This window comes from Inhella sp. (assembly GCF_027532025.1).
Taxonomy (GTDB): Bacteria; Pseudomonadota; Gammaproteobacteria; order Burkholderiales; family Burkholderiaceae_C; genus Inhella.
This window is the reverse complement of record NZ_JAPZSY010000052.1, coordinates 1-55,969: the sequence shown is the minus strand read 5'-3', so window position 1 is coordinate 55,969 and position 55,969 is coordinate 1. Positions and strand designations below refer to the sequence as shown.

Below are 55,969 nucleotides of genomic sequence, written 5' to 3'. Positions count from 1 at the left end.
TTTGGTGTGCTCGTTCCTAGGGGGCATGCGCGCCGTGACTTGGACTCAGGTGGCTCAGTACATCATCCTGATCGTGGCTTACATGATTCCGGTGGTGTGGCTTTCAGTTCAGCAGACCAGCGTGCCCGTGCCGCAACTGATCTATGGCCAGCAGCTGCAAAAGGTCACGGAGCTGGAGAAGAAGATCAAGGCCGATCCGAAAGAGCAAGAGGTCATTGAAATCTTCAAGCAGCGCGCTGCGGCGCTGGGCGAGAAGCTGAAGGATGTGGACGTCGCCTTGGCCAAGGACCGCGCGGATGCGCAGGCCAAGCTGGAGGCGGCCAATGCCGCCGTGCCCTTGGTGCCGGCTGACGTGCAGGCGGCCGACAAAGCGTTGAAGGATGTCCCCAAGGACGCCGAGACTGCCAAGAAGGCTTGGACGGCTGCCAAGGCGGCGGCCGAAGCCCGCGCCAAACCCCTGGCTGGCATGCCAGCGCATGCACAGGCCTATGCGGGTGACCCGAATGGTGACGACAAGGCGCGCAAGGCCTACGACGACTCGCGTCGCAACTTCTTGGCGTTGGTCTTGTGTCTGATGGTGGGCACGGCAGCTTTGCCGCACATCCTGATGCGGTACTACACCACACCGTCGGTGAAAGAGGCGCGGGAGTCGGTGACTTGGTCCCTGTTCTTCATCTTTCTCTTGTACTTCACTGCGCCTGCCCTGGCGGTATTGGTCAAGTTCGAGGTCTTTAGCAACCTGGTGGGGACCCCGATCGACCAACTGCCCGCGTGGATCGCGAGTTGGGCCAAGGTTGACTCGACGCTGATTTCGGTTGCGGATGTGAACAAGGACGGCATCTTCCAACTTGGCGAGATGCGGATCGACGGCGACATCATCGTTTTGGCCACGCCAGAAATCGCGGGCCTGCCCTATGTGATCAGCGGCATGGTCGCTGCGGGTGGGTTGGCAGCGGCGCTATCAACGGCCGACGGCTTGTTGCTGACGATCGCCAATGCGTTGTCGCACGACGTTTACTACAAGATGATCGATCCGAATGCCTCGACCGCTCGGCGCGTCACGATCTCCAAGATCTTGCTGCTGATCGTGGCACTGCTGGCGGCCTATGTGGCGTCGCTGAAGATCGCCGACATTTTGTTCTTGGTCGGGGCGGCGTTCTCGCTGGCGGCGGCGGGCTTTTTCCCGGCGCTGGTGTTGGGTGTCTTCTGGAAGAGGGCCAACAAGTGGGGTGCATCGGTCGGCATGTTGGTCGGCATTGCCGTGACGATGTATTACATGGTCACCACCCAACCTTGGTTGCGTAGCCTGTTCAAGGTGGAGGGTCCGATATCCGACTACACCTGGCTTGAAATCGCGCCAATCGCCGCCGGCATCTTCGGCATGCCCTTGGGCATCATCACGATCATCGTGGTGAGTTTGTTGACGCCCGCGCCTCGGAAGGAAACGCAGGAACTGGTCGAGCATGTGCGCTACCCCGACCTGAAGCTCGGCAAGGCTTGATCGGTCGCAAACCCTGAGCCTCAACGGCCCCGCAGAATGCGGGGCCGTTTCGCTTTGGAGCCTGCGCCACATGCCCGAACGCCCCGCTGCCCAGTTGCTGTCCCAAGAGCTGGCCTTGTGGCGCCGTCACGCGCCCTTCGATGCCATGGCCGAGGCCGATGTACAGGCCCTGGTGCTGGCGGCGGAGCAGGCGTACTTTGGACCCGAGGAGGTCATCACCCAGCCGGCCGACGGCCCGGCCACCACGATGTTCGTGGTCAAGTCCGGCGTGGTGGTGGCGCAGCATGGCCTGGCCGACTTGGCCGGTGGCTGGCAGTACGAGGCCGGCGATTGCTTCCCGATGGCGGCGCTGATGCAAGGGCGCGCCGTGACGGCCACCTACCGCGCGGACAGCGATGTCTTCGTCTGGCGGGTGCCCACCGAAGTGGTTCAACAGGTGGCCGCGCGCAGCCCGCCGCTGGCCGCGCACTTGAGCGAGCGCGTGTTGCAGCTCATCCAGCTCGCGGGCCGCGAGCAGGCCCGCCAGGCCACGCAGGCGGCCCTGGCCCAGCAGTCGATGGAGCGGCCGCTGGGTGAGCTGATGCGCACCAAGGTGCTGACCGTCGGCCCGGACATGCCGCTTGAGCTGGCGCTGCGCGCCATGAGCCAGCGGCGCGTGGGCTCCGTGGTGGTGGTGGACGCCGCGCAGCGTCCGCTGGGCATCCTGACGCGCGACGACGTGCTCGATCGCGTCACCTTGCCGCAGCGTCCCCTGCACTTGGCGATTGGGGAGGTGATGTCGCGACCAGTGCGCGCCCTCAGCATCCAGCACTCAGCGCAAGACGCTGCCTTGTTGATGAGCCGCTACACGCTGCGGCACGTGGTTGTCGTGGACGGCGAACGGCTGGTGGGCATCGTGTCCGAGCGCGACTTGTTTGCTTTGTCGCGGCTGTCGGTGCAGCGCGTCAGTGGCGAGCTGCGGGCGGCCGAGGATGTGCCTGCGGTGCTGGAGCAAGCGCCCCGCATTCGCGAACTGGCACGTCTCTTGGCCGGGCAGGGTGTCGGGGCCAAGACGCTCACGGGTCTCATCGCCCATCTGAACGATCTGCTCACCGAGCGCTTGGTGCAATTGCATGCCCAGGCGCTGGATCTGGATCTCGAGCAAGCCGCTTGGCTCGCCTTCGGCAGCGAGGGACGTGGCGAGCAAACCATCGCCACGGATCAAGACAATGGCATCGTGTTCGTCAGCGACGCCCCCGACACCGACCGTCCGCGCTGGCTTGCGCTGGGCCGGGCTGTCTGCGGCAGCCTGAACGAGGCGGGCTTCCCGCTCTGCAAGGGCGGGGTCATGGCCAGCAACCCGGATTGCTGCCGGTCGGTGCAGGAGTGGCGAGAGGCCTTTCTTGGATGGCTGAGCCAGGGCACTCCCGAGGATTTGCTGCGCGTGTCGATCTTTTTCGATGCCCGGGCCGTGGCCGGACAAGCGCAGCTGGCTCAACCCTTGCGTGAATTGGCGCGGGGTCCGGCGTCGCCCCGCTTCTTGCGGCTGATGGCGGAAAACGCGCTGCGCTGGAAGCCACCCCTGAGCTGGCGGGGCGCGTTGGACCCTCAGGAGCGCGATGGCGTGGCTGGCCTGGACCTCAAAGCCCAAGGCACGGCCATGTTCGTGGAGGCCGCGCGGCTGATGGCCCTGGCGCAAGGCGTGGACGCCGTGGGCACGCGCGAGCGCTTGTTGCGAGCGGGCGAGGCGCTGGGGGTGGCCGAGGCCGAGCGCACCGGTTGGGCGGCGGCCTTCGAGTTTTTGCAGGGCCTGCGTTTGCAGGTGCAACTGGACCCCGAGGCCCCCGGGGCTTCCGGGTTGGGTGGCAATTGGGTGCCCATCGCGGGTTTGAACGACCTCGACCGCCGAACCCTGCGGGTGTCGCTGCGCGTGGCGCAGCGTTTGCAGCAGCGGGTCCAACTGGACCACCTCCGCGCATGATGGGATGGCGCCACTGGCAAGCCCGCCGCCGCGCCGCCCAGCGCGCCCCGGAAGCCCGTCGCTGGGTGGTGCTGGACACCGAAACCAGCGGCCTGGATATGGCCCGCGACCGCCTGATCGCCGCCGCCGCCGTGGCCGTGCACTGGGTGGACGGGCGTCCTTGCTTGCGCCCAGCCGACAGCTTCGAGGTGGTGCTGCAATGTCCGCCCGGCCTCGCGCTGGACGAGGTGGCTCGGCGCAACATCCTGTTGCACGGCGTGGGACGCGGGGAGCAAGGCGGTGGGTTGCCAGTGGCCGAGGGCCTGCAGCGCCTGGTGGATTTTGTCGACGGTGCGCCCTGTTTGGCATTCCATGCGGCCTTCGACGCCACCATGCTCGACCGGGCTTGTCGCGTGCACCTGGGGGCCGCGTGGGCGCCTCCGTGGCTGGACTTGGCTGTGTTGGCCCGCTTGCTGCACCCCGAACTGCCGCACCGCCACTTGGACGATTGGTTGGGGCACTTTGGCTTGGCGGTGGGGCAACGCCACCGCGCCATCAGCGATGCGTGGGTGAGCGCCGAGTTGTTGCTGCGTCTGTGGCCCGCTTGGCGAGCGCAGGGCGGCGGGCAGGGCGCTTGGCGGGCGGCGCAAACGCTGGTGCGCGCGCGCCGCTTCTTGCTTCAGAACGCGTAGTCCAGCTGCAGGGTCAACTCCTCGCCCCATTCCTGCAGATCGGCATCGGTGATGCGCAGCACATGCAGGGCGTCCGCCCGGTGCGCCAGCCATTCGGAATCGGGCGGCAGCGATTCGTGCTCGCGCATCAATTGCTCGGCGACCAAGCCCGCCGCCACCAGCAGCGGCACCTCGGGGTCGATCTCTCGGTCGTTCAAGACGGTGAAGTCGTGGTGCAGGCGCACCGACGCCATCAGCACCGACGGGAAGCCCCAGGCTCGAACCACCAAGGCGCCCACGACGGCGTGGTTGGTGCGGTGGTTGGCGTCCTCGGTGACCACATAGGGCCGATCGATGCGCGCCGCGGCTTCGACCATCGTGCCGCCATACCCTTTGACCGATTGCAGCAGCACGGGCAGGCCCACGTGGCAGAACAGGCCATGGCTGGCGGCCAGGTCCGGGTCCAAGTCGGGGGCCCGTTGGGCCATGTACTCCATGCAGATGGCGCGCTTGGCCGAGCGCTCCCAAAAGCGCTGCAAATGGGTGCTGTTGACGGGGATCGCGTGCCGAACCAAGAACTGCTGCATCAGCATCGTGGTCTGGCGAATCCCCAGGCGCATCAAGGCCTGTCCCACGCTGACGCAGGGCGCGCCATCGCCCAGGTGCACTGGGCTGTTGGCCACCCGGATCAGCGTGCCTGACATGGCCACGTCGGCGGCGGCAATGCTTTGAACCTCGGTCATGTCCGGTTCGCTGCTGCTCAGGGCGTTTCGCAGGCGACGAAGCAGGTCAGGGCAGGGGGGGATCTTGATCTCTCGCAGCGGCCCTTTGTCCCGAGCCAAGGTGAGTTCTTGCTGGATCTGTTCGCTTTGCATGGCGCCGCCAAGTCTCCGAAAAAACCATCATAGGCAGAGCCGCGGTCTTCGGTGCCAACCTCGATACTGCCCCCCCCTGTTTCCGGCTTTGCATGCGTCCGATGTCACGAATGGTCCTCGCTGTGGCGCTCGCCATGCTGGGCATGGCCGTGGCCGCCTGGGATGCCATCCGTCTTCAGCAACAGGCGGCGCGCCGGAGTCCGGCCGTTCAGGCCCAGGTGATGGCCCTGTTGGATCTGGCCGCTCGAGGGCGCGCTTGGACGGCCGAAGAGCGGGTGAGCCAAGTCAACGGCTTCTTCAACCGGCGGGTCGATTGGCGGGAGGACACCGAGGTGTGGGGCCGTGTGGACTATTGGGCGAGTCCCATGGAGATGTTCGAAAAGGGGGCCGGTGATTGCGAAGACATCGCCATGGGCAAGTACTTCACGCTGCTGGGCATGGGCCTGCCGCCAACGAGCTTGCGGATGGTCTACGTCAAGGCCAACCACGAGGGGCGGGTGCAGGCCCACATGGTGTTGGCCTGGTACCCCAGACCGGAAGCCGAGCCCATGATCCTGGACAACCTCAACCCCGAGCTCTTGCCCGCCAGCCAAAGGCGCGACTTGCAGCCGGTTTTCAGTTTCAACGCCGAGGGCCTGTGGCAAGGCGTGGGGGCGCAAGGCGCCGGCAACCCGCTGGCTCGCCTGGGCGTCTGGCGCGACGCCCTGCAGCGATCGCGCGACGAAGGGTTTTGACGATGTCGATGGGAAGCCAGCCATGTCTTTGATCCGTCAGCTCAGCGCGTTGGTTGTGCTGTCGCTGCTGTGCGCCTTCATCGGGGGCATGGGAGCGGCCGGAGGGGCCCTGACCGAACTGCTGCGGCAACAGTTGCTGCTGAAGAACGCCGACAACGCCCAAGCCTTGTCGCTCACGGTGTCGCAGCAGGCGGGTGATGAGACCTTGATCCAGCTGCTGATGAGCGCGCAGTTCGACACCGGCGGCTACCAGTCGCTGCGTTGGCGCCGTGCCGACGGCAGCGTGGTCTTCGAGCGCGTGGCCCCGGTCGCCCCATCCAAAGCCCCCGCTTGGTTGCGCGACCTCGTCTCGCTCGAGGCCCCGGCAGGGGTGGCGCAGGTGTCCAACGGCTGGCAAAGCCTGGGGCAGCTCGAACTGCGCAGCCACGACGCCTACGCCTACGACGCCCTGTGGACCAGCTTGCTTCGCACCGCAACGGTGGCGGGGCTGGTGGCTCTGGCCGCCTGGGGCCTGGCCCAGTGGCTGCTCGGGCGCATCCGGCGACCGTTGGATGCCCTCGTGGCCCAGGCCGATGCGCTGGCCGAGGGGCAGTTCAACACGGTGACCCCCAGCCGCGTGCGCGAGCTGGGCCGCCTGACCGAGGCCCTGAACGCCATGGTGGTTCGGCTCAAGCGCATGTTCGAGGCGCAAACCGAGCAGTTGGGCCTGCTGCGCCAACACGCCCACTGCGACGCCCTGACTGGCTTGTCGCTGCGCAAGCACTTCATGGCTGAGGTGGCCTCGGCCTTGGCCCGCGACGATGGGCCAGAGCGCGGGCAGTTGTTCTTGCTGCGCCTGCGCGACTTGGCCCAAGTCAACCAGATGCTGGGACGGGAGGCCACCGACGAGGTGTTGGCGCTGGCGGGCGAAGCCCTTCGACACCACACCCACGCCCTGCCCGGGGCCTTGTGCGGTCGGCTCAATGGCGCCGATTTGGTCGTTTGGAGGCCCGCCACCGACACGCTGGATGCGGCCACCCAAGCCCTGATGAAGGCCGTGCAAACCAACCTGCAGCGCGCGGCCAGCCACGGCGGCCACTCGGCCATTCGGCTGGCGTTGGGCGGGGTGGCGTTGCGGCGCAGCGTGCCGCTGTCGCAATGGTTCGCTCAAGCCGATGCGGCGCTGGCCGATGCCGAGCAGGCCGGCGGCGCTTGGAGCACCGCTTTGCGCCAGCCCGACGACGAGGTGTCGGCCCTTCCCCAGGGCGAGCGCGCGTGGCGCGCGCAAATCGAAGCCGCGCTGGCTCAGGGCCAGTTCCGGCTGGCGGCATACCCCGTCTTGGATGGCGCGCGTCACCTGCTGCACTGGGAATGTCCCATGCAACTCGGTTTGGGTCCTGAAGAACCGGTGGAGTTCGTGCCCGCCAAGACCTGGCTGCCTCTGGCCCAACGCACGGGCCTGACCGTCGAGGTCGATCTGGCGGCCGTGGCGGCGGCCCTGGCCTTGGTGCAGCAGGATGGTCAGCAACGCTGCGTCAACCTGGCGCCGGCCTCGTTGAGCGACCCTGCCTTCTTGGGTCGGCTGCGGGCGCTCTTGCGCAGCCAGCCGGCCGCGGCGCGGCAGTTGGGCCTGGAGCTCGATGCCGAGGCTGCCTTGCGTCAGTTCGAGCTCGTGCAAGAGCTCAGCCGCGCCGTGCATCCGTTGGGCGTTCGGGTGGGCCTGGAGCATGCCGGTGCCAACCTGCAGCGGATCGAGCGCCTGTACCTGTTGGGTTTGGACTTCGTGAAGCTCGACCGCAGCGTGGTGCTGGGCGTGGCCGAAGACCCGGCCCGGGCGGCCTTCGTGCGCAGCCTGGTCGTCGTGCTGCACAGCTTGTCGCTGACGGTGGTGGCCGAGGGGGTGGACGATCCACTCGATGCCCAAACGCTGCTGGACTGTGGCCTGCATGGCCTGACGGGCCCCTGGGCCACGCAACACCGAGACCATGACGACTGAACGCTCCAGCCTTGACGACCCCTTGTTCCGGCCGCTGCAGGTTGGGGCCCTGGCCGTGCCGCACCGCGTGTGGATGGCGCCGCTGACCCGCCTGCGTTGCCTGGAACCCGGCGACCTGCCCATCCCGCTGATGGCCGAGCACTACGCCCAGCGGGCCGGTGCAGGCCTCATCGTCAGCGAAGCCACCCACATCAGCCCGCAGGCCAAGGGCTATGCCGGCGCCCCCGGCATTTACAGCGACGCGCAGGTCCGAGCCTGGCAGCCGGTGACCGCGGCGGTCCACGCCGTCGGCGGGCGCATCGCGTGCCAGTTGTGGCACGTGGGGCGCATCTCGCACAGCAGCCTGCAGCCGGCCGGCTTGCCGCCTGTGGGCCCTTCCGTGCTGCCCACCCAGGCCCGCACCAGCCTGCGGGATGCGCAAGGCCGCCCCATGCGCACGCTGTGCAGCCCCGCCCGGGCCTTGGAGGTGTCCGAGCTGCCGGGCATCGTCGATGCCTATGCGGCGGCCACGCGGCGCGCCCGCGCGGCCGGTTTCGATGCAGTGGAGATCCACGGCGCCAATGGTTATTTGTTGCACCAATTCCTGGCCGCGGCCAGCAACCGGCGCACCGATGCCTACGGCGGTCCCATCGCGGCCCGGATGCGGCTGCTGCTGGAGGTGGTGGACGCCTGTGCCGACACCTGGTCGGCCGACCGGGTGGGCCTGCGCGTCTCGTTCGGGGCCTCGTCCTCGCCCGAGTTGGCCGATGACGCGCCCGAAGCCAATGCCCTGACGGTGGCCCGCGCGCTGGCACCGCGCGGCTTGGCCTACCTGCACCTGAGCGAGCCCGACTGGACGGGGTCCGGCGAGGGGCTCGCGCCGGCCTTCCGCCACGCGCTGCGCGAGGCCTACCCCGGCGTGCTCGTGGGGGCCGGGCGTTACACCGCCGAGCGAGCTCGTGAGGCGCTGCGTCAGGGCTGGCTCGATGCGGTGGCCTTCGGTCGCGCCTACATCGCCAACCCGGACCTGCCAGAGCGTTTCCGCCACGGGGCGCCCCTGAACGAGCCCGACGCCACCACCTTCTACGGCGGCGGCGCCGAGGGCTACACCGACTACCCGGTCTGGAACGCCGTCAGCTGACGGCGGTGCTCAGCAACCCGGGGGTGCCGGCGCGCTGGTGTTCCAAGGTCAGACGCACCGTGCGGAACGCCAACTCGTCCCACGGCACCTGGTCCCAATGGAACAGGCGCACCTCCAGCGACTCCTCGCCCGGGGCGAAGTCCAAGTCCAACAGCCGGGCCCGGTAGAAGAAGTGAACCTGGCCCACGTGGAGCACGTTGATCAAGGCCATCAAGCCCAGCAGCTCCACCCGCGCGCCCGCTTCTTCGGTGGTTTCGCGCAAGGCGCCTTGCTCCACCGTTTCGCCCAACTCCATGAAGCCCGCGGGCAGCGTCCAAAAACCGCGGCGGGGTTCGATGGCGCGCCGGCACAGCAGCACGCGCCCGTCGTCGGCCAGGGGCAAGGTGCCCACCACGTTGAGCGGGTTTTGGTACTGGATGTGACCGCAGGCGGCGCACACCGCCCGCTCGCGGTTGTCGTCCGTGGGCACGCGATAGCTCACGGCGGTGCCGCATTCGGTGCAATGCCTCAGGCGTCGGGGCGTCATGGGCGGCAGTTTGGCATGGCAAGATCAAGCGATGGCGCTCACCCTGTTTGCATACTTCCGCTCCTCGGCCAGTTGGCGTGTGCGCATGGCCCTGGCCCTCAAGGGCCTGCCCTACGACTACCGCGGCGTGCACCTGGTGCGCAACGTGCAGCACGACGTGGCCCTCGGCGGCGAGGCCCAGCAAGTGCCCAGCTTGATCCTGGGCGACGGCACGCGGCTGACGCAGTCGCTGGCCATCCTCGACTACCTCGAGGAGGTGCACCCCCACCCGCCCTTGCTGCCGACCGACCCGGTGCAGCGCGCCTTCGTTCGCTCGTTGGCGCAGGACATCGCGTGCGACGTGCACCCCTTGCAAAACCTGCGCGTGCTGCGCCATCTGGTGGGCCCGCTGAAGTTGGACGAGGACGCCAAGACGGCTTGGGCTCGGCATTGGATCGAGCGAGGCCTCGCGGTGGTCGATGCCCGGCTGCGCGCCAGCCCTCACTTCGGTGGAAGCTTCTGCCAGGGCGACGAGCCGGGATACGCCGACTGCGTGCTGCTGCCGCAAGTGTTCAATGCCCGGCGCTTCGGGGCCGACCTGTCGGCCTTGAGTGCGGTGCAAGCGGTGACCCTGGCCTGCGAGGCACACCCCCTCATCGCGGCCACCCACCCGAGTCAGTGTCCCGATGCCGAATGACACGCCGCCGCCCCTGACCGGCCTGCGCCCGCGCGGGCTGGGCTTGGGGTTACACGCCTTCATGAGCACACGCGAAGGCGGGGTGAGCGCGGCGCCGTGGGACCGACTGAACCTGGGGCGCAGCGTGGGTGACGACCCGGCCGCCGTGGCTGAAAACCGTCGCCGCGTGGCGGCGCTAATGGGGGCTGAGCCGGTCTACCTGCACCAAGTGCATGGCAGCCGCTGCGTGCTGCTCCGCGAGCCTCCGCCCGAGCCGGTGCAGGCCGATGCAGCCGTCACCGTGACGCCGGGGCTGCCCTTGGCCATCCAGGTGGCCGACTGCCTGCCCGTGCTGCTCAGTGCGCTGGACCCACAGGGGCGCGCCTTGGCCGTGGGCGGGGCCCACGCGGGTTGGCGCGGGCTGGCGGGTGGGGTGTTGGAGTCCACTGTCGCGGCGTTGCGCGAGTGGGCGCCCGACAACTTCGCGCTGAGGGCCTGGATGGGGCCGTGCATCGGTCCCTTGGCCTTCGAAGTGGGGGCCGACGTGCTGGAGGCCTTCGGCCGCTCGCCCGATGCCCCCGGACCGCACTTCCGGCCGCGCACTCGCCCGGATGGGAGTCTTCGTTGGCTGGCCGACCTGCACGGGTTGGCCCGCGACCGCCTCCACCGCTTGGGCGTGGAGGGCGTGTTCGCCGACCCCGCCTGCACCTTCAGCGATGCCTCACGGTTTTTCAGCTTCCGGCGGGACGGGGCCCGCAGCGGGCGCATGGCCGCCTTCATCGCGCTGGGCTGAGTCCGCCAAGCGTTCTTGTTCCCGCAAGCGTCGCTTGCGCCCGGGCGTGCCCAGCAGGTACATCAGCAAGGCCGTGGGCGCCACACCGTAAAAGAGGAAGGTGATGAGGGCGCCCAGGACCGTGCCCCGAGGCGCCAAGGCCTCGGCGAGCGCCATCATGAACGCGACGTAAAGCCAGCCGATCGCCACGAGGTACATTGCGGGTTTTCACCAGTTTTAGAGGGCTCTCTCCACCTGGAGGCAGGGCTTTCGAGAGCGAATCGCATGCCGCGTTCTACCAGCAAGCCCACCCCGCCCGCTTTTGAGCTTCCCGGTATCGACACCTTGCGCAAGGCTTTTGAGGGGCTGGCGCCGCTGAGCGAGCTTCGCATCGACCCCGAAGCCTGGGCTCGTGCGCAACAGCACTATGTGCAGAACGCCTCGGCCCTGTGGAACGAGGCCCTGACGCAGCACCTGAGTCCGCCGTCCGACCGCCGCTTTGCGCATCCGGCTTGGCAGGACAGCGGTTCGGGCTTCCTGGCCCAGCTCTACTTGCTCAACAGTCGGGCGCTGACCGAGCTGGCGGAATCCGTGCAGGCCGAACCCAAGACCCGGGCGCGCATCCGGTTCGCCGTGCAACAGATGGTGGACGCCAGCGCGCCCAGCAACTTCTTGGCGCTCAACCCTGAGGCCCAAAAGAAGGCGCTCGACACCCAGGGTGAAAGCTTGGCCAAGGGCCTTCAACTGCTGTGGGCCGATGTGCAGCGGGGCAAGCTCTCGCAAACCGACGACAGCGCCTTCCAGGTCGGTCGCAACGTGGCCACGACGCCCGGCAGCGTCGTGTTCGAGAACGACTACTTTCAACTGCTGGAGTACGCCCCGCTCACCAAAGAGGTGCACGAGCGCCCCTTCCTGATGGTGCCCCCCAGCATCAACAAGTACTACATCCTCGACCTGCAGCCCGAGAACTCTCTCATCCGCTACGCCATCGAAAACGGGCACCGCACGTTCGTGGTCAGTTGGCGCAACCCGGATGAGCGGTGCGCGCATTGGACGTGGGACGAGGTCATCGAAGGCGCGCCCATCGAAGCCTTGCGGGTGGTCCGCGAGATCACCGGCGCCGAGCAGGTCAACGCGCTGGGCTTTTGTGTGGGCGGCACCATCCTGGCCACGGCGCTGGCGGTGCTGGCTGCTCGCGGTCAACGGCCCGTGGCCAGTCTGACCCTGTTGACCACGCTGCTGGACTTTGCCAACACCGGCGTCCTCGACATCTTTGTGGACGAGAACCTCGTCAAGGCCCGGGAGCTGACGCTGGGCGACCCGGCCAAGCCCGGCCTGTTGAAGGGCGCCGAACTGGCGCAAACCTTCTCGTTCTTGCGGCCCAACGACCTGGTTTGGAACTACGTCGTGGGCAACTACCTCAAGGGTGAAATGCCGCCGGCCTTCGACCTGCTGTACTGGAATGGCGACAGCACCAACATGGCCGGGCCCATGTACTGCTGGTACCTGCGTCACACCTACTTGCAGAATGAGCTCAAGCAGCCCGGCAAGCTGACGGTGTGCGGCGAGAAAGTGGACTTGGGGCGCATCAGCGTGCCCACCTACGTGTACGGCAGCCGCGAGGACCACATCGTGCCCTGGGAGGCAGCCTATGCCAGCACGCAGCTGCTGCGCGGCCCGGTGCGTTTCGTGCTCGGCGCCAGTGGTCACATCGCCGGCGTCATCAACCCGGCCAGCAAGAACAAGCGCTCGCATTGGTTGGGCCCCGAAAACCACCCCGCCGACCCCCAGGCTTGGCTCCAAAAGGCCACGGAAACCCCGGGCAGTTGGTGGCGTGACTGGGCCGCATGGTTGGGTCGTCACGGTGGCGGCGTGAAGCCAGCGCCCAAGGCACCAGGTTCCCGCAAATACCGGCCGATCGAGCCGGCCCCAGGCCGCTACGTGCAACAAAAGGCCTGACCCCTTTCCCCATCTCCACTTTCATTTCAGAGAGCGTTTTCATCATGGATGTCGTCATCGTTTCCGCCGCCCGCACGGCGATTGGCAAGTTCGGCGGCTCGCTCGCCAAGGTCAGCGCCCCCGAGTTGGGGGCCACCGCCATCCGCGCCGCCTTGCAGCGTGCCCAACTCGACGGGGCCCAGGTGGGCGAGGTCATCTTGGGCCAGGTGTTGACCGCGGGCAGCGGCCAAAACCCCGCGCGCCAAGCCGTCATCAAGGCCGGGCTTCCGCACAGCGTGCCGGGCATGACCATCAACAAGGTGTGCGGATCGGGCCTGAAGGCCGTGATGTTGGCCGCCCAGGCCATCCGCGATGGCGACAGCGACATCGTCGTCGCCGGGGGCCAGGAAAACATGAGTGCCAGCCCCCACGTGCTCTTGGGCAGCCGCGACGGTCAGCGCATGGGCAACTGGAACATGGTCGACACCATGATCAACGACGGGCTGTGGGACGTCTACAACCAGTACCACATGGGCATCACCGCCGAGAACGTGGCCAAGGCCCACAACATCGGCCGCGAGCAGCAAGACGCGCTGGCGCTGGACAGCCAGCGCAAGGCCGCAGCCGCGCAGGATGCCGGCAAGTTCAAGGACGAGATCTGCCCGGTCAGCATCCCGCAGAAGAAGGGCGATCCCATCGTGGTCGACGCCGACGAGTACATCAACCGCAAGACCAATGCCGAGGCGCTGGCGGGCCTGCGCCCCGCGTTCGACAAGGCGGGTAGCGTCACGGCGGGCAATGCCTCTGGCATCAACGACGGCGCCGCCGCCTTGGTGCTGATGAGCGCAGCCAAGGCTGCCGCGCTGGGCCTGACGCCACTGGCGCGCATCGCCAGCTATGCCTCGGCAGGGTTGGACCCGGCACTGATGGGCATGGGCCCGGTGCCTGCCAGCCAGAAAGCGTTGCAGCGCGCGGGCTGGAAGCCGGCCGATCTGGACTTGCTGGAGATCAACGAGGCCTTCGCGGCCCAGGCCTGCGCCGTGCACCAGCAAATGGGGTGGGACTTGAGCAAGGTCAACGTGAACGGCGGCGCCATCGCCCTGGGTCACCCGATCGGGGCTTCCGGCGCCCGTATCCTCGTGACCTTGCTGCATGAGATGCAGCGCCGTGACGCCAAGAAGGGCATCGCCTCCTTGTGCATCGGTGGTGGCATGGGCGTTGCCCTGTGCGTCGAGCGTTGAGATCAGAACCCCAACAGGAGCAATGAGATGAGCCAGAAAGTTGCGTACGTCACCGGCGGCATGGGCGGCATCGGCACCGCCATCTGCCAAAAGCTGCACCAGCAGGGCTTCAAGGTCATCGCCGGTTGCGGTCCCAGCCGGGACTTCAACAAGTGGTTGGACGAGCAAAAAGCCCTGGGCTACACCTTCTACGCCTCGGTCGGCAACGTGGCCGACTGGGACTCCACCGTGGCCGCCTTCACGAAGGCGGTTCAGGAGCACGGCCCCATCGACGTGCTGGTGAACAACGCCGGCATCACGCGCGACCGCATGTTCCTCAAGATGACCCCGGAGGACTGGAAGGCGGTGATTGACACCAACCTCAACAGCATGTTCAACGTCACCAAGCAGGTGGTGCCGGGCATGGTGGAAAAGGGCTGGGGTCGCATCATCCAGATCAGTTCGGTCAACGGCGAAAAGGGCCAGGCTGGGCAGACCAATTACTCGGCCGCCAAGGCTGGCATGCACGGCTTCACCATGGCCCTGGCCCAGGAACTGGCCAGCAAGGGCGTGACCGTGAACACCGTCAGCCCGGGCTACATCGGGACGGACATGGTCCGCGCCATCAAGCCCGAGGTGCTGGAAAAGATCGTCGCCACCATCCCGGTCAAACGCCTGGGCACGCCCGACGAGATCGGCTCCATCGTGTGCTGGCTGGCCGGCGACGACAGCGGCTTCACCACCGGCGCCGACTTCTCCTGCAACGGTGGGTTGCACATGGGGTAAACCCCTGGGGTTTTGTTGGGGCCGGCTAACATGCCGGCCCCTTTTCATTTCTGCGGTTCACCCGGGAGTTGTTCACATGGCCATGGACGTTGTCGACTACGAAACCAAAGGCGCCGAGATGCAGTTCGTCGAGGTCGAACTCGACCCCGGCGAGGCCGCCATCGGCGAAGCCGGCAGCCTGTTTTTCATGGACGCCGGCGTCTCGATGGACGCGGTGTTCGGCGATGGCAGCCAGAACCAGAGCGGCTTTTTCGGCAAGCTGCTGGGCGCTGGCAAGCGGCTGATCACGGGCGAGTCGCTGTTCACCACGGTGTACACGAACCAGGGCAGCAGCAAGGCCAAAGTGGCCTTCGGTGCGCCTTACCCCGGCAAGATCATTGCCATGGATTTGAAGCAGATGGGCGGCAAGGTCATCTGCCAACGGGATTCATTCCTGTGCGCGGCGCGCGGGGTGCAGATCGGCATCCACTTCCAGCAGAAGATCGGCGTCGGCTTCTTCGGCGGCGAGGGCTTCATCATGCAGAAGCTGGAGGGCGATGGCCTGGCCTTCGTTCACTCGGGCGGCACCGTGGTCAAGCGCAGCTTGCAGCCTGGCCAGACCCTGTTGGTGGACACCGGCTGCTTGGTGGCGCACACGCCCAATGTCGATTTCGAGATCCAGTACGTCGGCAAGATCAAGACGGCGCTCTTTGGGGGCGAGGGCCTCTTCCTGGCCAAGCTCAGCGGCCCTGGCGATGTTTGGCTGCAGAGCCTGCCCTTCAGTCGCTTGGCCTCGCGCATCTTTGCGGCTGCGCCGCAAACGGGCGGCGGCCGTGCTGAACAGGCTGGCCTCGGGGGCTTGGCTGCTGGCGGATTGCTCGGTGGCATCTTGGGCGGCGACGACGAGTGAACAAGGAGGGGCCGCTGAGGCCCCGCGTATGCGCTGGATGATGTGGCTGGCCGCGAGCTGTTTCGCGGCGACCTCCACCTGGGCTGCTGTGGGCAGTCCGGTGTTCGTGCTGAACTCGCTCGACGCCTCGGTGTCGGTCATCGACCCCGCGACCTGGACCGAGCGCCAGCGCATCGACACCGGCAAAGAGCCCCACCACCTCTACCTGGCGCCCGACGAGAAAACGCTCATCGTGGCCAATGCGCGGGGCGATTCGCTCACCTTCGTCGATCCGAAAACGGCCCAGGTGCTGCGCACGGTCACGGGCATCGCCGACCCCTACCACCTGCGCTTTTCCCCCGACATGAAGTGGCTGGTGACGGCCGCCAACCGGCTCAACCACGTCGACCTCTACCGCTGGCATGGGGCCGAAGCCGCCGAGCCTCTGGAACTGGTCAAACGCATCCCCAGCGGCAAGACGCCCAGCCACATCGCCATCGACGACCAGAGCCGGCGGGCTTACATCACCATGCAAGACAGCGACGAGCTGCTCGCCGTTGACCTGAGCACCCAAAACGTCTTGTGGAAGGCACCGGTGGGCAAGACGCCGGCCGACCTGTATCTGACGCCGGACCAGCGCCACTTGCTGGTGGCCATGACTGGCGATCGCATCGTGCAGGCCTGGGCTTTGCAGGGTGACCAGCCGCCCAAGTTCGCGGGCCGTTTTTTCACGGGGGAGGGCGCGCACAGCTTCCGGTCGCTGGGCGACGGCCGCCACGTGCTGATCAGCAACCGGGCGGGCAACACCATCAGTCGCTTGGACATGGTGGATTGGCGCATCGTGGCCGAGTACCCGGCGCCTGGCGGGCCGGATGACATGGATGTGCTGTCCGACGGCAACACCCTGCTTGTCACGAGCCGCTGGTCGCGCAAGCTGACCGTCATCGACATGGCGCAGCGAAAGGTCGTGCGGCAGGTGCGGGTGGGCCGCTCCCCGCATGGGGTCTGGACCTTGGATCACCTGAACCGCCGATGACTCCGCGTCGCGCCTGGCTGGGTCACGCCCTGGCATTCGGCGCGGGGCTCGGTCTTTGGCGCGTCACCTCGGCGCAGGCGCGCTCCAAGGGCGCGGTTTACTTGACCTTCGACACCGGCCACATGGGCGTGGCGCCCTTGGTCGCGCGCGTGTTGAGCGACGAGGGCGTGGTGGCCAGTTTCTTCCTCGCCAACGAGCCCACCTTGGAAGGCGGCGCCAGCCTGGATGATGCTTGGGCGCCCTGGTGGCGAGCGCGGGCAGCCGAGGGCCACGACTTCGGCAGCCACACCTGGGATCACGCCATCTGGGAGGCGGACCTGCCCGACGGCCGCATGCGCTTTCGCCTGCAGGCCGGTCGCCAAGCGCCGCGCCGCGTGGTGCTGGACGAGCGAGGGTACGCCGAGCAACTCGAGCGCAGTGCCGAGCGCTTTCAGGCCATGACCGGGCAGCGCATGAGCCGCCTGTTCCGGGCGCCCGCAGGGCGCACATCGCCCCGGCAGTTGGCCGCAGCCGCCGCCGCGGGCTGGACCCATGTGGGCTGGACGCCCCACGGATTTCTGGGCGACGAGTTGAACAGCGACACGCACCCCAACGCCGCCCTGTTGGCGCGCGCCCTGCGCCACGTGCGCGAGGGCGATGTGTTGCTGGCGCACCTGGGCATCTGGCAGCGCCGCGACCCGTGGGCGCCGGCCGTGCTGCAGCCTTTGCTGCGAGGCCTTCGTGAGCGGGGCTTGCGCTTTGCGCCCCTGCGCGAGCACCCGGTCTTCGGAGCGCGGATGATGCGGCCATGATGGATGGATTCGATCTGGTGCAGGGCTGGCTGTTCGAGACGGTCATGCAACCTGTCATCCAAGGCCTGGGCCTGGCCTCGCAGTCCGCCGAGGCCTACAACGGCGTGGGTTGGTTTCTGGCGGGCGTGCTGCAGTTGGCCCTGATCGCCGTGGGCATCGGGGCGTTGGAGCGTTGGCGACCGGCCGAAGCGGTGACCGACCGCGCGGCCATCCGCACCGACTGGATTTACAGCCTCATCCACCGCCTCGGGGTGTTCCGCCTGGGCCTGTTCTTTGCGCTCGACCCCATCGTCGACGCCTTGGCGGCCCAGGGTCGGATGTGGGGCTGGCAGCCCTGGCACCTGGATGCCATCTGGCCCGGCGTGACCGACATCGGCTGGGTATCGTTCCTGCTTTACTTGGTGGTTTTCGACGCGCTGGGGTACGCCGTGCACCGCGCCCAGCACCGGTGGGCTTGGTGGTGGGCGCTGCACGCGCTGCACCACAGTCAGCGTCAAATGGGCAAGTGGAGCGACAGCCGCAACCACCTGCTCGACGACTTCATCGGGGCGGCCGTGTTCGCCGGTGCGGCCCTGGTGCTGGGAGCGGAGCCCGGGCAATTCATGGCTATCGTGCTGCTCACGCAGTGTCTGGAGAGCCTGCAGCATGCCAATGTGCGACTCGGTTACGGGCCGCTCGAGCGCTGGCTGGTGAGCCCACGATTCCACCGCTTGCACCATGCCATCGGGCTCGGCCATGAATCTCACGGCCCCGGTTCCCGTGGCGGTCACAACTACGGGGTGCTGTTTCCCTGGTGGGACCGTCTGCTGCGCACGGCGGTGTTCGACCACCCCTTGCAGCCCACCGGCATTCGCGATCAGTTGGACGGCCGGAACTATGGCTCCGGCTTTTGGGCGCAGCAGCGCCTGGGGATGCAACGCCTATGGCACGCCTTGAGACCGCGCTGAAAGACAACCCGGCCACCCGTGTGCTCGATGCCGCATGGCGCGCGGCTGTTTATTGCCTGCACCCGCGGGTCGTGGGTTGGTCGCTGTTGCCTTTGCTGTTGGCCGTGGTGTTGGGCGTGGGCGCCTTTTGGTGGGCCTGGGAGCCCGCAGTGACCGGCGTGCGCGCCCAAATGGAGCAGTGGTTCCTGGTGGACGCGCTGCTCAAGGTGCTGGACAGCGCGGGGCTGAGTGGTTTTCGCGCCGTGATTGCACCGCTCATCGTGCTCATGCTGTCGGCACCGCTGATCATGGCGCTGAGCTTGCTGCTGGTGGCCACGCTGATGACCCCGGCGCTCACCCGGATGGTGGGCGAGCGGCGATTTCCTGGTTTGGCCCAGCGCCAAGGCGGCTCCTTCTGGGGCAGTCTGGCCGCGTCGCTGGGGGCCACGTTCATCGCCCTGTTGGCCATGGCGCTGACCCTCCCGCTGTGGTTTGTGCCGCCGTTCGCCCTGATCCTGCCGCCCCTCATCTGGGGCTGGTTGAGCTACCGGGTGTTCTCGTACGACGTGTTGGCGGCCCACGCCAGTCCCGACGAACGTCGGAAACTCATTCGTCAGCACCGAGGGCCCCTGTTGGCCATCGGGGTGGCCAGCGGTTATCTGGGTGCGGCGCCGGCGCTGGTCTTCACCTTCGGGGCGCTCAACGTCATCCTGGCGCCCCTGCTGTTGCCCATCGCCATCTGGCTGTACACCTTGGTGTTCGCGTTCGCTGCCCTTTGGTTCGCGCACTACGCGTTGGCGGCGCTGCAGCAGCAGCGATCGCTGGCCGATGTGGTCGAGGCCGAGGTTCGCCCCCTGGCCAGCCCCCCTGTGGAGCCCCCATGTCCCTCGGTTTGATCGTGTTTGGCGACGAGTTGCTGTCGGGCAAACGCCAGGATGCTCACGCACCCAAGTTGATCGAGTTGCTGGCCGAGCGGGGCGAGGAACTGGCCTGGGCGCGCTACGTGCGCGACGACCGCGCCGCGCAGGCGGCCGCGCTGCGCCAGGCCTTCGCCAGTAGCGACGTGGTGTTCGCCTGCGGCGGCATCGGCGCCACGCCCGACGACCACACCCGCCAAGCGGCAGCCCTGGCCATGGGGCTGCCTCTCCAAGCGCACCCTGAGGCCCAGGCCCTGATCTGGGAGCGCTCGCGCGAGATGGCGGCCGAGCGGGGCTTGCCGCCCCCTTCGCCCCAAGATCCCGACATGCAGCGCCGGCTGGAGATGGGTGTACTGCCCGCCGGGGCGCGGTTGATTCCCAACCCCTACAACCGCATCGCGGGGTTCAGCTTGGGGCGTGTGCACTTCGTGCCCGGCTTCCCCGTGATGGCCCACCCCATGATGGCTTGGGTGCTCGATCACGAGCATGGATTGCGCCCCCGCCCGGCGGAGGTGCGCGAGCGGTCGGTGGTGATCCAAGGCGCCTACGAGGCCCAGTTGACGCCCCTGATGGAAGGCATCGAGGTCGAGTTCCCTGGCATCAAGGTTTTCAGCCTGCCCAGCGTCGACCACCCCACCTGGGGACGCTGCATCGAGTTGGGCGTCAAGGCAGGCTCAGGCGACAGTCAGCGGCAAGACGCCTTCTCGTCCCTCAAGCGAGGTGTGCACGCTTTTGGTGCGATCATTTGCACCGAAATGGTGCGATAACCGTGCATTGCCCCAATGGCGGGATAACCCGCCCCCCGTATCATGGCCTGCTGCCGACGGTGCCAGGGCCTGAACGGCTTGGCATTGTTGTTGCATACCTTTGAGCGACCGGGCGCGTGCGCGTCCGACCTCACTTTCAACCCCGTACCGTTTGGAGCTTTGGATGGCCAAGACCGTTGCCGACGTGATGAAGCTGGTGAAGGAGAACGAAGTCAAGTTCGTCGACTTCCGCTTCACCGATACCCGTGGCAAAGAGCAGCACGTCAGCGTGCCCGTGTCGCACTTTGACGAGGACAAGTTTGTCAGCGGCCACGCGTTCGACGGCTCGTCGATCGCTGGCTGGAAGGGCATCGAGGCCTCGGACATGCTGCTGATGCCGGATCCGTCCACCGCCAACATCGACCCGTTCTACGAAGAACCCACGCTGTTCCTGACCTGCGACGTGATCGAGCCGGGCGACGGCAAGGCCTACGAGCGCGACCCCCGCAGCTTGGCCAAGCGCGCTGAGGCTTACCTGAAGAGCAGCGGCCTGGGCGACACCGCCTACTTCGGTCCGGAACCCGAGTTCTTCATCTTCGACGGCATCCGCTGGGCCAGCGACATGTCGGGCAGCTTCGTCAAGATCGACTCCGACGAAGCCTCGTGGATGACCGGCAATGCCACCGAAGGCGGCAACATGGGCCACCGCCCGACCGTCAAGGGCGGCTACTTCCCCGTGCCCCCGGTCGACAGCTTCCAAGACATGCGCAGCGAGATGTGCCTGATCCTGGAAAGCCTGGGCATCCCGGTTGAAGTGCACCACCACGAAGTGGCGGGCGCCGGCCAAAACGAAATCGGCACCAAGTTCAGCACCCTGGTGCAACGCGCCGACTGGCTGCAGTTGCAAAAGTACGTGATCCACAACGTGGCCCACGCCTACGGCAAGACCGCCACCTTCATGCCCAAGCCCATGGCCGGCGACAACGGCAGCGGCATGCACGTGCACCAGTCGGTCTGGAAGGACGGCAAGAACCTGTTCGCTGGCGACGGCTACGGCGGCCTGAGTGAGTTCGCGCTGTACTACATCGGCGGCATCATCAAGCACGCCCGTGCGCTGAACGCCATCACGAACCCTGGCACCAACAGCTACAAGCGCCTGGTGCCCGGCTTCGAAGCCCCGGTGAAGCTGGCTTACTCGGCCCGCAACCGCTCGGCCTCGATTCGCATCCCCTTCGTGGCCAACCCGAAGGGCCGTCGCATCGAAGCGCGCTTCCCCGATCCGCTGTGCAACCCCTACCTGGGCTTCTCGGCCCTGCTGATGGCTGGCCTGGACGGCGTGGAGAACAAGATCCACCCGGGCGAAGCCGCCACCAAGGACCTGTACCACCTGCCGCCCGAGGAAGACGCGAAGATCCCGACCGTCTGCCACAGCCTCGATCAGGCCCTGGAGTACCTGGACAAGGACCGTGCCTTCCTGACCAAGGGCGGTGTGTTCACCGACGCCTACCTCGATGCCTACATCGACCTCAAGATGCAAGAAGTGACGCGCTTCCGCCAAGTGCCGCATCCCATCGAGTTCGACATGTACTACTCGCTGTAAGCCGCGCTGAACGGCCGAACCCAACAAGGGGCGCTCACGAGCGCCCCTTTTTTCTGGGCATGCGCGCCACAATCCTCCCATTGCCGGACCTCGCACCCCCCATGACCCGACGCCTTCTTGCTCTCACCGTGTTGATCCTGCCCTCGCTCGCGTCGGCCCAAAACATCGTGTATCGCTGTCCTGGGCCGCCGGTTCTGTACACGGATGCGCTGACGCCGAAAGAAGCGGCCGACAAGGGCTGCAAGTCGATCGAAGGAGCGCCGGTCAGCGTGGTCCAGAGCCCACGCCCTCGCCCGCCGTCCGCGGCGCCAGCGCCAGCGCCGGCCTCGGCCGAGGGCACGCGGACCGAGCGCGACCAGCAGCGCGCGCGCGACAGCGATCGTCGCGCCGTGCTGACCGCCGAGTTGCGCGATGCCGAGGCCCGGTTGGCGGCCCTCAAGGCCGAGTACAACCATGGCGAGCCCGAGCGTCGGGGTGACGAGCGCAATTTCGCCAAGTTCCAGGAGCGTGTGGCCGAACTCAAGGCGGCCCTGTCGCGCCAAGAAGCCGACATCGCCGCGCTCAAGCGCGAGTTGGCCAAGCTGAATTGACCAACGCCACCAGCGCCGAACCCTGGGGCGCTTTCGACCTGCTCACCACCTTGGTGCTGGTGGTGCGCCCTCTTGGTGCGGTCATCTTCGCCAATGCCGCTTTCGAGGACCAGATGCGCTTGTCGCGGCGCAGCGCCCAGCGCCAGTCCCTGTTCGATTGGGTGGCTGACGCCCCACGCTGGCGCGAGTCCCTCGAGGCCGTGCACCTGAACCGCGTGGCGGCGTCCCGTTTCGAATCCCAACTGCTGCGCGCTCCGCACGACGAGCCGATGCCCGTGCTCGTGCTGGTGTCCGCGGGCGCCGGACCCGACGAACTGCTCGTGGAGATGATCGAAGCGACCCAGCAAACGCGACAGGAGCGCGAGGAACGCAGCTTGAGCCAAGTGCTGGCCAGCAAGGACCTCATTCGCAACCTGGCGCACGAGATCAAGAACCCCCTGGGCGGCTTGCGCGGTGCCGCGCAGTTGCTGGCTTTAGAGTTGGGCAACGACCGCGGGCTGACCGAGTACACCGACGTCATCGTCCACGAGGCCGACCGCCTGCAACTGCTGGTTGACCGCCTGCTGGCCCCGCACCGGCATGCGCCCGAGGTCAGCGACGTCAACATCCATGAGATTTGCGAGCGCGTTCGCTCCCTCTTGCTGGTGGAGCACCCCAAGGGTCTGAGCGTTCGGCGCGATTACGACATCTCCCTGCCCGACTTCCGCGGTGACCGCGAGCAACTCATCCAGGCCGCGCTCAACATCGCCCAAAACGCGGCCCAAGTCATGGAGCCGCAGATGGCCCGCGGCGAGCCGGCCGAGATCGTTTTTCGCACCCGCGTGGCCCGACAGGTGACCCTGGGGAAACAGCGCTGGAAGCTGGCACTGGAGTTGCATATCGAGGACAACGGACCCGGTGTGCCGGCCGAGCTCCGTGACCGCATCTTCTTGCCCTTGGTCAGCGGGCGGGAGGGCGGCACGGGCTTGGGTTTGCACTTGGCACAGACCATCGTCCAAGCGCACCAAGGCTTGATCGATTGCGAGAGCGCCGTGGGCCGGACGAGCTTCCGCATCACCTTGCCCCTACCTTGAGCCCGCCTTGAAATCCATCTGGGTTGTTGACGACGATCACTCCATCCGCTTCGTGTTGGACAAAGCGCTGACGCGCGAGGGCCTGCCGGTGCGGACCTTCGCCAGTGCGCGGGAGGTGCGTGCCGCTCTGGAGCAGGACGGACCGCCGCAAGTGCTCGTCAGCGACATCCGCATGCCGGGGGGGTCGGGCTTGGACCTGCTGACCGAGCTGCGGGCCCAGCACCCCAGCCTGCCCGTCATCGTCATGACGGCCTTCAGCGATCTCGACAGCGCGGTGGCCGCCTTCCAGGGCGGCGCTTTCGATTACCTGGCCAAACCCTTTGACCTGACGCGCGCGGTTGAACTCATTCGGCGGGCCATGGCGCAAAGCGACACCGAGGGGGCCGCCTTAGAGGCCCAGGCCAACACGCCGGAGATGCTGGGGCAGGCGCCGGCCATGCAGGAGCTGTTTCGCGCCATCGGGCGCTTGAGCCAGAGCCAAGTCACGGTGCTCATCACGGGCGAGAGCGGTGCCGGCAAGGAATTGGTGGCTCGGGCCCTGCACAAGCACTCGCCCCGGGCGGCGGGCCCCTTCGTGGCCATCAACACGGCCGCCATCCCGAAGGATTTGCTGGAGAGCGAACTTTTCGGTCACGAGCGCGGGGCCTTCACCGGCGCTCAAGCGCAGCGCCGCGGCCGTTTCGAGCAAGCCGAGGGTGGCACCCTGTTCTTGGATGAAATCGGCGACATGCCGCTGGAGCTGCAAACCCGCCTGCTGCGGGTGCTGTCCGACGGGCAGTACTACCGCGTGGGCGGTCACAGTCCGCTCAAGAGCCAAGTGCGCGTCATCGCCGCCACCCACCAAAACTTGGAACAACGGGTGCGCGATGGCGCCTTTCGCGAGGACCTGTTCCACCGCCTGAACGTCATCCGCCTGCGCCTGCCCCCGCTGCGCGAGCGGCGCGAAGACATCCCCCTGCTGGCCCGCTCCTTCCTGGCCGCCAGCGCGCAGGAGTTGGGCGTGGAGCCCAAGCGCTTGTCCGAGCCTGCGCTGGCGCAGCTTCAGGCGTTCGATTTCCCGGGCAACGTGCGGCAGTTGCAGAACCTTTGCCACTGGCTGACCGTCATGGCACCCAGCCAAGTGGTGGACGTCAAAGACCTGCCGCCGGAACTGGGCGAGTCCCCCACGGCCGTGCCAGCGCCCCTTGCGCAAGCGCCGCACGGCGCTGTCGCCCCTGTAGCCCCGGCCCCGCCGCTGGCGCCAGCCCCCGTGTTGGCTGGCGGACCGGATTGGGCGCATCAGATGGCTCTGGAGGCCGCACGCCTCTTGACCGCTGGCGAGCCCGACGTGTGGGACCAATTGACCCGCCGCTTCGAGACCGAACTGGTGGTGGCCGCCTTGGCCCACACGCGGGGGCGCCGCATCGAGGCGGCGCGTTTGCTGGGCATCGGTCGCAACACCATCACCCGCAAGATCCAAGAGCTTGGGCTGGACGACGGCAGCGAGTAGGCCTGGCGTTCCCCCGGCCGGAACATGGCCTCGACGAGCGAGGCGTCGCGCAGTTCAGGCTTTCGGCTTCGCGAAGCGCAGCACGCCGAAGAACATCGCGATCACCAGCACGGTGTCGCCGAAGGTGGAGTAGGTCAGCCACACGTCGGTGCTGAACCAGGCGGCGACCCCGTAGTTCAAGCCGGCCATCACCAGCCCCAAGACGCCCATGCCCAAGCTCAGCCGGGGGAAGTCCACCGGCTGCATGAGGTAGCGGGCCATGCGCTGACCGAAGTAGCGGCCCCGGTTGAATGCCCCATCGCTGAGGAAGAGGGCGGCCGTCAGCAGGCCCAGGATCGTGCTCTTCATCTTCACGGCCCAGTCGTCCTGGAAGGCAAGGGAGAAGCCCGCCGAGACGAGCAGCATCACCACGCCGAACAAGGCCAAGCCACCCAGCAAGTCCACCTTCACATGGCGTTGCACGAGGACCAGGCTCAGTCCGGCAGCGGCGCCCACCAGGGCTGCCGTGGTCAGGTCGGTGAACTTGGCCACGACGAAAAACAAAAGGCCCAAACTCAGGTCGGCAAAGAGCGACCACTTGTTGCGTTGCCATTGCGCCGCTTGCTGCGCTGCGCGCACCGCCTGCAGGGCCGATTCTTCTGCTGTGGCACCGTGTGCCTTTTCCAACTGGCGTCGCATCCAGTCGGGGTAGCGCAAAGGCTGGCCTGGATGGCTTTCGTGGACGAGCACGCCGTCGATGCGAACCGCAATGCCCACGCGCCAAGAACCGACCAAGCCCACCTCCACCTCCAACCTGCGGCCATCCTGCAAGGTGTGCAGCAGTTGGTGGTTGCGCAAGTCAGCGGCCGACTGCACCAGGGTCATGTCATGCGCCACGGCCCGATCGGACAGGAGCAGCTCGCTTTGTAGGCGTCCGGTGCTGGTTTTCACCGCCACCCGGAAGGTCTGGTCACCCACAACGAAGCGGTGCCGATAGGTCCACGAAATCATGACCAGATTCTCGGTGGGCGCCAGATCGACCGGATCTCGAAGGGGATCAGCGCTTGTCCAGCCACACTTCCAGCCCCTGGGCATTCAGCTCCAGGTCGGTGGCCAGCAGTTGGGCCACGTCGGCATCGCTCAAGGTGCAACCGTGCAGGCGCAGGCTGTCGGCGTACACCGCCAACAACTCGCGCTTGAGGCGGGCATGGCGCTCGGCCTGGGCGTCACGGGCCACGGCCACCATGCGGTCGATCAAGTCGATCAACAACGCGGCCACGCGGGGCACATCGCGCACGCGGCCGTAGTGCGTCACGTACATGCAGTTCGGCGAGGAGGCCAGCAACCGCTGGATGGAGGCCTTCATGGCCTCGGGCTCGAACTGCACGGGGGTGCTGGTGGGCAGGGCCCAGGCCCGGCCCTCGACGTCGAACTCGCGGTAACTGAGCCCGAAGGTGTCGCCAGTGAACCAGCCCCGGCTGCGGCCATCCCAGATGCAGTGGTGGTGCTTGGCGTGTCCCGGCGTGTCGATCAAGCGCAGGGGTCGCCCCCCCAGGTCCAGCACCATGTCGTCGGCGCTGGCCATGGCCCGGTCGGCGGGCACGTTGACGAGTTGCCCGTAGCTGCGCTGCATCTCCAGCTCGCCGTACACGGCGGTCGCGCTGGCCCACAACTGGGTGGGGTCGATGAGGTGGCGCAATCCGCGCGGGTGGCACACCAAGGTGGCCCGCGGCAGCTCGCGCATCAGCAAGCCCACACCGCCGGCGTGGTCCAGGTGGACATGGGTGGGGATGACGTAGTCCACCGCCTCGCGGGGCAAGCCCAAGGCGCTCAGGGCCTCCAGCAGACGGGGCACGGCGAAGTTGGTGCCGGTGTCGATGAAGGCCGCGTGCGCGCCTTCGACGACCAGGTAAGCGGCATCGAAGCGGGGGCGCTGGAAGCCGGTGTCGATGGCGTACACGCCGTCGCCCAGGGCTTCGGTGTGTTCGGGAAGAATGGGGGCCTGTTCAACCATGCCGCCACGATAGCCCATGGCCGTCCGAGAGATCCTCCGCATGGGCGATCCGCGCTTGCTGCGCGTTGCCCAGCCCGTGTCCGAGTTCGGCACACCCGAGCTGGAGGCGCTGGCGCAAGACCTCCACGACACCATGGTGGCCGCCCAGGGTGCGGGCCTCGCGGCACCGCAGATCGGTGTGGACCTGCAGGTGGTGTTGTTCGGCTTCCAGCGCAACGCCCGCTACCCCGACGCGCCGCCCGTGCCGCCCACCTTGCTGATCAATCCGGAGATCACGCCCTTGAGCGAGGCGGAAGAGGAGGGCTGGGAGGGCTGCCTGTCGGTGCCCGGGCTGCGCGGCGTGGTGCCGCGGTGGTCGCGCATCCGGTACCGGGGGCGCGACCAGGCGGGCGGGTGGATCGAGCGCGAGGCCGATGGGTTCCATGCCCGGGTGGTTCAGCACGAATGCGACCACCTGTTCGGCATCCTCTACCCCATGCGGGTGCGCGACTTCCGGCGCTTCGGCTTCACCGACATTCTGTTTCCCGACTTGGACGCGGGCGACGACGATTGATGTCCTCCAAACGCCCGGGTCCTGCGTTAGTCGGCCATCCGCGCGTGCGGAAGGAGACGACACGATGAACCCGATTCCCTTGTTGCGGCGTGCCGCTGTGGCGTTGTGCGGGCTGGCTTTGGTGTGGACTGCGAGCCCAGTGCAGGCCCAAACCGATCCGCCCACCCGCGTGGTGCGTGTGGCCGAAGTGCAAGGCCAAGCCCTCTGGTTTGACACCGACAGCCGGGAATGGCAGCCCCTGTTGCGCAACCAGACCTTGACCGAGGGCGATCGCTTGCGCGTCGACCCCCAAGGCCGTGTCGGTCTGCGGGTGGGCCCCCATGCGCTGTGGTTGGACGAACGCAGCCAGATGGAGCTGATGCGGGTCGACGACGGCCGCTTGGAGTTGGGCCTCGATCGAGGTTCGGTGGCCCTGCGGCTCGTCACCCGCGAGGGTGCGCGGGAGACGCGGGTGCGCACGCCGGAAGGCCGTTTCCAGTTTGATGGGGTGGGCGACTACCGCGTCGACGTCCTGCCGCGCGCCAGCCGGGCCCAGGTGTACGACGGGCGCTTGCGCTTCGATCATCGGGGGCAGGACGATGCTCCGCTGTGGCTGGACGGCCCCGAGGCCGCCGAGGTCTGGTGGGATGGTGGCCCACGCGCCGAGCGCAGCAAGTTGCTGCGCCACGACGACTTTGGCGCTTGGCTCGTCGGCAGCGCGGGTTTCGGTCGGGAGGACCTGAGCCGCTACGCCAGCCGCCCCGCCTACCGCTATGTTTCACCCGAACTCAATGGCGCGGACGAGTTGGACGCTCATGGCCGTTGGGAGACGAGCCCCGAATTCGGTCCGATCTGGACCCCCCTGCGTGTGGCGGTGGATTGGGCGCCTTACCGCTACGGCCGCTGGACTTGGCACCGTGTATGGGGGTGGACTTGGGTGGACGACCTGCCCTGGGGGTATGCCACCTCCCACTATGGCCGCTGGGTGTATTGGCGCAACCGCTGGTGCTGGGCGCCGGGCCGGGTGGTGGTGACCCGCCCGGTGTACGCGCCCGCCTTGGTGGCCTGGGTGGGCCACGGGCCGGTTCAGGTGGGGGTGCACGTGGGCGTGCGACCGCCCCTGCCGACGGCTTGGGTGCCTCTGGCGCCCTACGAGGCCTACCGGCCTTGGTACCGGCACACCCCCGACCACGTGCGTCGCATCAACCCCGACCCCGATCCGGTGACGGTTCGACGCCCTGTGCCGGGGTGGACCGGGCACAACCGCGCCGTGCCCGGGGCCATCAGTGCCTACGCGCCCGAGGCCGAGCGCGAGGGGCCCAACCGCGGCGTTCCGCTGCGTCCCATGCCGGTCCGTGACGAGCAGGTGCTGCGGCAGCTCACACCGGTGGCGGAGGCGCCGGCCCGCGAGGCCTTGCCCTGGGTGCGAGGCCGTCCGGCCGAACCGCGTGTCGATCGCATGTTGGAAGCCGGTCCCGACCGCGCAGTGCCGCCGCCGGTGGCCGCCATGCCTCGCCCGGAACGCGCGCCCTCCGTGGAGCGCGAGCCCGAAGCGGGTGTGCCGTGGCGCCGCAGTGAGCCGGCCACCCCGCGTGCTGCGGAGCCTGTGTGGCGCGAGGAGCGTCGCGAAGATCGAAGGGAGGACCGCCGGGAGGACGTGCGTCCGCCGCGGCCGGAGTGGCGCTGGGACAACCGATCCGAGCCCCGACCTGAGCCCCGACCTGAGGCTCGGCCTGAGCCGCGCCGCGAGGAATCTCGGCCCGCGCGACGAGACGAGGGCGTGCCCTGGCGGTCCGCACCCACGCCGCAGGTTGAGCCCCCCCGTCGCATGGAGCCGCCTCCGTCGCCACCGCGTGTCGAGCCGCCGCGCCGCGCTGAGCCGAGTCCCAGCGTCAGCGTGCCGCGCCATCGCGAACGCGAGCGCGGTGACGAAGACGTGCCTCGCCGCCGCGGTGAGATGGAGCGCTGAAGCCCGGGCCGGTCGGCGCTTCGACAGGCACTACAACAGGCGCTACAACAGGCGTTTCAGCGCCGGCCAGACCGTCTCCAGCATGACCGGGTGCGCCTTGGCCAGGGGGTGGATCCGATCGGGCTGGAACCAGGCTTCGGCATCGGGGCGATCGGCCACCCCAGCCAGCAAGAACGGCACGAGCGCGACCTTCTCCGCCCTGGCCACCTCGCCGAACAGCGCGGCGAAGTCTCGGGCGTAGCGCTGCCCGTAGTTGGGCGGCATCTGCATGCCCACCAGCAGCACCCGCGCCCCGGCGGCGCGGCTGGTGCGAACCATGGCGGTGAGGTTGTCCCGCGTCAGGCTCAGCGGCATGCCGCGCAGCGCGTCGTTGCCCCCGAGTTCGATGATCACGTGGGTCGGTCGGTGTTGTGTCAGCAGCGCGGGCAACCGTGCGCGGCCGCCGCTGGTGGTGTCGCCACTGATGCTGGCGTTGACCACCTGAGCCTGGCGCCCTTGGGCCTTCAGGCGCTCTTCCAGCAGGGCCACCCAGCCGCTGCCGCGGGCGATGCCGTACTCGGCCGAAAGGCTGTCGCCCACCACGAGCAGGGTGGGCGATCGCCCCTGCGCCGCCGCATGGCCCCACAGGCCGAGACCCAAAGCGGCGCCGCTACAGTGCGCCACCCAAGCCCGTCGCCGCATCACCCGCACCATGGCCGAAGTTCCTCTCGTCGAAGTTCAAGACCTCAGCAAACGCGTTCGCGATGCCTCGGGCGAGCTGACCATTCTGCATGCGCTGTCATTCACCTTGCAGGCACAGGAATCGGTGGCCATCGTGGGCGCTTCGGGGTCGGGCAAGAGCACCTTGCTGGGCCTGCTGGCCGGCCTGGACACGCCCAGTGGCGGCACCGTCAAAATCCGAGGGGAGGACTTGTTCGCCCGGGACGAGGATGGCCGCGCCCGGCTGCGCGCCGAGACCATGGGTTTCGTCTTCCAGAGTTTTCAGCTCTTGCCCAACCTCACGGCGCTCGAAAACGTGATGCTGCCCCTGGAACTGCGCGGCGAGCGCGATGCCGAGTCGCTGGCGCGGGTCATGCTGGAGCGCGTCGGTCTGGGCGAGCGCCTGCGGCACCGCCCTCGCGTGTTGTCAGGCGGCGAGCAGCAGCGCGTCGCCCTGGCGAGGGCCTTTGTGGTGAAGCCTGCCTTGCTGCTGGCCGATGAACCCACGGGCAGCTTGGACCACGCCACGGGCGCTCAAGTCATGGCCTTGATGGACGAACTCAATCGCGAGTCGGGCACCACCCTGGTACTCGTCACGCACGACGAACGGTTGGCGGCGCACTGCGACCGTCGCTTGCGCATCGAGGCCGGTCGTCTGGTCTGAGGGACCAGACGGGCCCCTCAGCGGTTGGTGGGGGGGCTCGCCCGCGTTCGCGCCCGCAGGCGCCGCCAGCGCTCGAAGCGGATCACGCCCCACCACGCGACATAAGTGACGGCGTAGGCCGCCGCCCCCAAGACCACGGCGGCCATGGGCATGCCCACCGCCCAGGCGGGGCCCATGGCGCTGATCCAGGTGACGAAGGCCGGCCACCACGTGCCGGGGCTGAGCCAATCCAAGGCCAGCATGGCTGGGGTGCTGGTTACGGCGCCTGGGTCCATCACCCAACTGCCCAGCCACAGGGCAAAGCCCCAGATGGGCACCAGAGTGAACGGGTTGGTGAGCCAGGTGGCGGCCACGGCGGCCGCCACATTGCAGCGCAACAGCACGGCAGCCAAAGCCGCCAGCAGCATTTGCACCGGCAGCGGAATCACGCCCACGGCCAGCCCGACCGCCACCCCCCAGGCCACCCGACGGCGGTGAGCCACCCACAGCCAGGGACGTGGGGCCAGGTAGTGCCCGAGCCAGGCGAGCCCCTTGATTTGGGCGAGCTTGTCGGGCGTCGGCAGCCAACGGCGGGCGAGTTTGGAGGCGGGCATGAAAAAAGCCGCTCGGGCGCGAGGCTCGGGCGGCTTCTCTGGTCGGTGGCAGGGCGGCTTACTGACCGAACTTGTAGTCGGTCTTGGCGGCTTGGCGCAGGTTGGCTTGGAACTCGTTCCACTTGACCTGCTTCAGGCGTTCGATCACTTGCGGCTTCACGTCGTCGAAGGCTGGGAACTGGATCTCGCGCGTGTCGTCCAAGCGGATGACGTGGTAGCCGAACTGGCTCTTGACCGGGGTTTCGGTCATTTCGCCCTTCTTCAGGGCCACCATGGCTTGGCTGAACTCGGGGACGTAGGCATTGGCATTGGCCCAGTCCAGGTCGCCACCGCGAGCGGCCGAGCCGGGGTCCTTGCTCTTGCTGGCCAGGTCTTCGAACTTGGCGCCCAGCTTGAGCTTGCCGATGATGTCCTTGGCCTCGGCCTCGGTCTCCACCAGGATGTGCCGTGCGCGGTATTCCTGGCCGCCCTGAGCCTTCTTGACGGCGTTGTACTCGGCCAGCGCCTCGACGTCGCTGATCGGGTTGGTCTTGAAGTAGACGTTTTGCAATTCGCGGATGAGGATGGCTTGGCGCGCCAGTTCGATTTGCGCCTTGTAGTCGGCACTGGCCGGCACGCCGCGGCGCTCGGCTTCTTGCATCAGGATCTCGCGGTTCACGACCTCGTCCCGCACCTGACGCTCCAGTTCGGGCGAGCGCGGTTGGCCGCCCTTGGTCACTTGGCTGATGATGGTTTCGACTCGGGCCTTGGGCACCGGCTTGCCGTTGACGATGGCGACGTTTTGCGCTTGAGCGCCAAAGGCGACCGCGACGATGGCGGCGGCGAGCAGGGTGGATTTCATCGGGTGAGGCTGGAACGGTGTGGAAGACCGCCGGTAGGCGGGGAACGAACGCGGCGCGTCAGCGCCGCACGGAGGCTCACGGCTCGTCGGGGCTGCGGGCGTCGATTTGCAACGCGTGAATGCCCCGCTCAGCCAAAGGGCCCAAGGCATCATAGATGAGCCGGTGGCGGGCGATTCGGCTCAGCCCGGCAAATCGCGGGCTCACGATGTGCAGGCGGTAGTGCCCGCCCTCGCGAGCACCGGCGTGGCCGGCATGCAGGTGGCTGTCGTCTTGCCAGGCGATGCTGGTGGGGCTCAGGGCGTCGTGCAGCAGTTCGCCCAACTCGTCCAAACGCGCTCTCATGGGGTCGTCTCGTTGGGGGGGAGGTGGCGCGACAGGTACAGGCCCTGCGCCAGCGTGAACAGCAGCATCAGCCCCGTGGCGCCAAACACCTTGAAGGTGGCCCAGGTGCCGGTGGAGAAGCCATATGCCACCACCAGGTTCAGCACGCCCATGGCCGCGAAGAAGGCCAGCCACATGGCGTTCATGCGCCGCCAAATGGTGGCGGGCAGTTCCACGTCCTTGAGCATGGCTTGAAGCAGGTTCCGGCCCCAAAAGCGCTGGCTGGCCCAAAAGGCCAAGGCCATGGCCCAGTACAAGCCGGTGGGCTTCCATTTGATGAAGGTCTCGCTGTGGAAGTAGAGCGTGAGGGCGCCCAGCACGACCACCAGGCCCAAGCTCACCCACAGGATGAGGTCGATCTTGTGGCGCAGTGCCTTCAGGATCAGCACCTGAAGCAGGGTGGCGGCGACCACCACCACGGTGGCCAGCAAGGTGGGCGCCTCTTGCGCGCCGATGGTGCCGCCCGCCACCATGAAGCCGAACTGAGCGCTCAACCAAGCGGCGGCCCACTCGCGGTGGATTTCCCCGTACTTGAAGGCGGCAAAAAACAAGCCCAGGGGCAGGAAGTCGAGAAGCAATTTCAAGGCGGGCTCGCGCTCATTCGGGCTGGAAAGTCAGGGACACGGAATTGATGCAAAAGCGCTCCCCCGTGGGCTCAGGGCCATCGGGGAAGACATGACCCAAATGGCAGCCGCAACGCTTGCAACGCACCTCCATCCGCACCATGCCGTGGCTGCGGTCCACCACGCGTTCCACCACGTCGTTGTCCAGCGGCTCGGTGTAGCTGGGCCATCCGCATCCGGCGTCGAACTTGGTGTCCGAGGTAAAGAGGGCGGTTCCACAGCCCACGCACAGGTAGCGGCCGTGCCCCCAGTGGTCCCAAAACGCGCCCGTGAAGGCACGTTCAGTCCCAGCTTGGCGGGTCACGGCGTAAGCCAAGGGGTGCACGCGGTCGAGTTGCTCGCGCCACTCGGCGTCGGGCTTGGTCACGGGGTAATCGCTCATGCGCGTGAACCGAGTTGTCAAGCGCACAAGTTTACGGGGGCGGGTGAATCCGTAGGCCCAGCCCGGTCGGGGCCCCTGGGGGCGCCCCTAAGATCGACCGACCATGATGAACATCCCCCTGGACCTGGGTCATCTGCTGCGCCACGCCAGCCGCGAGCACGGCGCCAAGCGCATCCACACCGTGGGGGGTGACGGCCGCATCGGGTCGGGCAGTTGGGCCCAAGTCGAGCGACGGGCCCGCCAGTGGGGGCAGGCTTGGGACCGCCTGGAGCAGCCAGCCGGCAGCGTGGTGGCCTTGCTGGGTTGGAACGCGCAAGGTCTGCTGGAGGCGGTGCTGGGCACGGCGGCCAGTGGTCGCCAAGCGCTGACCCTGAATCCGCGCCAGTTTCCTGAGCAGTTGATCTATGCGGTGAACCAAGCGCAGGCTGAGGCGCTGGTGTTCGACCCGGAACTGGCTCCGCTGGTGGAAGCCATGCAACTGCAGATGGGCAGCGTCAAGCACTACGTGCAACTGGGCGGGCCCGATGCCCTGCCACCGCCCAGTTGGGGCTTGGCGCCCATGGACGCGGAATCGTTGCTCGGAATGGACGACCCCGACTGGCGCTGGCCGAGGGTGGATGAACACAGCACTGCCTTGATCGCCTTTCGCGTGGCGAGCAGCGGCTGGCCGAAAGGGGTGCCCATCAGCCACCGGGCTTGCATCCTGCAGGCCATGGCGGCCGCCTTTCCGGATGCCTACGGCATCGCTCACATCGACACCTTGATGCCTCTGCTGCCTGTGGCCCACAGCGGTGGCTGGGCCTTGTGCCTGTGCTCGGCACTCATCGGCTCGCAACTCACGATGGTGCCGCCTGGGCTGGCTGCCGCTGACTTGGTGCGCGCCATGGTGGGGACGGGGGTGACGATCGCCGCTGGGCCGCCCACGGTGTGGCAAGCCCTGTTGGACCACCTGGATGCCACGGGCGCGACGATCCCAACCTTGCGCTGTGCAGCCGTGGGCAGTGCATCGTTCCCCCCTGCGTTGTTGGACCGATTGCGCCAGCGTCCGGGCTTGGACGTGGTGCACACCTGGGGCATGACCGAATTGGCGCCGCCCGCCCTGGTGGCCAGGGGAGACTTGCTGGTGCCCGATCGCGATGGCCGATTGCCGCAGGGGCGGACATGCTTCGGCGTGGAGATCGCCATCGTGGACGATCGGGGTCGCAGCCTGCCGCGGGACGATGTCGCCGAGGGAGAGCTGGTTGCGCGCGGCCCGTGGACCATGGACGCTTACCTGGGCGAGCCCGATTCACCGCTCATCGCCGTTGACGACGACCCAGGTTGGCTGCCCACCGGGGACATCGGTCGCATCGGTCCCGATGGGCGCGTGACCCTGACGGATCGCAAGAAGGACCTCATCCGCTGTGGCGGTGAGTGGATCAGCGCCCGGCAGTTGGAGCGCATCGCGCTGTTGCACCCCCGAGTGGCCGAGGCCGCGGTCATCGCCCAGGCCGACGAGGTCCACGGGGAGCGCCCGCTGTTGATCGTCGTGGCGCGGTCTGGCGGGACTCCCCCCCCTGACGAGTTGCTCGCCCTGTTCACAGGGCGGGTGGCCGACTGGCAGCGCCCGGTGCAAGCGCTGTGCTTCCCGGAGATGCCCAAGTTGGGCAATGGCGACATCGACAAGCGCGAGCTTCGCGCGCTGGTCGACACCCTTTTTTGAAACGCGACATGACAACCCCCTTGCTGACTGAGACTCTGGTGGACGGCGTCGCCGTCCTGGTCATGAACAACCCGCCCGTGAATGGGCTCTCCCACCCGTTGCGAACGGCCCTGTGGCAGGCGGTGGAGCGTTTGGAGGCCGACCCGTCGGTGCAGGCCCTGGTGATCACCGGCGAGGGCAAGGCCTTTTCGGGGGGGGCCGACATCCGCGAGTTCGGCACGGCCGCGTCCTTCGCCGAGCCCCACCTGCCCGCCTTGACCCAGCGCATCGAAGCCTGCACCAAGCCTGTGGTGGCGGCCGTCAATCACCTGGCCTTGGGCGGCGGGCTGGAGCTGGCCCTGTGTTGCCATCACCGGGTGGTGGCGGACGATGCCCAACTGGGATTGCCCGAGGTGAACATCGGCTTGCTGCCGGGTGCCGGCGGCACGCAGCGTCTGCCCCGGGCACTGGGCTTGGCGCTGGCCTTGCAGATGATCACCAGCGGGGCGCCGCAGCGCGCGGCCAAGCTCGTCGCGGTGCCCGGCCAGGCGCTGATCGACGCTTGCGTGCCGGCGGCTGAATTGCGCGAGCGCGCTGTGGCCTACGCCCGATCGGCCGCCACCTGCCCGCGCCTGAGCGAGCGCAGCGTTGCCCCCGATGCCGCCGCCTTGGAGGCCGCGCGGGCCCAGGCGGCGTCGTTGCCCTACCCGGCGCCATTGGCCTGCGTGGAGGCCATCGCTGCCTCGCTCGACCGCCCGTTCTCGCAAGGCCTCCAGGCCGAGCGGGCCGGCTTCGAGCGATTGATGGCGACCGAGGCCAGCGCCGCGCTGCGCCATGCCTTCTTCGCCGAGCGGGCTGTTGGCAAGGTGCCCGGCATCGACGCCAGCACCCCCCGTCGCGCCGTGGCCCAGGTGGCCGTGATTGGGGCGGGCACCATGGGCAGCGGCATCGCCACCGCCTGCCTGATGGCGGGCTTGCAGGTGGACCTCATCGAGCCGCAGGCCGATGCTCTGGCCCGTGGGGTGGCGGCGCTCGACAAGCATCTGCAGGCGCAGGTGGACAAAGGTCGGCTTCAGGCTGAGCGCGCCGCCGCCTTGCGCGCCAACCTGAAGCCCGCCACCGCCGACGATGCCTTGGCCCAGGCGGATTTGGTGATCGAAGCCGTGTTCGAAGACATGGCGCTCAAGCAGACGGTGTTCCGCCGCCTGGACGCCGTTTGCAAGCCCGGTGCGATCTTGGCCAGCAACACCAGCACGTTGGATGTGGACCAAATCGCCGCCGTCACCCAACGCCCTGCCGACGTGCTGGGCCTGCATTTCTTCAGCCCCGCAGCGGTGATGAAGCTCCTGGAGGTGGTGCGCGGTGCCGCCACCGCCCCCGAGGTTCTGGCCACCGCGCTGGACTTCGGCAAGCGCATCGGCAAGACCTGCGTGGTCTCGGGCGTGTGCGACGGTTTCATCGGCAACCGCATGCTCGAGCCTTGCCTGCAGCAGGCCTTGTTCCTGCTCGACGAGGGCTGCACCCCGCAACAGGTCGATCGCGCCATCGAGGCCTGGGGCTTCGCGATGGGACCTTTCCGCATGGGCGACTTGGCCGGCAACGACGTGAGCTGGCGCGTGCGCCAGCAGCGTTTGAAGGACGGCAAGACCGTGTGGCCCCAGCCCCTGGCCGACGCCTTGTGCGAGGCCGGGCGCTTCGGCCAGAAAACGGGTGGCGGCTGGTACGACTACGCGCCGGGTTCGCGCCAGGGCACGCCTTCTCCAGCCGTTGAGGCGCTGGTGGCCACGCACCGCGAGCGCCTGGGGCGCCCGGCGCGTGCGGTGCCAGACGACGAGATCGTGGACCGCTTGCTCTTGGCCCTGGGCATGGAGGGCCGGGCTTTGCTCGACGAGGGCATCGCCCTTCGTGCGGGTGATGTGGACGTGGTCTACCTCGCCGGATACGGCTTCCCGCGCTGGCGCGGCGGCCCCATGTTTTCGATGGCACAACGCGCCCCTGACACCCTGCAAGCCCGCTTGGCCGAGTGGGCCCAGGCCCACCCCAGCGATCCGGGTCCCTGGCGACGTGCCTGAGCCCGCAGCCCCCGTCATCCCCCTTGAACCCCTGAGGAGATCCGCATGATTTTTGACAGCCTGTCTCTCAAGCAGCGCGTGGCGTTGCAAGTGGCTTTGAACCTCGGTTTGCAGGCCTACATCGTGGTGGGGGTGTTGTTGGGTTGGAGCGCGCTCTGGCTCATCGGGGGCAGTCTCCTGATCGGTGGGCTCATGCTCTGGCTTTACTTGGACAGTGCGAGCGGCACGGGGCGCTTCGTCGAGACCTTGATGGCCGGTGCTGAACGCATGGGGCATGGCGACCTCACCGACGACGTCCCCGAGTTCGGCAACCCGACCACGCGCGCCGGCCTGGGCACGATGCAGGGCTTGCAGGAGCGCCTGCGCACCATGATGGGCACCCTGCGCGACGGAGCCGATCAGGTCAACACCGCTGCCTCCGAAATCGCCGCGGGCAACCTCGACCTGAGCCAGCGCACCGAGCAAGGCAGCGCCGACCTGCAAGCGTGCGCCAGCGCCCTGCGGGAGATGACCGAAGCCGCCCGCCACAGCTCCGACGCCATGAGCGAGGCCGCCACCTTGAGCCAAAACACCAGCGGCTTGGCGCGCGAAGGCGGTAGCGTGGTGTCGCAGGCGGTGTCGGCCATGAGTGGCGTCAGCCAATCCAGCCGCAAGATCGCCGACATCATCGGCGTCATCGACGGCATTGCCTTCCAAACCAACATCCTGGCGCTGAACGCTGCCGTGGAGGCCGCCCGCGCGGGCGAGCAAGGCCGTGGGTTTGCCGTCGTGGCGGGCGAGGTGCGCAGCCTGGCCCAACGCAGCGCCGAAGCGGCCAAGGAGATCAAGAGCCTGATCACCAGCTCGGTCGAACAGGTGGACACGGGCAGCAGCTTGGTGAACAACGCCGGCGCCCGCATGGAGGAGGTGGTGAGCGCCGTCGAGCGCGTGGCCTCGCTGATTGCCGACGCCACGCAAATGGCCCGCACCCAAAGCACGGGGCTGCAAGGCATCGCCGACTCGGTGGACCGCCTCGACCAAGCCATGCAGCAGAACGCCGCCCTGGTGGAAGAGGGGGCTGCCGCTGCCGACAGCCTGAAAGGCCAGGCCGCTCGCTTGAACGAGCTGGTGGGCCAGTTCCGACTGCGTTGACGCCCAGCAGGTTCACCCATGCGCGCCACCGTTGATTTTTTGGTGTTCGACTGGTTGCAAGCCGGCGCGCTGTGCGAGCGCGAGCGCTACGCCGACCACAGCCCCGAAACCTTGGCCCAGGTGCTCGACACCTGCGAGCGCGTGGCCGTCGAGCGCTTTGCGCCCGCCAATCGCGCCTGCGACGTCGAGGAGCCTCGGGTGGATGCCGAGGGGCGCGTGGTGCTGCCCGCCAGCACGGCGACTGCAGTCAAGGCCTACTTCGAGACCGGCATGCAAGCCGCCAGCCAGGACGCCGAGCATGGCGGCTTGCAGTTGCCCTGCGTGGTCGAGATGGCGGGCAATGCCTTCTTCAGCAAGGCCAGCGTGGGCTGCGGTGGTTACACGCTGCTGACGAGCGGCAACGCCAGCCTCATCTTGGCGCACGGCACGCCCAAGCAGCGCGAGGTGTTCGCGGCCCGCGAGCTCACCGGCCAGTGGATGGGCACCATGTGCCTGAGCGAGCCGGCCATCGGCTCCTCGCTGGGCGACATCACCACCCGCGCCGAGCCTGACGACGCCCTCCACCCGCTCGGGCCCCGTTACCGGCTCAAGGGCAGCAAGATGTGGATCAGCGCGGGCGAGCACGAGCTGAGCGAGAACATCGTCCACCTCGTGCTGGCCAAAGTGCCCCAGGCCGATGGTCGCCTGCCCGAGGGCAGTGGCGGCATCAGCCTGTTCATCGTGCCCAAGTGGAGCGTGGACGCCGACGGCGCGCTCACCGGCGAGCGCAATGGCGTCAGCCTCGTGGGCCTGAACCACAAGCTCGGCTGGCGCGGCACCAGCAATTGCCTGTTGAACTTCGGCGAGTCGGCGCCGGCCATCGGCTACCGCGTGGGCGCCGAAGGCCAGGGCCTGGCCTGCATGTTCCACATGATGAACGAGGCCCGTATCGGCGTGGGCTTGAGCGCCGCCATGCTGGCCATGGCCGGCTACGAGGCATCCTTGGCCTACGCCAAGGACCGCACGCAGGGGCGGTCGGTGGGGCAGCGCGGCGGCTCGCCCGTGCCCATCGTGCAGCACGCCGACGTCAAGCGCATGCTGCTGGCGCAGAAGGCCATCGCCGAAGGTGCGCTGGCCCTCAACCTCTACTGCGCCCGGCTGGTGGATGAGCAACGCAGTGCGGGCCCGCAGGCCGCGGAGGCCTCGGTTTTGTTGGGCTTGCTCATCCCCGTGGCCAAGAGCTGGCCCAGCCAATGGGGCCTGGAGGCCAACAGCCTGGCCATCCAGGTGTTGGGCGGCGCCGGCTACACGCGCGACTGGCCCCTCGAGCAATACTGGCGCGACAACCGCCTGAACATGATCCACGAGGGCACGCACGGCATCCAGGGCCTGGACCTGCTGATCCGTAAAGCCTCGCAGCCGCAAGCCTTGCAACTGCTGGCTGGCCGCATCAACAACACCGTGCAGGCAGCAATGCAGCAGCCCGACCTGGCCGACTGGGCCAACCAAGTGGCCGCTGCGCTGGCCCAGGTGGGGGCGGCCACCAAGGCCGCCTGGGCGTCGGCCGACCCCGCACAGGCGGCAGTGCACGGCACGCCCTACCTGCAGGCCTTTGGGCACCTGGTTTTGGCATGGGTGTGGCTGGACCTCGCGCTGCGCACGCCGCCCGCCCATCCATTGCAGGCGGGTCACCGCGCCGCCTGTGCCTACTTCATGGCCTACGAGCTGCCTTTGGTGGCCGCTTGGTTGGCCCCGATTTTGGCGCGCTGCCGCGTGCTGGCCGATCTGGATGCCGAGGTCTTGTGATCCTCTCTCACTGGGAATGGCGAGCCTTTGACGGGCTGAGCACCGGTGCGCTGTACGCGGTGCTGCGCCTGCGCAGCGAGGTCTTCGTGGTGGAGCAGCGCTGCATCTACCCCGACATCGACGGCCTGGATGAGCACGCCTTGCACCTGATGGCTTGGCAGGGTGAGGCCCTGCACGCCTACGCTCGCGTCCTGCCCCCCGGCCTCAAGGGCCCACGTCCGCTCATCGGCCGCGTCATCGTGGCGCCGGAGGTGCGTGGCATCGGGCTGGGGCACGAACTCGTGCGTCGGGCCGTGGCCCAATGCGACGCCGTTTGGCCGGAGCAAGCCATCGGTTTGTTTGCGCAATCGCACCTGCAGGGCCTGTACGCCCGGGCGGGTTTCGTCGCCGTGGGCGAGGAATTGATCGAAGACGGCATCCCCCACGTTGAAATGCACCGCCCTTCTGGAGAACGATCGTGATGGATTGGAAGAACAAGACGGCTGTTATCACCGGTGCCGGCAGTGGCTTTGGCCTGGAGCTGGCGCGGCTGTGCGCCGCCGAAGGCATGAACTTGGTGTTGGTGGACGTACAGGCCGACGCCCTGGCCCGCGCCGCCGACGAGTTGGCCGCCTGCAAGCCCATGGCCCAGCGTGTGGACGTGAGCAGCGCCGCCGAGATGGAAACCCTGGCCGCCGCCGTGCAAGCCCGCTTCGGCGCGCCGCACCTGGTGTTCAACAACGCCGGCGTGGCCTTTGGCGGCTTGATTTGGGAGGCTCGCGCCAGCGATTGGGATTGGGTCATGGGCGTCAACCTGATGGGTGTGGTGCACGGCGTGCGCCTGTTCACGCCCATGATGCTCGCCGCGGCGCAGGCCGACCCGGGCTACCGCGGTCACATCGTCAACACCGCCAGCATGGCGGGCATGCTCGATGCGCCGAACTTTGGCGTCTACAACGTCAGCAAACACGCCGTCGTGAGCCTGAGCGAAACGCTCCACCATGACCTGAGCCTGGTCACCGACCAAGTTCACGCCAGCGTCTTGTGCCCCTACTTCGTGCCCACGGGCATCGCCAACAGCCACCGCAACCGCGCGCCTGAGGACCTGGCGCGCCCCACCGCCAGCCAGCGCATCGCGCACGCCATGAGCAGCAAAGCGGTGACCAGTGGCAAGCTCAGTGCCGCCGACGTCGCCCGCCTGGTGCTGGATGCCGTGCGCAGCCAGCGTTTCTGGATCTTCAGCCACCCGCAGGCGCTGGCGCCGGTGATGCAGCGGGCCGAAGAGGTGTTGGCGGGGCGCAACCCGGGCGACCCTTTCGGCGATCACCCGGAAATCGGCGCGCAGCTTCGCGCCGCGCTGCGCAGCGGCGGTTGAGCAGTGCCTGTCGGCACCAGGAGCCCGCCTTGCGACGTGCCGATCGAAGTCGAAAAAATCTCTTGAAGGACTGGATTTCGGGTTAACCCCAGTGTTACAGTTCGCGCCTCGCGCCGGTGGGTACTCGCTCCCGGCGCGATTCGTTCATCTCCTCTGACTCCTCCTGGAGCGCCCCGTTTGGCGCTCTCCCGCTTCCCAGCGGGTTTTCGGTCGGCGGCGATGCCGTCGCACCGTTGGGGCCTGTGAGTGGCCCTCGGAGTTGTTTGCGACCCCACCTGGGCCGGCGTGTTGCCGAGCCTTTGCTTGCGCCGACCCAGGAGGCCGGGCGCGGGCGTGTTCGCGAGTCAGAAAGCTGTTCATGTCGTTTGAAAACCTGGGCCTGCCCCAACCCCTGCTCACCGCCGTCGCCGATGCTGGCTACACCGAAGCCACCGAGGTGCAAGCGTGCGCCATCCCCTTGGGGCTGGCGGGCACCGACTTGATGGTCAGCAGCCGCACCGGCAGCGGCAAGACGGCTGCCTTCTTGTTGCCCATGCTGGCGCAAGTGCTGGCACGCCGTGAGAGTCACCCCGACCAGGTGCCTGCAGCCATGCCTGGCCGCAGCTTCCACGCCAGCGGCCGCCACCAGCGTGGCAACCGCGGCACTCGAGGCGCGGCGCGCTTTGCCGCCACTCCCGTCAACCCCATCGGCCTGGTGCTGGCCCCCACCCGCGAGCTGGCACAGCAAGTCGCGCAAATGGCCATCCAACTCGGCCGCGTGGTGCCGCACCTGTCGGTGGCCACCATCGTGGGCGGCATGCCTTACCCGGCCCAGTTGCAGCGCCTGCGCGCCGGCGCCGACATCGTCATCGCCACCCCAGGCCGCCTGCAGGACATCGCCGCCCAAGTGCCGGCCCTGCTGACCGAGATCAAGACCCTGGTGCTGGACGAAGCCGACCGCATGCTGGACCTGGGTTTCATCGAGGACATCGAAGCCATCGCCGCGATGCTGCCCGCGCCGCGCCAGACGGTGATGTTCAGCGCCACCTTCGATGGCCGCGTGGGCACCCTGGCCCAGGACCTGCTGAACCAGCCCCAGCGCATCGAGGTGGCCAGCGCCCCCGAGCAGAAGGCCCAGATCGAGCAGCGCCTGCACTGGGCCGATCACCCCATGCACCGTGCCGCCTTGTTGGAGCACCTGCTGGCCGATGCTGCCGTGGACCAGGCCGTGGTGTTCGCCGGCACCCAAGTGGAGGCTGAGCAGATGGCCTACCAGCTGGCTGAACTCGGCCACGCTGTCGCCGCGTTGCACGGCGGCATGCCGCAGGGCAAACGCAACCGCACCTTGATGGGCCTGCGCCGCCGCGAGTTGCGCGTGCTGGTGGCCACCGACGTGGCCGCCCGCGGCATCGACGTGCCCACCATCAGCCATGTCATCAACGTGGGCTTGCCCATGAAGGCCGAGGACTATGTGCACCGCATCGGTCGCACCGGCCGCGCCGGCCGCACCGGCCTGGCCGTGACCCTGGCCCTGCGCGAAGACCTGCCCCGCCTGCGTCGTCTGCAGGCCTACACCAAGGACACCCTCACGCCGTCGCGCATCGAGGGCCTGGAGCCCAAGAAACCCGATCCGGTGATCTTCACCGACCGCGGCTTGCGCCGCGAGTTTGACGGCGGCGATCGCCGCACCTTCAACAAGGGCGGCCCACGCTGGCAGCGCGACGAGCGCCCCGCCTACGGCGCCGACCGCCCGCCGTTCGGCGACCGCAAGCCCTTTGCCGGCCGCGACGGCCGTCCGGTGCACGATGGGGGTGACCGCCCGCAGTACGGCGACCGCAAGCCGTTCGCGGGCGACCGTCCGCCGTTCGGCGACCGCAAGCCGTTCGGTGGCGACCGCCCGCAGTACGGCGACCGCAAGCCCTTCGGCGGCGACCGTCCGCCGTTCGGCGACCGCAAGCCGTTTGGCGGCGACCGTCCGCAGTACGGCGACCGCAAGCCCTTCGGCGGCGACCGCCCGTCGTTCGGCGACCGCAAGCCCTTTGGTGGTGACCGCCCGCAGTACGGCGATCGCAAGCCGTTTGGGGGTGACCGTCCGCCGTTCGGCGACCGCAAGCCCTCCTTCGGCGGCGAACGACGTGAAGGCGGTTTCGGTGCCCCGCGCGGCCCGCGTCGTCGCGAAGAGTGATCGACTCGGCGATTGATTAACCTGCGGGGATGCGCCAGTCCCGCCCCGCGTCCACCCCCCAAGCCCTTGGCCGTGTCTCACACTGGGACGCCGCCAAGGGCTTGGGCTTTGTGCAGCCCGATGCCGGCGGCGAGCGCTTGGTGCTGCGCCGTGCGGACTTCCAAGGCCGGCTTCAGGCCCGCGGCGACCCCCAAGTGGGTGAGCCCGTGCGTTACACGCCGCGCGACGGTATGGCCAAGGCGGTGCACAGCCTGCGGCCCCCTCCGCGTTCCCAGGCCCAGCCAGTGCGCGTGCCCCGGTCTGAGGCCCATCGCCCGCGTGGCCCCAACAGCGCGCGCTTGCTCATCATTCCGGCCTTCGGTCTGCTGCTGGGGGCCATTCACACGGCGTGGCCGATGCCACGCGCCGTGACCACGCTGTACGGCGCGCTGTCCATGGCGCTGTTCATCGTGTATGGCATGGACAAATGGGCCGCCAAGCGGGGCCGCGCCCGCGTGGCGGAAACCTCGCTGCACCTCGTCGCGCTGATGGGTGGCTGGCCCGGTGCCTTGCTGGCTCAGCAGGTGTTCCGGCACAAGACGGCCAAGCCGGCCTTTTTGCGCTGGACTTGGGCGATGGTGGCCCTGAACCTGCTGGCGCTGGTGTGGATCGTCACGCCGGCGGGGGTGGAGGCGGTGAGCGTCCTGCGGCGCTTGGTGGCGCCGGGCTGAACCCGCCGGCGCCCCCTCACACCTTGAGCAACTCCACCTCGAAGCACAGCGTGGCGTTCGGGGGGATCACACCGCCAGCGCCGCGGCTGCCATAGCCCAGCTCGGCCGGGATGATGAGCACGCGGGTGCCGCCTTCTTTCATGCCCTGCACGCCTTCGTCCCAGCCGCGGATGACCTCGCCGGCACCGAGGCGGAAGTGGAAGGGCTGCCCGCGGTCCTTGCTGCTGTCGAACCTCTTGGTCCGTGCGCCGTCCTTCCACAGCCAGCCGGTGTAATGCACGCGCACCGTGCGGCCGGCCTGGGCTTCGGCACCGGTGCCGGGCGCCACGTCGTGGAACTGCAGGCCGCTGGCCGTGGTCTGGAAGGGGAAGTCCAGCGTGACGGGCCCGCCCGAAACGGCCAGCAACTCGACCTCGAATTCCAGCGTGGCGTTGGGGGGAATGACACCACCGGCGCCGCGTGCGCCGTAGCCCAGTTGCGGTGGGATGCGCAGCGTGCGCTTGCCGCCGACCTTCATGCCTTGCACGCCTTCGTCCCAGCCGCGGATGACCATGCCGCCGCCCAGCTCGAACTCAAAAGGTTCGCGGCGGTCATGGCTGGAGTCGAACTTGGCGCCGCGTTGGCCGTCGGTCCACAGCCAGCCGGTGTAGTGCACCTGCACGTCGCAGCCGGCCAAGGCCACGGCGCCGATGCCGAGTTGGGTGTCGTCGAATTGCAGGCCGCTGTCGGTGGTGTTCATGGAAAAGGTCCGTGGGTGGGGGTTCAAAGGGCGCGATTGTCCTTGGGTCGCCAAGGCCAGGCGTTCACGGCCTCGCCCAGCCAGTCGTGCTGGGTGCGGGCGTCCAAGCGCGGCAAGCCCAGCACGGCGCCCGCCGCCTGCAAAGCGGCCAGGGGCTCGTCAAGGGCGACCGCAGCGGCACCGGTTTGTTTGCTGAGTTTTTGGCCATCGGCAGCCAGCACCAAGGGCAGGTGCAGGTACTCGGGCTGGGGCAGCGACAAGGCGCGCTGCAGCAGGATCTGGCGGGGCGTGTTGTCGGCCAGGTCGGCACCGCGCACCACGTGGGTGATGCCCTGGGCGCCGTCGTCCACCACCACGGCCAATTGGTAAGCCCACAGGCCGTCGGCACGCCGGAGCACGAAATCGCCCACCTCGGCCGCCACGTCTTGCTGCTGAGGGCCCAGGGCGCGGTCGCGCCAGTGCACCAAGCCCGCGGGCACGCGAAAGCGCCAAGCGCGGGGCGGCTGCCCCCTCAGGCCCCCGCGCTCGGGGCGGCAGGTGCCGGGGTAGACGAGTTCGCCATGCCGCTCGCGCGGGCCTTGCGCATCGTGCAACTGCTTGCGCGTGCAGGCGCAGGGGAAGGCGTGGTCGTTGGCCACCAGCGTGTCAAAGGCGCTCTGGTAAGCCGCCCCGCGCTGGGATTGCCATGTGGGCGCCTCGTCGGGGGTGAGCCCCAGCGTGGCCAGCTGCTGCAGGATGAGCCGGTCGGTGCCGGCCGGACAGCGGGGGGTATCGACGTCTTCGATGCGCACCAGCCAACGCCCGTCGTGGGCGCGGGCATCCAGCCAACTGCCCAACGCGGCCACCACCGAGCCGGCGTGCAGCGGCCCGGTGGGCGAGGGTGCAAAGCGTCCGACGTACCTCAAGTCAAGTGCTGCTCGAGCAGTGCGCGGCGCGTGGCTTCGCTCTTGAGCTGCTGCAGCCACCAGCTCAAGGCTCGGGCCGGCGGTGCGCCGGTGACGCGCCACGCGTAGTGCAGCGTGATGCGCCGGGTGTCGAAGGTGTCCTTGGCCACCAGCAGGCCCCGGGCCAGGGCTTCGCGCACCATGGGCTCGGGCAGCCAGCCGCAGCCCAGGCCACGCAGCTGGGCTTGAAGCTTGGCGCTCAAGCTGGACAGCGTCAGCACGTCCTGCCCGGGCACCACGCCCACGGTCAGTGGCGCCAACTGGCGCGCGGTGTCGGCCACGGTGACGATGCGGTGCTCGGCAATCTGTGCCGCGCTGAGTGGCCCCTCCACGCTGGCCAGCGGGTGCGCCGGCGCCACGACGAACAGCCACGCTTGTTCTCCCATGACCTCACAAGCCACGCTGGAGCCCGGCGGCTGCGAACTGGTGCCGATGGCCAGGTCGGCCTGGCCCGACACCAAGGCCTCCCAAGTGCCCGACATCACCTCGGTGCGAAAGCGCAGCCGCGTGGGTGGCCCCTTGTGGGCGTGCGGCGTGCCCGACAGGGGCTCGATGCGCTGCTGCTGGAAGGCGGCGATCAGGTCGTACAGCGCCGGGCGCGCCACGGCGTCGTCCACGGCGATGGTGAGCTCGGCCTCCCAGCCGGTGGCGATGCGCTTGACGCGGTTGGCCACGGCGTCGATCTCCATCAACAGGCGTCGGCCCTCCACCAGCAGCTCGTGCCCGGCGGCGGTGAGCTGGGCGTGCCGGGCGCTGCGGTCGAACAGGAGCACGTCCAGCGCCTCCTCCAGATGGCGAACGGCGTAAGTCAGGGCCGATGGCACCTTGCCCAGCTCGCGCGCCGCGCCGGCAAAGCTGCCCGTGCGGGCGATGGCGTCCACCATGGCCAGGGCGTCGGGCGTGAGCACGCTGCGTTTGTCGGCGATGTGCATGGCGGCCTTCAGTCAAATTGAACGCAGTCGGCATCCTGCCTTGCCCACAAGGCCACTCAGCGTCCCTACAGTGAGGGCATTCCCTAGGAGTCTCCCCATGAAGCAGGTTTTTCGGTCTGAACAACGCGGCGGCGCCAACCACGGGTGGTTGTTGGCCAAGCACAGCTTCTCCTTCGCCAACTGGTATGACCCCAGCCGCATGGGGTGGGGCGTTTTGCGCGTGATCAACGAAGACCGCGTGGCCCCGAACACCGGCTTTGGAACGCATGGGCACCGCGACATGGAAATCGTGACCTATGTGCTGGAAGGCGAGTTGGCCCACAAGGACAGCATGGGCAACGGCGAGGTGGGCGGCGCCAACGCGGGCTTGATTCGCCCCGGCGAGATCCAGCGCATGAGCGCCGGCAGCGGTGTGCTGCACAGCGAGATGAACCACGGCCCCCAAGAGGTTCACCTGCTGCAGATTTGGATGTTGCCCAACACACCGGGCGGTGCCCCGGGCTACGAGCAGGCCCGTATCGACCCCGCCAGCCTGCGCGGGCGCCTGGCCCTGCTGGCCGCCGATGGCGGGGGCTTGGTGCGCGTCAACAGCGATGCCTCGTTGTACGCCGGCCGTTTCGACGGCGCCGAGGCCGCCGATTTGCCCCTGGCAGCCGGCCGATTGGCCTATGTGCAAGTGGCCCGAGGCAGCGTCACCGTCAATGGCGAGCGCCTGAATCAGGGCGACGGCTTGCAGATGGCCGACGAGGCCGCGGTGCAGATCCGCGACGGCCAGCAGGCCGAGGTCCTCGTCTTCGATCTCGGGCGGCCCCAGTGACTCTGGGCGTTGTTGGGGGCATCGCTCAGAATCGCCCCCCATGCACACACCGCCTGACACCGTCCCTGTCGTCATCATCGGCGCGGGCCTCGCCGGCCTGACCGTCGCCCTCCACCTGGCCGACACCATCCCCGTGGTGGTGCTGGCCAAGCGCGAACTGACCGAAGCGGCCACCGCCTGGGCGCAGGGCGGCATCGTGGGCGTGCTGGGCAGCGACGACTCCATCGACAGCCATGTGCGCGACACCCAGGACGCCGGCGCCGGCCTGGTGGACGAGGCCACGGCCCGCTTCATCGCCGAGCGCAGCGCCAGCGCGGTGGCCTGGCTGGTCGATCAGGGCGTGCCCTTCACCCCCGACGACGATGGCCCGCTGGGCCTGCACCTGACGCGCGAGGGCGGCCACGCCGTGCGCCGCATCGCCCATGCGGCCGATGCCACGGGCAAGGCCATCCACGACCGCCTGTTGAGCCAAGCCAAGGTGCATCCCAACATCAGCCTCAAGCAGCGCTGGATGGCGGTGGACCTCATCACCCACCGCCATTTGGGCCCCGACGCGCCCAAGCGCTGCCACGGCGTGTACGCGCTGGACATCGACAGCGGCCGTGTGGAAACCGTGCCGGCCCGCGCGGTGGTGCTGGCCACGGGCGGTGCGGGCAAGGTGTATCGCTACACCACCAACCCCGACACGGCCACCGGCGACGGCGTGGCCATGGCCTGGCGGGCCGGTTGTCGGGTGGCCAACATGGAGTTCATCCAGTTCCACCCCACCTGCCTGTACCACCCTCAGGAGCGCAGCTTCCTCATCACCGAGGCGCTGCGCGGGGAGGGTGGGCACTTGAAGCTACCCAACGGCGACCGCTTCATGGCTCGCCACGACCCGCGCCTGGAACTGGCGCCACGCGACATCGTGGCGCGCGCCATCGACTTTGAGATGAAGAAACATGGCGTCGACCACGTGTGGCTGGACGCCACGCACCTGGGCGAGGCTTTCTTGAAGGAGCACTTCCCCACCATCCACGCGCGGTGCTTGAAGCTGGGCATCGACATCGCCAAACAGCCCATTCCTGTGGTGCCGGCGGTGCACTTCACCTGCGGCGGCGTGGTCACCGACCTGGACGGCCGCGCCGACTTGCCCGGTCTGTACGCCGTGGGCGAAACCGGCTACACCGGCCTGCACGGCGCCAACCGTTTGGCCAGCAACAGCCTGTTGGAGTGCGTGGTGCTGGGCCGGACCTGCGCGGCCCACATCGGTGCCAGCGCGCGCAGCGCGGCGCCGGCCTTGCCGGCTTGGGACGAAAGCCAGGTGGAAAACGCCGATGAGCAGGTGGTCATCGCCCACAACTGGGACGAGCTGCGCCTGTTGATGTGGAACTACGTCGGCATCGTGCGCACCACCAAGCGCCTGGAGCGCGCGCTGCACCGCATCGACCTGCTCAAGAGCGAGGTGCTGGAGTACTACGCCAACTTCCGCGTCAACCGCGACCTGCTGGAGTTGCGCAACCTCGTGGACTGCGCCGAGCTGATCGTGCGCAGCGCGCTGATGCGACACGAAAGCCGCGGCCTGCATTTCAGCCGCGACTTCCCGGAAACCCTGCCGTCCAGCTTCCCCACCTTGTTGATCCCGCCGGTGCGGCAGGCATGAAAAACGGGCCCCGCGGGGCCCGATTTCATGGGGGCGCTGGCGAGCCTTACTGCACGCCGTAGCCCACGAAGGTGGCCGTCTTGCCCTTGTAGGTCAAGGTGCAGGTGGACGTGCCGCCTTCGGCTGCAATGCCCGTCGCGGCGGGTGAGATGGGCGTACCCGTCCCGGGAGTGATGACGTAATCGGTGGAGGGCAGCCCGCCATTCAGCGTGCCGGCCACTTGCTCGCACGCCGTCACCGTGACAAGCGTTGCGCTGCTGGCCAGTCCGGCGTCCACCAGCAGGTTGTTGGAGTGGTTCAAGACCGAGCCACTGGCCAGGGCCGCAGCCACGCCCTTCAAGGAGGACGTTTCGGCCGAACTGCTCAGGTCGACGAAGCGCGGCACGGCCACGGCCGCCAGGATGCCCAGGATGACGATGACGACGATCAGCTCGATGAGGGTGAAACCAGATTGGCGACGATTCATTTCGTGGACCTTTCGGGGGTGGAAGAAGCCTGATTAAAGCGGTTGTTGGCGCATTGCGGTGCGGGCAGTCACGAAATTGAAGGCATATGCCACAGCATCGGCGATCGCCGTGTCCATTTGCTGACGTTCCTGCTCGGTCAAGTAGAAGCTGAAGTCCACCGTGTGGCGGATGTAGCGCGGCGGCAGCCGGTTCAGCGCCACACAGGCCACGTCGCACAGCAGGTCTTTGGAGATGGCGATGTCGGGGTAATCCGGCGCTGCGGCCATCACCGCGGCGAAGACTTCGCGTTCGTGGTGGTTGAACAGCTGGGAGAAGTCGGGATGGGCCATGCGCGCCTCCTGGGGTCCGTCCATTCTGGTGGGCTCAGGCGGCCCCCATGCCCGGGGTCATCCCGTAGGCGCGGGCCTTCTGGGCGGCGGTGAAGTCCAGCATCCGGGTGATGCAGGCCTGGGCGCGGGCGCGGGTGCCCTCGGGCACCTGCACCGTGTTGGCGCCGGTCTCCAGCACCTGGATCAGGTTGGTCAGCGCGTTCATGGCCATCCAGGGGCAATGCGCGCAGCTCTTGCAGGTGGCGCCGTTGCCGGCGGTGGGAGCCTCGATCAGCTCTTTGCCCGGCGCCAGTTGGCGCATGCGGTGCAGGATGCCGTTGTCCGTGGCCACGATGTAGCGCTGCTGCCGGCCTTCCACCACCGCCTTGATGAGCGCACTGGTGGAGCCCACCACATCGGCCTGTTCGACGACGCTGCGTGGGCTTTCGGGGTGCACCAGCACCAGGGCGTCGGGGTGCTGCTCGCGCAGCAACTCCAGCTCGATGCCCTTGAACTCGTCGTGCACGATGCAGGCGCCGTTCCACAGCAGCATGTCGGCGCCCGTTTGTTCCTGGATGTAGCGGCCCAAATGGCGGTCGGGCGCCCACAAGATTTTCTGGCCCTGTGCATGCAGGTGATGCACGATGTCCAGCGCGCAGCTGCTGGTCACCATCCAATCGGCCCGAGCCTTCACCGCGGCGCTGGTGTTGGCGTAGACCACCACCTGACGGTCGGGGTGCTGGTCGCAAAACGCGGCGAAGTCGTCGGCTGGGCAGCCCAAGTCCAGCGAGCAGGTCGCGTCCAGGTCGGGCATCAGCACCGTCTTTTCGGGGCTCAGGATCTTGGCCGTTTCGCCCATGAAGCGCACGCCGGCCACCACCAGGGTTTGCGCGGCGTGGTCGCGTCCGAAGCGGGCCATCTCCAGGCTGTCCGAAACACAGCCGCCGGTTTCCAGCGCCAAGTCCTGCAGGTCCCCGTCCACGTAGTAATGCGCCACCAGCACCGCACCGCGCTCGTGCAGCAGTTGCGCGGCGCGCGCCTTGGCGGCGGCACGGTCTTGCGGGGGCTGGGGCACCTTCGCCCAGGCATGGGCGGTGCAGGTGGCGCCGGCGGCGTCTTGGCGGTCGTAGTCGAAGGCGATCGTTTGTTCCATGCGCGGATTGTCGGCCGGTCGGTGCCGTCGGTGGGGAGGCCGGTGGCGTCGCTGTCGTGGGGTTGGTTGGGCTGGACCGCGCCCATCAGGCCTGCGCAAAGAAGCGCTTGGGCGGCATGCCCACCGTGCGCGTCACCATCGCGCTGAAGGCGCTGGCGCTGGCGTAACCCAGCTCGGCGGCAATCACCCCCATCGGCGTGCCTCGGGCCGCCAGCGTCAGGCCATGCGCCAGCAGCAACTGCGCCCGCCACTCCCGAAACCCGCTGCCCAACTCGGCCTTGAACAGCCGGTTCAGCGTGCGCTCGCTGGCCCCCACCTCGGCGGCCCAGTGGGCCAGGTCGGTGTGGCGGGCGGGTTCGTCCAGCAGCCCTTGGCACAAGCGCCGCAGCCGCGGCTCTTGCGGCAAGGGCAGGCCCAGGGGCACCGGGCCAGCGCGCTGGGCCTCGTCCAGCAGCAGCGTGGTCAGCGCGTGCACGCGGGCTTGCTCGGGCCCGGCGGGCGGCTCGGGCGTGTCGCCCTCGGCCAGGGCCTGCACCACGGCCTGCATCAGCGGGGTCGCCTCCATCACCCGGCACGCGGGCCAGGGCAGGGCGCCGGCTTGCACGTACAGGGTGCGCAAATCGGCCTGTTGGATGGCGGTCACCGCGTGTTGCACACCGGGCGGGATCCACACCGCCCGCCCCGGCGGCACGATGAAGGCGTGGCCTCTTGTGCCGTCTTGCGTTTCCACCCGCACCGCACCTTGAGCCGAGAACACCAGCTGCCCCCAGGCGTGGTGGTGCGGCCGGATCTCCATGCTGCTGGCCATGCGCCGGGCGCGCGCCCGCACCGGGCGCGTGGGGCTGGGCGCGTGGCGTTCGGGGTCAAGCACCGGCAGCGGGGTGCGGGAAGGGCGGGCCATGGCCGTAACTCGACAGAAATCGACAAGCTATCGTAACCACGCAAGCCTGCGGCTGGGCACCATGGCGCCATGTCGAGCCTGGCCCTGTCGTCCCGCCGCGCCGATGTGCACACGATCTCCCTGATCGGCCTGGCACACGGCACCAGCCACTTCTTTCACCTGCTGCTGCCGCCGCTGTTCCCGGTGTTTACGCACAGCTTTGGCCTGAGTTGGGCGCAGCTGGGCCTGCTGGTGTCGGTGTTCTACGGCGTCAGCGGCGTGGGGCAGGCCCTGGCCGGCTTCGTGGTGGACCGCCACGGCGCCCGCCCGGCCCTGCTGGCCGCCATGGCCTGCTTCGCGCTGGCCTCCGTGACCGCGGGCACGGCCCAGGGCTACGCCGGCTTGGTGCTGGCGGCGGCGCTGGCCGGCCTGGGCAACGCGCCCTTCCACCCGGCGGACTTCACCATCCTGAACCAGCGCGTCAGCCCCGCGCGCCTGGGCCACGCCTTCAGCGTGCACGGCATCAGCGGCAACCTGGGCTGGTCCTTGTCGCCGGTGTTTGCCTTGCTGGTGATGCAGGCCACGGGCCACTGGCGCTGGGTGTACGCCGGCACGGCCATGGTGGCCCTCACGGTGATGGCCGTGCTGTGGTGGCAGCGCGCCGCCATCGAAGACCACCCGGTCTCGCACCCCAGCCGCGCCAGCGAGCCCGCGCGCACCTTCGACTTCCTGAGGCTCCCCTCGGTGTGGCTGTGCTTCTCGTTCTTCTTCTTCACCACGGCGGCGCTGGCTGGCATCCAAAACTTCGCAGGCCCAGCCTTGGCGCGGATTCATGAGGTGGACGCGAGCCAAACCGCCTTGGTGGTGACGGGCTACATGCTGTGCGGGGCGCTGGGCATGCTCATCGGCGGCTTCATGGTGGCCAAGGGCGCCCAACTGGAACGCCACATCGCCATGGCCTTGAGCGCGGGCGGCGCCCTGCTCGTGGCCTCGTCCTGGTCCGGCTGGCCCCTGGCCGTGGCCCTGGGCCTGGTGATGGTGGCCGGCGTGGGCACCGGCCTGGCCGGCCCGGCGCGCGACATGCTCGTCAAGCGCGCCGCCCCCCCCGGGGCCACCGGCCGCGTCTACGGCACCGTGTATTCGGGCCTGGACATCGGCTTCGCACTCTCGGCCCCGCTGTTCGGTTTGTTCCTGGACCACCAATGGCCGGCGGGCGTCATGCTGGGCGCGGCGGCGCTGCTGGGGCTGGCGCTGGGCTCGGCGCAGGTGGTGGGGCGGTTCAGTTGGCGGTGATTGGCTGAGGACGTCGCGCCACCGGCCTAGCAGTTCGGGGGCAAGAGACAAGACTGACCCGGTAACGCGGAGCCAGACCGCGGAGGCCAGGTGTCAGCCAGGAGTTGGAGCCCGATCAGGACCAGGCTTGCGCGTGCTGCACAGAGGGCGGTCTTGGGCGCAGCTCTGAGCGGGTACCTGGTTTCGCCGTCGACTCAGGGGGGAGGGCGGGTCAATCGACGGCACTGGGAGGGTGGCGCGGCGCCATCAGGCTTGGTGCTTTGGGGGCAAAAGGCAAGACCTGACCCCGACAACATGCCCGCCAACTCTCGGAAATGCCCGCCCTAAACCGGCCGCTCAGGACGCCCCCCAGAGCGCCAGCAGCCGGTGCAGCACAAGCCCTCGCCTGGGCCCATCAGTTGGGCGAGATACGAAGCACCTGAGCTTGTGCGACCTGTGCGTTGATCACACGGACGGCACTGCAGTTCGGGCTCGGACCACCACAGCGCTGCTGCAGCTTTTGATCGATCTCGGCCTGGAGAAGCTGCACCACCGCAGCCTCCGGGATGGCGGGCTGTTGCATGACGCGGTAGGCATCGGTGCCGTTGTCTGCGACCACGGCGTCCACGCCGAGTCGGGCCTGCGCTTCGGCCCGGTAAATCAGCAAGCTGGTGTCGGTCACACGCTTTTGGATCTTGCACTCGTGGCCGCTCTCTCGCTGGCAAGCCGCGAGCAGCGCCGCCTCCGCTTCGCCGAGTTGCTTGACGGTGAAGCCCTGCGCGATCCAGACATCGCGGCCGGCCGCAGAGCCCTCCGTGGGCCACGCGGCCAAGGCCATCTGGCTGAGGTACTCGGGGAGCTTGGCGAAGTCGATGGGTCGATCCACTCCGGCGCTGATGGGCAGCGCCGTACAGAGAAAGCCGCCCTCTTTGCACCGGCGCAAGGCAGCCTGCGCAGCCGCTTGGTAGGTTCGCGTTTCACGGTGTTTGCCGGGTTCGCTCTGCAGCACCTCAAAGAAGCGTTCGCCGTCCTCGCGCAGCGCGATGCCCACCGCCTGCGCGGTGTCCTGTGGAAAGTTCACCCAGGAGTCGCCGATGTGGCGGCAAGCTTCGTCGCGCATGGCTTGGCGACACCAGCCCATGCTGGCACGCAGCGCTGCGGGGCCCGTGGGGCCGTCAGCCTGTTTGTTGATGAACAGCCACTTCACCCCAGGGTGGTAGACCACGGCATTGGTGGCCACCGGCATGGGTGCGGTGGCCGTGGCCCGCAGCGTGGCGGTGATGTTGCGCGCCGCCAGCACGGCGGCCGCTTCTGCCGCTTTGGAGTTGTTGGCCGCGAAGATTTCGCTGGGCCAGTTGTTCAGGTTGTCCACCTTCGGCTTGAACGTGGGGCCTCGGCCCGCTGGCGTGAGCTCCAAGCGCGCACTCAAGACGTACACAAGATCGCAAGGCTTGCCTTGGGCTCGGCACTGGCTCAGTGCGCGCTCCCGCGCACCGGCTTCGCGTGAGTCGGCCGCGATGAGGTATTCCCCATCCTCACGCACCGCCGCCACGGCCACTGCATTGCGCACCTCGTGCACCACACGGCAGCCTGGCCCCATCACGGCGGTGCAGGCCTCCTGCGCGGCGTTGCGGGCACTGCGCGCATCGGCGTAGCCCGTTGCGTTCCAAGGTGCCAGTGCCTGCGCATGGCGCACCATGGCGCCGTGGTTGTGGGCCAGATCCATCGTGGGCTTTGGCGCTGGCTTCTCGGGTTCTGGCGGCGTGACCCAGCGACACAAGGGCACGGCTGCGATGCCCGGACCCGGCGGTGACATGCCGACAAAGACCTCGTTGGGCGAGTTGGTGCACATGTGGTTCGCGCGTGCCGCTGTGGCCAGGGCGCACAGCGAGGCCGCAAGCAAGAAGCCGGCTAGGGTTCGCATGGTCAGGGAATGGCTTGAAGTTCGGCTCGCAGGGGCGTGGAGTTGAAAGAGCCGACTACCGGCATTTTCTGCAAGGGTGTTGGGTTGGCACGGGCCAACTTGTGTCCCGTTGTGAGCGGAAGCCGGGCGGGCGGCGCTCGGCGTGGCGCCTTTCGACTTGGCCAAAGCGGCGCTTGCGGGTTGGTTTCCTGCCCGTCTTTGGGCTGCACCTTGGGGCGGAGCGCGGTCATGTGCGGTCGACCGTGAAGGCGCCTTTCGGGTACCGTTCCGTTGAGCTTGAGCTCCTATCACCCCGGATGGAAAGAACCTCACACTTGAAGAACGTAGGCACGTGTGCCGTGGTGCTCTGCATCGGCTTCGCGTCAGTGTGGTCAGGTCTTGCCTTTTGCCCCTTGCGCGACGTTCGGCACGGCAGCGCCCTTGGGCTTGTCCTTGATGTCGCCCGGGGAGAGCGAGCCATGCGGTCAAATTAGATGCGTCAGTGGGGTCAGGTCTTGCCTTTTGCCCCTTGCGCGACGTTCGGCACGGCAGCGCCCTTGGGCTTGTCCTTGATGTCGCCCGGGGAGAG

At 68.2% G+C, this 55,969-nt stretch carries 53 protein-coding genes and 1 pseudogene (1 of these 54 cut by a window edge); 35 read left to right on the top strand and 19 right to left on the bottom strand.

Going from position 1 to position 55,969, the window contains the following annotated elements; all coding sequences use genetic code 11:
* The 3 genes from O9335_RS08405 to O9335_RS08395 all read left to right on the top strand — a co-directional run.
* Positions 1-1,501, top strand: the 3' portion of a protein-coding gene (locus tag O9335_RS08405; protein ID WP_298386419.1) for a VC_2705 family sodium/solute symporter. 635 nt of this gene lie to the left of the window's left edge; 1,501 of the gene's 2,136 nt are visible here — the last part of the coding sequence; its start codon lies off the left edge, out of view; it ends in the stop codon at positions 1,499-1,501.
* Positions 1,502-1,571: 70 nt separating this feature from the next.
* Positions 1,572-3,461: a DUF294 nucleotidyltransferase-like domain-containing protein gene (locus O9335_RS08400; RefSeq protein ID WP_298386416.1), complete on the top strand. Its 1,890-nt coding sequence runs from the start codon at positions 1,572-1,574 to the stop codon at positions 3,459-3,461.
* Positions 3,458-4,132, top strand: coding sequence for a 3'-5' exonuclease (locus O9335_RS08395; RefSeq protein WP_298386413.1), 675 nt, complete (start codon positions 3,458-3,460; stop codon positions 4,130-4,132). Before O9335_RS08400 ends, O9335_RS08395 begins: the two co-directional genes overlap by 4 nt.
* Here the strand turns inward: O9335_RS08395 and O9335_RS08390 are convergent.
* Positions 4,120-4,986, bottom strand: coding sequence for an HDOD domain-containing protein (locus O9335_RS08390; RefSeq protein ID WP_298386411.1), 867 nt, complete (start codon positions 4,984-4,986; stop codon positions 4,120-4,122). The two genes, O9335_RS08395 and O9335_RS08390, sit on opposite strands and share 13 nt — an antisense overlap.
* Before the next feature lie 110 nt (positions 4,987-5,096).
* Between O9335_RS08390 and O9335_RS08385 the strand changes: the two genes are divergently transcribed.
* The 3 genes from O9335_RS08385 to nemA are packed head-to-tail and all read left to right on the top strand — an operon-like array spanning position 5,097 to position 8,815.
* Entirely contained in the window at positions 5,097-5,720 is a 624-nt protein-coding gene (locus O9335_RS08385) for a transglutaminase-like cysteine peptidase (protein ID WP_298386408.1), read from the top strand.
* 22 nt (positions 5,721-5,742) lie between these two features.
* A complete protein-coding gene (locus tag O9335_RS08380; protein ID WP_298386404.1) occupies positions 5,743-7,695 on the top strand; it encodes an EAL domain-containing protein in 1,953 nt (650 codons plus the stop codon).
* Positions 7,685-8,815, top strand: a complete 1,131-nt coding sequence (gene nemA, locus O9335_RS08375; protein WP_298386401.1) for an N-ethylmaleimide reductase — start codon at positions 7,685-7,687, stop codon at positions 8,813-8,815. Before O9335_RS08380 ends, nemA begins: the two co-directional genes overlap by 11 nt.
* Here nemA and O9335_RS08370 read toward each other — a convergent pair.
* A complete protein-coding gene (locus tag O9335_RS08370; protein WP_298386398.1) occupies positions 8,808-9,341 on the bottom strand; it encodes an NUDIX hydrolase in 534 nt (177 codons plus the stop codon). The two genes, nemA and O9335_RS08370, sit on opposite strands and share 8 nt — an antisense overlap.
* A 31-nt stretch (positions 9,342-9,372) precedes the next feature.
* On the opposite strand from O9335_RS08370, the gene maiA reads away from it, so the two are divergent.
* The 15 genes from maiA to ntrC all read left to right on the top strand — a co-directional run bounded on the left by maiA (position 9,373) and on the right by ntrC (position 24,748).
* Positions 9,373-10,017, top strand: coding sequence for a maleylacetoacetate isomerase (maiA, locus tag O9335_RS08365; RefSeq protein WP_298386395.1), 645 nt, complete (start codon positions 9,373-9,375; stop codon positions 10,015-10,017).
* A gap of 61 nt (positions 10,018-10,078) precedes the next feature.
* Positions 10,079-10,789, top strand: a complete 711-nt coding sequence (pgeF, locus tag O9335_RS08360) for a peptidoglycan editing factor PgeF (RefSeq protein WP_298386392.1) — start codon at positions 10,079-10,081, stop codon at positions 10,787-10,789.
* A gap of 264 nt (positions 10,790-11,053) precedes the next feature.
* A complete protein-coding gene (gene phaC, locus O9335_RS08350; RefSeq protein WP_298386386.1) occupies positions 11,054-12,727 on the top strand; it encodes a class I poly(R)-hydroxyalkanoic acid synthase in 1,674 nt (557 codons plus the stop codon).
* A 41-nt stretch (positions 12,728-12,768) separates the two neighbouring features.
* Positions 12,769-13,947 (top strand): acetyl-CoA C-acetyltransferase, encoded by a 1,179-nt coding sequence (locus tag O9335_RS08345; RefSeq protein ID WP_298386482.1) that lies wholly within the window; start codon positions 12,769-12,771, stop codon positions 13,945-13,947.
* Positions 13,948-13,974: 27 nt separating this feature from the next.
* Positions 13,975-14,712, top strand: a complete 738-nt coding sequence (phbB, locus tag O9335_RS08340) for an acetoacetyl-CoA reductase (RefSeq protein WP_298386384.1) — start codon at positions 13,975-13,977, stop codon at positions 14,710-14,712.
* Positions 14,713-14,788: 76 nt separating this feature from the next.
* Positions 14,789-15,601, top strand: a complete 813-nt coding sequence (locus tag O9335_RS08335) for a TIGR00266 family protein (protein ID WP_298386381.1) — start codon at positions 14,789-14,791, stop codon at positions 15,599-15,601.
* Between the two features lie 37 nt (positions 15,602-15,638).
* Complete coding sequence (locus O9335_RS08330) at positions 15,639-16,616, top strand: YncE family protein (RefSeq protein ID WP_298386479.1); 978 nt, start codon at positions 15,639-15,641, stop codon at positions 16,614-16,616.
* A complete protein-coding gene (locus tag O9335_RS08325; protein WP_298386378.1) occupies positions 16,613-17,407 on the top strand; it encodes a polysaccharide deacetylase family protein in 795 nt (264 codons plus the stop codon). Before O9335_RS08330 ends, O9335_RS08325 begins: the two co-directional genes overlap by 4 nt.
* The gene (locus O9335_RS08320) at positions 17,407-18,354 is read left to right on the top strand and encodes a sterol desaturase family protein (RefSeq protein WP_298386476.1); all 948 of its coding nucleotides are present in this window, start codon (positions 17,407-17,409) and stop codon (positions 18,352-18,354) included. The genes O9335_RS08325 and O9335_RS08320 overlap by 1 nt, the downstream gene beginning before the upstream one ends.
* Positions 18,330-19,229, top strand: coding sequence for an EI24 domain-containing protein (locus O9335_RS08315; protein ID WP_298386375.1), 900 nt, complete (start codon positions 18,330-18,332; stop codon positions 19,227-19,229). Before O9335_RS08320 ends, O9335_RS08315 begins: the two co-directional genes overlap by 25 nt.
* Entirely contained in the window at positions 19,214-20,017 is an 804-nt protein-coding gene (locus O9335_RS08310; protein ID WP_298386372.1) for a molybdopterin-binding protein, read from the top strand. The genes O9335_RS08315 and O9335_RS08310 overlap by 16 nt, the downstream gene beginning before the upstream one ends.
* A 163-nt stretch (positions 20,018-20,180) precedes the next feature.
* On the top strand, positions 20,181-21,596 hold the full coding sequence (gene glnA, locus O9335_RS08305) for a type I glutamate--ammonia ligase (protein WP_298386369.1): 1,416 nt from the start codon (positions 20,181-20,183) through the stop codon (positions 21,594-21,596).
* A 101-nt stretch (positions 21,597-21,697) separates the two neighbouring features.
* Positions 21,698-22,186 carry a hypothetical protein gene (locus O9335_RS08300; RefSeq protein WP_298386366.1) on the top strand — a complete coding sequence of 163 codons (489 nt, stop codon included), beginning with the start codon at positions 21,698-21,700 and terminating at the stop codon, positions 22,184-22,186.
* Complete coding sequence (gene glnL / locus O9335_RS08295; protein ID WP_298386355.1) at positions 22,183-23,259, top strand: nitrogen regulation protein NR(II); 1,077 nt, start codon at positions 22,183-22,185, stop codon at positions 23,257-23,259. The genes O9335_RS08300 and glnL overlap by 4 nt, the downstream gene beginning before the upstream one ends.
* A gap of 7 nt (positions 23,260-23,266) precedes the next feature.
* A complete protein-coding gene (ntrC, locus tag O9335_RS08290; protein ID WP_298386352.1) occupies positions 23,267-24,748 on the top strand; it encodes a nitrogen regulation protein NR(I) in 1,482 nt (493 codons plus the stop codon).
* A 54-nt stretch (positions 24,749-24,802) separates the two neighbouring features.
* On the opposite strand, the gene O9335_RS08285 is transcribed toward ntrC, so the two are convergent.
* Positions 24,803-25,738, bottom strand: a complete 936-nt coding sequence (locus O9335_RS08285) for a septation protein IspZ (RefSeq protein WP_298386349.1) — start codon at positions 25,736-25,738, stop codon at positions 24,803-24,805.
* Between the two features lie 46 nt (positions 25,739-25,784).
* Complete coding sequence (locus O9335_RS08280) at positions 25,785-26,759, bottom strand: MBL fold metallo-hydrolase (RefSeq protein WP_298386346.1); 975 nt, start codon at positions 26,757-26,759, stop codon at positions 25,785-25,787.
* On the opposite strand from O9335_RS08280, the gene def reads away from it, so the two are divergent.
* Positions 26,758-27,294 carry a peptide deformylase gene (def, locus tag O9335_RS08275; protein ID WP_298386343.1) on the top strand — a complete coding sequence of 179 codons (537 nt, stop codon included), beginning with the start codon at positions 26,758-26,760 and terminating at the stop codon, positions 27,292-27,294. The genes O9335_RS08280 and def overlap by 2 nt on opposite strands.
* A 64-nt stretch (positions 27,295-27,358) precedes the next feature.
* On the top strand, positions 27,359-29,242 hold the full coding sequence (locus O9335_RS08270; protein WP_298386337.1) for a DUF6600 domain-containing protein: 1,884 nt from the start codon (positions 27,359-27,361) through the stop codon (positions 29,240-29,242).
* A 42-nt stretch (positions 29,243-29,284) separates the two neighbouring features.
* On the opposite strand, the gene O9335_RS08265 is transcribed toward O9335_RS08270, so the two are convergent.
* The gene (locus tag O9335_RS08265) at positions 29,285-29,923 is read right to left on the bottom strand and encodes an arylesterase (protein ID WP_298386473.1); all 639 of its coding nucleotides are present in this window, start codon (positions 29,921-29,923) and stop codon (positions 29,285-29,287) included.
* A 10-nt stretch (positions 29,924-29,933) separates the two neighbouring features.
* Between O9335_RS08265 and O9335_RS08260 the strand changes: the two genes are divergently transcribed.
* Complete coding sequence (locus O9335_RS08260; protein WP_298386333.1) at positions 29,934-30,605, top strand: ABC transporter ATP-binding protein; 672 nt, start codon at positions 29,934-29,936, stop codon at positions 30,603-30,605.
* Between the two features lie 17 nt (positions 30,606-30,622).
* On the opposite strand, the gene O9335_RS08255 is transcribed toward O9335_RS08260, so the two are convergent.
* From O9335_RS08255 to msrB, 5 genes are all read right to left on the bottom strand, one after another.
* Positions 30,623-31,198, bottom strand: coding sequence for a DUF2062 domain-containing protein (locus O9335_RS08255; RefSeq protein ID WP_298386330.1), 576 nt, complete (start codon positions 31,196-31,198; stop codon positions 30,623-30,625).
* 58 nt (positions 31,199-31,256) lie between these two features.
* Entirely contained in the window at positions 31,257-32,039 is a 783-nt protein-coding gene (locus O9335_RS08250; protein ID WP_298386327.1) for a peptidylprolyl isomerase, read from the bottom strand.
* Between the two features lie 76 nt (positions 32,040-32,115).
* Entirely contained in the window at positions 32,116-32,382 is a 267-nt protein-coding gene (locus tag O9335_RS08245; protein WP_298386325.1) for a BolA family transcriptional regulator, read from the bottom strand.
* Positions 32,379-33,005, bottom strand: a complete 627-nt coding sequence (locus O9335_RS08240; RefSeq protein ID WP_298386322.1) for a septation protein A — start codon at positions 33,003-33,005, stop codon at positions 32,379-32,381. The genes O9335_RS08245 and O9335_RS08240 overlap by 4 nt, the downstream gene beginning before the upstream one ends.
* Before the next feature lie 13 nt (positions 33,006-33,018).
* On the bottom strand, positions 33,019-33,426 hold the full coding sequence (msrB, locus tag O9335_RS08235; RefSeq protein ID WP_298386319.1) for a peptide-methionine (R)-S-oxide reductase MsrB: 408 nt from the start codon (positions 33,424-33,426) through the stop codon (positions 33,019-33,021).
* A gap of 103 nt (positions 33,427-33,529) precedes the next feature.
* On the opposite strand from msrB, the gene O9335_RS08230 reads away from it, so the two are divergent.
* The 8 genes from O9335_RS08230 to O9335_RS08195 all read left to right on the top strand — a co-directional run bounded on the left by O9335_RS08230 (position 33,530) and on the right by O9335_RS08195 (position 44,323).
* The gene (locus tag O9335_RS08230) at positions 33,530-35,128 is read left to right on the top strand and encodes an AMP-binding protein (protein WP_298386316.1); all 1,599 of its coding nucleotides are present in this window, start codon (positions 33,530-33,532) and stop codon (positions 35,126-35,128) included.
* 8 nt (positions 35,129-35,136) lie between these two features.
* Positions 35,137-37,179, top strand: coding sequence for a 3-hydroxyacyl-CoA dehydrogenase NAD-binding domain-containing protein (locus tag O9335_RS08225; RefSeq protein WP_298386314.1), 2,043 nt, complete (start codon positions 35,137-35,139; stop codon positions 37,177-37,179).
* Positions 37,180-37,224: 45 nt separating this feature from the next.
* Positions 37,225-38,310 (top strand): methyl-accepting chemotaxis protein, encoded by a 1,086-nt coding sequence (locus O9335_RS08220; protein ID WP_298386311.1) that lies wholly within the window; start codon positions 37,225-37,227, stop codon positions 38,308-38,310.
* Positions 38,311-38,328: 18 nt separating this feature from the next.
* On the top strand, positions 38,329-40,095 hold the full coding sequence (locus tag O9335_RS08215; protein ID WP_298386309.1) for an acyl-CoA dehydrogenase: 1,767 nt from the start codon (positions 38,329-38,331) through the stop codon (positions 40,093-40,095).
* Positions 40,092-40,556, top strand: coding sequence for a GNAT family N-acetyltransferase (locus O9335_RS08210; RefSeq protein WP_298386305.1), 465 nt, complete (start codon positions 40,092-40,094; stop codon positions 40,554-40,556). Before O9335_RS08215 ends, O9335_RS08210 begins: the two co-directional genes overlap by 4 nt.
* Positions 40,550-41,449: an SDR family oxidoreductase gene (locus tag O9335_RS08205; protein ID WP_298386470.1), complete on the top strand. Its 900-nt coding sequence runs from the start codon at positions 40,550-40,552 to the stop codon at positions 41,447-41,449. The genes O9335_RS08210 and O9335_RS08205 overlap by 7 nt, the downstream gene beginning before the upstream one ends.
* A gap of 358 nt (positions 41,450-41,807) precedes the next feature.
* Positions 41,808-43,613, top strand: a complete 1,806-nt coding sequence (locus O9335_RS08200; protein WP_298386302.1) for a DEAD/DEAH box helicase — start codon at positions 41,808-41,810, stop codon at positions 43,611-43,613.
* A 29-nt stretch (positions 43,614-43,642) separates the two neighbouring features.
* Positions 43,643-44,323, top strand: a complete 681-nt coding sequence (locus O9335_RS08195; protein ID WP_298386299.1) for a DUF1294 domain-containing protein — start codon at positions 43,643-43,645, stop codon at positions 44,321-44,323.
* 16 nt (positions 44,324-44,339) lie between these two features.
* Here O9335_RS08195 and O9335_RS08190 read toward each other — a convergent pair whose 3' ends face one another.
* The 4 genes and pseudogenes from O9335_RS08190 to O9335_RS08175 all read right to left on the bottom strand — a co-directional run bounded on the left by O9335_RS08190 (position 44,340) and on the right by O9335_RS08175 (position 46,932).
* Positions 44,340-44,699 (bottom strand): FKBP-type peptidyl-prolyl cis-trans isomerase, encoded by a 360-nt coding sequence (locus O9335_RS08190; protein WP_298386468.1) that lies wholly within the window; start codon positions 44,697-44,699, stop codon positions 44,340-44,342.
* 18 nt (positions 44,700-44,717) lie between these two features.
* Positions 44,718-45,062, bottom strand: a pseudogene (locus tag O9335_RS08185) (FKBP-type peptidyl-prolyl cis-trans isomerase); the annotation flags it as partial.
* 23 nt (positions 45,063-45,085) lie between these two features.
* The gene (gene gluQRS / locus O9335_RS08180) at positions 45,086-45,967 is read right to left on the bottom strand and encodes a tRNA glutamyl-Q(34) synthetase GluQRS (protein ID WP_298386296.1); all 882 of its coding nucleotides are present in this window, start codon (positions 45,965-45,967) and stop codon (positions 45,086-45,088) included.
* Positions 45,964-46,932: a LysR family transcriptional regulator gene (locus O9335_RS08175; RefSeq protein WP_298386465.1), complete on the bottom strand. Its 969-nt coding sequence runs from the start codon at positions 46,930-46,932 to the stop codon at positions 45,964-45,966. The genes gluQRS and O9335_RS08175 overlap by 4 nt, the downstream gene beginning before the upstream one ends.
* 103 nt (positions 46,933-47,035) lie before the next feature.
* Here O9335_RS08175 and O9335_RS08170 point away from each other — a divergent pair, with 103 nt between their 5' ends.
* Together O9335_RS08170 and nadB are read left to right on the top strand one after the other, a co-directional pair.
* Entirely contained in the window at positions 47,036-47,755 is a 720-nt protein-coding gene (locus tag O9335_RS08170; protein WP_298386294.1) for a pirin family protein, read from the top strand.
* A 40-nt stretch (positions 47,756-47,795) separates the two neighbouring features.
* Complete coding sequence (gene nadB, locus O9335_RS08165) at positions 47,796-49,397, top strand: L-aspartate oxidase (protein ID WP_298386291.1); 1,602 nt, start codon at positions 47,796-47,798, stop codon at positions 49,395-49,397.
* 46 nt (positions 49,398-49,443) lie between these two features.
* On the opposite strand, the gene O9335_RS08160 is transcribed toward nadB, so the two are convergent.
* From O9335_RS08160 to O9335_RS08145, 4 genes are all read right to left on the bottom strand, one after another.
* Positions 49,444-49,863, bottom strand: a complete 420-nt coding sequence (locus O9335_RS08160) for a type II secretion system protein (RefSeq protein WP_298386288.1) — start codon at positions 49,861-49,863, stop codon at positions 49,444-49,446.
* Between the two features lie 33 nt (positions 49,864-49,896).
* Entirely contained in the window at positions 49,897-50,193 is a 297-nt protein-coding gene (locus O9335_RS08155) for a late competence development ComFB family protein (RefSeq protein WP_298386285.1), read from the bottom strand.
* 34 nt (positions 50,194-50,227) lie between these two features.
* Positions 50,228-51,325 (bottom strand): quinolinate synthase NadA, encoded by a 1,098-nt coding sequence (gene nadA, locus O9335_RS08150; protein ID WP_298386282.1) that lies wholly within the window; start codon positions 51,323-51,325, stop codon positions 50,228-50,230.
* 85 nt (positions 51,326-51,410) lie between these two features.
* The gene (locus O9335_RS08145; RefSeq protein ID WP_298386279.1) at positions 51,411-52,226 is read right to left on the bottom strand and encodes a helix-turn-helix transcriptional regulator; all 816 of its coding nucleotides are present in this window, start codon (positions 52,224-52,226) and stop codon (positions 51,411-51,413) included.
* A gap of 69 nt (positions 52,227-52,295) precedes the next feature.
* Between O9335_RS08145 and O9335_RS08140 the strand changes: the two genes are divergently transcribed.
* Entirely contained in the window at positions 52,296-53,498 is a 1,203-nt protein-coding gene (locus tag O9335_RS08140; protein WP_298386276.1) for an MFS transporter, read from the top strand.
* A 394-nt stretch (positions 53,499-53,892) separates the two neighbouring features.
* Here the strand turns inward: O9335_RS08140 and O9335_RS08135 are convergent, their stop codons facing one another.
* Positions 53,893-55,401, bottom strand: a complete 1,509-nt coding sequence (locus O9335_RS08135; RefSeq protein WP_298386273.1) for a DUF4189 domain-containing protein — start codon at positions 55,399-55,401, stop codon at positions 53,893-53,895.
* Between the last annotated feature and the right edge of the window lie 568 nt (positions 55,402-55,969).

Coding starts and splice junctions, on each gene's coding strand:
- O9335_RS08400 (WP_298386416.1), top strand. CDS start 1,572: ATGCCCGAACGCCCCGCTGCCCAGTTGCTGTCCCAAGAGCTGGCCTTG.
- O9335_RS08395 (WP_298386413.1), top strand. CDS start 3,458: ATGATGGGATGGCGCCACTGGCAAGCCCGCCGCCGCGCCGCCCAGCGC.
- O9335_RS08390 (WP_298386411.1), bottom strand. CDS start 4,986: ATGCAAAGCGAACAGATCCAGCAAGAACTCACCTTGGCTCGGGACAAA.
- O9335_RS08385 (WP_298386408.1), top strand. CDS start 5,097: ATGGTCCTCGCTGTGGCGCTCGCCATGCTGGGCATGGCCGTGGCCGCC.
- O9335_RS08380 (WP_298386404.1), top strand. CDS start 5,743: ATGTCTTTGATCCGTCAGCTCAGCGCGTTGGTTGTGCTGTCGCTGCTG.
- nemA (WP_298386401.1), top strand. CDS start 7,685: ATGACGACTGAACGCTCCAGCCTTGACGACCCCTTGTTCCGGCCGCTG.
- O9335_RS08370 (WP_298386398.1), bottom strand. CDS start 9,341: ATGACGCCCCGACGCCTGAGGCATTGCACCGAATGCGGCACCGCCGTG.
- maiA (WP_298386395.1), top strand. CDS start 9,373: ATGGCGCTCACCCTGTTTGCATACTTCCGCTCCTCGGCCAGTTGGCGT.
- pgeF (WP_298386392.1), top strand. CDS start 10,079: ATGAGCACACGCGAAGGCGGGGTGAGCGCGGCGCCGTGGGACCGACTG.
- phaC (WP_298386386.1), top strand. CDS start 11,054: ATGCCGCGTTCTACCAGCAAGCCCACCCCGCCCGCTTTTGAGCTTCCC.
- phbB (WP_298386384.1), top strand. CDS start 13,975: ATGAGCCAGAAAGTTGCGTACGTCACCGGCGGCATGGGCGGCATCGGC.
- O9335_RS08335 (WP_298386381.1), top strand. CDS start 14,789: ATGGCCATGGACGTTGTCGACTACGAAACCAAAGGCGCCGAGATGCAG.
- O9335_RS08330 (WP_298386479.1), top strand. CDS start 15,639: ATGATGTGGCTGGCCGCGAGCTGTTTCGCGGCGACCTCCACCTGGGCT.
- O9335_RS08325 (WP_298386378.1), top strand. CDS start 16,613: ATGACTCCGCGTCGCGCCTGGCTGGGTCACGCCCTGGCATTCGGCGCG.
- O9335_RS08320 (WP_298386476.1), top strand. CDS start 17,407: ATGGATGGATTCGATCTGGTGCAGGGCTGGCTGTTCGAGACGGTCATG.
- O9335_RS08315 (WP_298386375.1), top strand. CDS start 18,330: ATGGCACGCCTTGAGACCGCGCTGAAAGACAACCCGGCCACCCGTGTG.
- O9335_RS08310 (WP_298386372.1), top strand. CDS start 19,214: ATGTCCCTCGGTTTGATCGTGTTTGGCGACGAGTTGCTGTCGGGCAAA.
- glnA (WP_298386369.1), top strand. CDS start 20,181: ATGGCCAAGACCGTTGCCGACGTGATGAAGCTGGTGAAGGAGAACGAA.
- O9335_RS08300 (WP_298386366.1), top strand. CDS start 21,698: ATGACCCGACGCCTTCTTGCTCTCACCGTGTTGATCCTGCCCTCGCTC.
- O9335_RS08285 (WP_298386349.1), bottom strand. CDS start 25,738: ATGATTTCGTGGACCTATCGGCACCGCTTCGTTGTGGGTGACCAGACC.
- def (WP_298386343.1), top strand. CDS start 26,758: ATGGCCGTCCGAGAGATCCTCCGCATGGGCGATCCGCGCTTGCTGCGC.
- O9335_RS08280 (WP_298386346.1), bottom strand. CDS start 26,759: ATGGGCTATCGTGGCGGCATGGTTGAACAGGCCCCCATTCTTCCCGAA.
- O9335_RS08270 (WP_298386337.1), top strand. CDS start 27,359: ATGAACCCGATTCCCTTGTTGCGGCGTGCCGCTGTGGCGTTGTGCGGG.
- O9335_RS08265 (WP_298386473.1), bottom strand. CDS start 29,923: ATGCGGCGACGGGCTTGGGTGGCGCACTGTAGCGGCGCCGCTTTGGGT.
- O9335_RS08260 (WP_298386333.1), top strand. CDS start 29,934: ATGGCCGAAGTTCCTCTCGTCGAAGTTCAAGACCTCAGCAAACGCGTT.
- O9335_RS08255 (WP_298386330.1), bottom strand. CDS start 31,198: ATGCCCGCCTCCAAACTCGCCCGCCGTTGGCTGCCGACGCCCGACAAG.
- O9335_RS08250 (WP_298386327.1), bottom strand. CDS start 32,039: ATGAAATCCACCCTGCTCGCCGCCGCCATCGTCGCGGTCGCCTTTGGC.
- O9335_RS08245 (WP_298386325.1), bottom strand. CDS start 32,382: ATGAGAGCGCGTTTGGACGAGTTGGGCGAACTGCTGCACGACGCCCTG.
- msrB (WP_298386319.1), bottom strand. CDS start 33,426: ATGAGCGATTACCCCGTGACCAAGCCCGACGCCGAGTGGCGCGAGCAA.
- O9335_RS08230 (WP_298386316.1), top strand. CDS start 33,530: ATGATGAACATCCCCCTGGACCTGGGTCATCTGCTGCGCCACGCCAGC.
- O9335_RS08225 (WP_298386314.1), top strand. CDS start 35,137: ATGACAACCCCCTTGCTGACTGAGACTCTGGTGGACGGCGTCGCCGTC.
- O9335_RS08220 (WP_298386311.1), top strand. CDS start 37,225: ATGATTTTTGACAGCCTGTCTCTCAAGCAGCGCGTGGCGTTGCAAGTG.
- O9335_RS08215 (WP_298386309.1), top strand. CDS start 38,329: ATGCGCGCCACCGTTGATTTTTTGGTGTTCGACTGGTTGCAAGCCGGC.
- O9335_RS08200 (WP_298386302.1), top strand. CDS start 41,808: ATGTCGTTTGAAAACCTGGGCCTGCCCCAACCCCTGCTCACCGCCGTC.
- O9335_RS08195 (WP_298386299.1), top strand. CDS start 43,643: ATGCGCCAGTCCCGCCCCGCGTCCACCCCCCAAGCCCTTGGCCGTGTC.
- O9335_RS08170 (WP_298386294.1), top strand. CDS start 47,036: ATGAAGCAGGTTTTTCGGTCTGAACAACGCGGCGGCGCCAACCACGGG.
- nadB (WP_298386291.1), top strand. CDS start 47,796: ATGCACACACCGCCTGACACCGTCCCTGTCGTCATCATCGGCGCGGGC.
- O9335_RS08160 (WP_298386288.1), bottom strand. CDS start 49,863: ATGAATCGTCGCCAATCTGGTTTCACCCTCATCGAGCTGATCGTCGTC.
- O9335_RS08155 (WP_298386285.1), bottom strand. CDS start 50,193: ATGGCCCATCCCGACTTCTCCCAGCTGTTCAACCACCACGAACGCGAA.
- nadA (WP_298386282.1), bottom strand. CDS start 51,325: ATGGAACAAACGATCGCCTTCGACTACGACCGCCAAGACGCCGCCGGC.
- O9335_RS08145 (WP_298386279.1), bottom strand. CDS start 52,226: ATGGCCCGCCCTTCCCGCACCCCGCTGCCGGTGCTTGACCCCGAACGC.
- O9335_RS08140 (WP_298386276.1), top strand. CDS start 52,296: ATGTCGAGCCTGGCCCTGTCGTCCCGCCGCGCCGATGTGCACACGATC.
- O9335_RS08135 (WP_298386273.1), bottom strand. CDS start 55,401: ATGCGAACCCTAGCCGGCTTCTTGCTTGCGGCCTCGCTGTGCGCCCTG.